Below are 43,900 nucleotides of genomic sequence, written 5' to 3' on the forward strand. Positions count from 1 at the left end.
AGAATCTTTTTAAGGAGAAACATGTTTTGAAAACTATTAAAAAATTTAATACGTCGGCTGTTTCTCCACATATACAGGACTGGACGCTAATTAACTGGAAGAAAGTATGTCAATATGTGAAGAAACTTCGCCAACGGATTTTTCGTGCCGAACAGTTGGGACAGAAAAGAAAAGTAAGAAAGCTTCAAAGACTAATGATTAGAAGTAATGCTAATTTGTTAATGTCAATTAAAAGAGTTACACAAAATAACAAAGACAAACGAACTGCTGGTGTTGATGCTGAGATTATACTCACTTCAAGTGACAGATTGAGATTATATAACCTTCTCAAGGGGTATAATATTAAATATATTATACCTAAGCCAGCAAAAAGATTATACATACCCAAGAAAAATGGTAAAATGCGTCCTTTAGGAATACCGGTCATAAAAGATAGGATATTTCAAAATATTGTTAAAAATGCTTTGGAGCCACAATGGGAAGCGAGATTTGGACCTTCTTCATATGGATTCAGACCTAAGCGAAGCGCCCAGGATGCTATTGTCAACCTATTCACTAAGCTATCATCTAGGAGTACAAGGCAATAGATATTTGAAGGTGACTTCAAGGGATGTTTTGATAATCTCAATCATCAATATATTATGGATAGTTTAACGGGATTCCCTGCTAAAGAAACTATATATAAATGGTTAAAAGCAGGATATGTTGATAATAACTCATTTAATAATACAGATTCTGGCACTCCTCAAGGTGGTTTATGCAAAGCTTCGCATAATCCGCCTTATGCAAAGAAAGTAATTATGCAAAGTAAACTTTGAAATATCGCATACTTACTGACTCTCTTTTTGGTTTACTTTGCATAATCTTCGTCAATGATAATAGAGTGAAAACTCAAAATTATTGAAGGAGGTATTTCTTTTGAAAAAGAAACCACTTAATGAATTATTACAGGACTTAGAGCAGGAACTGCTACGATTAGGCTACACAGAGGGTTCTATGAAATTTTATCATAACCGCTGGGAAAAAATCATAAAATTCGCAGAAGAGCGTAATGAGACTTATTACTCAGAACAACTGGGGATAGACTTTGTTGAGAAACATTTTCAGATTTTTAAAAAGGATTTCGATAAAACCTTGTGCCAGAAAGATACTCAAGAACTTCGCATCATCAGAATGATTGGAGATTTCCAACTCCATAATACCGTTTTAAGGCGATACTATAAACACAAACAACTTTTGATTGACCCTTACTATATGAAGTATAAGTAGTAATTTCAAAAATCACTGCAAATCCAAAGATTACTCAAAGGTGACTGTTGATCACTACGTAAATCAAGCAGAGCGATTTATGGATTACTTGCTTTCGCAAGGCATATATGATTGTCGTAATATGAGTCTCTCAATTATTCATGGCTATATCAAAACATTAGCTGGATATACTTACAAAACTGTGGAACAGAATATCTGCTCTATCCGTGCATTTTTAAGATATCTTCTGGAACAGGACATTTTAAAAACTGATTTAGCTGCAAAAACACCAATGGTTCAAGCCCGTAAACAGACAAGAATTCCCTCTGTGTGGACAAAGGAAGAACTAAGCGCACTTATAGGTGCTATTGACCGTGGTAGTCCAAAAGGGAAAAGGGATTATGCCATTATCCTTCTAGCTTGTATGTTGGGACTTAGGGTTACTGATATCAAGAACCTGACTTTTGACTGCTTTCACTGAGAAGAAAAAAGGCTGATATTTACCCAGTCCAAGACAAGAGAAACAGTTATACTCCCAATTCGATCCGAATTGGGATGGGCTGTCATTGATTATCTGAAATATGGTAGACCGAAGGTTGATTCATCCATCATATTTGTAAGGCATATGGCGCCATTCCTACCTTTTTCAGAAGGAGACCACTTAGCTCAACTAATACAAAATTATATGAGAACAGCGCATCTGCCTACGTTGAAAAAGCGTCGTGGTATGCACTCTCTCCGCCATACGGCTACATCGAAAATGCTTGAGCAGGGCACATCTCTAGTAGTCATTTCAGATATCCTTGGTTATACAGATACTGACTCAACATCAGTTTATTTGAAAGTGGATGTAGCTAAACTGAAGGAATGTTGCCTGGATACTGCGGAGGTAAGTGCCCATGAGTAATTATATTTTCAAAGGACCATTTGCAGAGAATATAGAAAACCACGTAAAATTAAAACAGGCTATCGGTTATAAGTACAATACTGAAGCAGATCATCTATTACGGTTCTCTACATTTACTGCTAAAAAGTATCCTGAAGCAAAAGAGCTTACAAAGGAAATTGTTATGGACTGGTGCTCGAAAAAGAGTTATGAGGCACAGGCCAATCAGTGTTCAAGAGCTTCTATACTACGGCAGTTTGCTATATATATGGATAGCATAGATATGAATCCATACATAATTCCAAAAGGCTATTTTCAAGTTGAAGAACACTATATTCCATATATTTATACTGTAGATGAATTACAGCGTTTTTTCAATGAGACAGACAAGTGTCATTATGTCAACGAATGCCCATATCGACATTTAATTATGCCTGTATTCTTCCGAATGGTTTACTCATGCGGTCTTCGTTCTTCGGAAGCAAGACTCCTTAAAGTAGAAGATGTAAATCTTGACACAGGGGTACTAACCATTCAGCATTCCAAGAAGGATAACTGTCGTTTTGTTCCAATGTCTGATGAATTAACAAGATGCTGCCGCGATTACTCCAATAATGTACATATGACGTCAAAGCGAAGCGATTTCTTTTTTCCGGGATTGAATAATAAGCCTATGACTATAGTTAATGTATATCATAACTTTCGACGATTCTTATGGAAGGCTGGTATTTCCCATGGAGGTCGCGGCAAAGGACCTCGTGTTCACGACTTCCGCCATACTTTTGCATGCCACTGTCTTAAACAATGGGTTCTCCAAGGAAAGGATCTTTCGGTTTACCTTCCAGTGTTAAAGACATATATGGGACATGATTCCTTTGAGGAAACTGCATATTATCTTAGAATGACTGCTGATGTATTCCCGGATATATCAATTAAGTTGGAAGGAAGCTTTCCTGGTATTATTCCTAAGTTAGAAGGTGCTGACCATGAGACCAACTGATTTTGCAATCCACCTTACAGGATTTCTGTCCGAATATCTTCCAAAACAAAAGAATGCAAGTAAGAATACGATAGTATCATACCGAGATACTTTCAAGCTATTGATTAGATACTGTAATGAGCAGAGAAATATACATGTTGAAAAGCTAAATCTAAGCATGCTAACGCATGAATTGATTATAGGGTTCCTTGAATGGCTAGAAACAGATAAAAAATGTAGAATTTCTACTAGAAATCAACGCCTTGCGGCTATACATTCCTTTTTTCGCTATGCACAGTACGAGGAACCAGAAGGAATTCTTCATTTCCAAAAGGTAATTTCTCTGCCGATTAAAAAGGCACAAAAGTCATCGATACCCCATCTAACACCTGAAGCTATGCAAGTCTTATTATCTCAGCCAGATAAAACTACTGCAAAAGGACGTAGAGATTTAACGCTTTTAGATATCCTTTATGATTCCGGATGTAGGGTACAGGAACTTGCTGATCTTAGGGTACGTGATGTTGTATTGAGCAATCCGGCAGCTCTTATTCTTACTGGAAAAGGAAATAAAATTCGCAGAGTTCCTCTTATGAAAAATACACTTACTTTATTGGAACACTACATTCAGGAGAATTCCCTTAATAAACTTTGGAAAAGCGATTATCCTTTGTTTACAAACAAACAACATAACAAGCTTTCTAAAGAGGGAATTGCATATATTATTTCTCAGCATGTACATTCAGCAAGAAGGATCTCAACGATAGTGCCCGAAAAAGTAACACCTCATATGTTTCGGCATAGCAAGGCAATGCACCTTCTTCAAGCTGGTGTCAATCTAATATATATACGATATTTCTTAGGTCATGAGGACATCAAAACCACAGAAATCTATGCCAAGTGTGATACCGAATTAAAACGTCAGGCCATTGAGAACGCATATCCTGATTTAGTTGACAGCAACTTACCTGATTGGAGTGAAGATTCAGCGTTGCTTGATTGGCTTTCCAAGTTAAAGTAGTCAGATATTATGCAAAGTAAATCCTACAACAATCCATCTAAATCAGTGCTTAGCTAGGTTTACTTTGCATAATCATCAACTTTGCATAAGGATAGCTTGTCTCACCTCCGCTAGCCAATATAGCACTACATGGTATGGAAGAAGAACTGGGCATTAGATACTATCTCAATAGAGGAAGACGTTATTTAGCTAGGAATTCGGTTGGAGTAACAATCTATGCTGATGATTTTGTAGTTGTATGCAAAACAAAAGAAGAAGCCACAAATATGTATGAAAAGCTTAAACCATATCTTGATAAAAGAGGATTAAAGCTTGCAGATGATAAAACAAAAGTTACACATATTAGTGAAGGATTTGATTTTCTTGGATTTAATCTGAGACAGTGTAAAACTAATAGTAAGATGCAACTACTAATAAAACCATCAAAGGCAAGTGTAAAAAAAGCCAGGGAAACGATATAAGAATGTTTTTACACAAATGCTAGGGAAATCAGTTGGAGACCTAATTGCAAAGCTGAACCCTATAATTAGGGGCATAGGAAACTACTGGTCAAGTCAAGTTGCAAAGAAGATATTCGAAAATCTGGATATGTATATATGGATTAATACAAGAAAGCATTTGAAACATTTACACCACAACAAGCCATTTAAATGGATTTACAGAAAGTACTTCAAAGCTGATCATACGGGCATCAGCAGAGCTAAATGGATATTGACAGACCCTCATGATAACAAAACTCAGTTATTTAAGATGAGCTGGATACCGATAGTAAGACATGCTGTAGTTAAGTATAAGAATAGTCCTGATGATGCCAATTTAAAAGAGTATTTTGAGAAAAGAGACAAAAAGGAGTTCATAAGGGATAATGTTTTGAGTAGAAGGAAAATGGCAAAACGCAGCAATTATAAGTGTAGAGTATGTAAACAATCATTAGTTGGAGCAGAGCCTTTAAAGATTAATCAAATTGTACCTCGCATATTAGGCGGTGATGAACTTTATGATAACTTAGAATTGTTACATCAAAGTTGTCAGAAACAACATCAATCACTACTTGTAAAATACGGTGGAGGAAGACATTTAACAGCAATAATAAAATACTCCCATAATAATCAAGTAGAACTCAACAGCCAAGAAGGATACAGATTAATGAAAGAGACATTTAAGAAATTTAAATACCAACTTGTTTGAGATAAAAGATGGCTTGAGCCGTATGTTTTGTAAGGAACAAGTACGGTTCTTAGGCGAGAAAGAAGTAGTAATCCTTCCAACTTAGCGGGAACGTACATAGATTTATGTAAATCAAATCTATGTACGTTCTTTTTATGTATATATAGCTGGTAATAATGGAAATAATATCATTAAAATATTGTGAGAGGAGTAGAAATATATGAAGATTTTAGTTTTACCATAGTGTTAGTATAAAAGTGTAGACACAAAGGAATAGATTTACAGAAGTGATAAAATAAAAATAAGGGAAGGAAAGTGTCTACAGATGGGAAGAACAGTTAAAAGCTATACAGAAGAATATAAGAACACAATAGTTGAATTATTTAACAATGGGAAAACGTATAAAGAACTTAACAGCGAATATGGAGTACCAAAAAGTACTATAAGACAGTGGGTAAATAAAGTAGAGAAAAGAAATGATGGAACTGAAGAAAAAGAGAATAATATAAAAGAAATACTTAAAAGAGATGCTCTTCTTCAAGAGGAGAATGAAATATTAAAAAAAGCATTGTCCATATTCGCAAAGGCAAAATAGAAGAAATATATAAGTTCATTGATATCTACAAGCAATATTACTGCAGAAAAATAAAAAAGTACTTCAGCATAAAGATAATGTGTAAAACTCTTGGAATAAGCAGAGCTGCATACTATAAGCATATGCATAGAAAGCCATCTAAATGGGAGAAAGAAGATAAAATACTGGACAAAAGAATATATCAAGAATATAAGGATTCTAAAGGAATATACGGAGCACCAAAAATTTGCGAAAAATTGATGAAAAAAGGTTTTAATCCAAGTCTTAAAAGAGTTCAAAGAAGAATGAAGAAGATGAATATAAAATCCATTATAATAAAGAAATGGAAAGCATACAATACCAGCAAAAAAAGAGTAGAGCAAAAAGAAAATCTAATAAAAGAAAACTTTACAGCCAGTACAATAAACGAGAAGTGGCTTACAGATATAACTTACATTTATACACTGGAAGATGGATGGTGTTACCTAGCATCTGTATTTGACTGCTATAGTGCTAAGATAATAGGATGGTGCTTTTCAAAAAATATTGATGCTAGTATGGCTTTACAAGCTATTAAGAATGCCGTAAATAGTCAAAACCCTAATTACGAAACTCTTATAATTCATAGTGATTTAGGTTCACAATATACAAGCAGTGAGGTTGAAGGATACTTTAATGAATTAGGCATACGTCATTCTTACAGTAAAAAAGGCTATCCATATGATAATTCACCTCAAGAATCATTTCATGCTTCACTTAAGAAAGAAGAAAAATTGATGAATAAATATAAGAATTTTTATAAAGCTAAAATATGCATTTTTCAATATATTGAAGCATGGTACAACAGAAAAAGAATACATAGTAGATCAGGATTTATTACTCCACAACAATATGAAGATATTGCTAGAAAATCTGCTTAAATGTTTATAAAAAAAGTGTCTACACTATTGACATAAATCCACCAGATATAGATTTAAATAAAGAAGTTAATAAGTGCAAAAGCATGGAAGATTTAGTTGGAAAAAACAGATTAATGCAGCGATTGTTTGGGAATATTATTCAGCAATTTTTAGAAGCTGAAATGGAAGATCAAAGTATGATAGAGATTTAAATGATGATAAAAATTATAGAAATGGTTATACACCTAAAAACGTTAAGACTAGTTTTGGTGATGTCAAAGTTGATGTACCTAGAGATCGTAGATCTGAGTTTGAACCTAAAATTGTTAAAAAATATGAGACTGTATGCAATGAACTTGATAAAAAAGTAATTGGACTCTATGCAAGAGGTATGCCTGTAGATGACATAAAGTCTGAAATTGATGAGCTTTACGGGGTAGATATTTCTCCTGCAATGATCTCTAAGATAACTGATAAAGTCATGAATACAGCTATTGCTTGGAAAAATAGGGCGTTAGAGCCCGTTTATCCTATTGTATATATGGATGCTATACATTTTAAAGTTAAAGAAGATCATCAGATTATAAATAAAGCTGCTTATATATGTATGGCTTTGGGCCTGAAAGGTTATAAAGACATCTTAGGCATATGGATTGGTGAACAAGAAAGTGCTAAGTTTTGGCTGTCAGTATGTAATGACCTCAGAAATAGAGGCGTTAAAGATATAATTATAGGATGTATGGATGGTCTTAAAGGACTACCTGATGCCATTAAGACTGTTTTCATGATATAAATATACAAAGCTGTATAATTCATCAGATAAGAAACTCTATAAAATATATTGCATCTAAAGATAGTAAAGAGTTTATGAAAGATCTTAAAAATGTTTATAAGGCTGTTAATGAAAATATAGCGGCTAACGCCCTGTAAACTCTCGAAGAGACGTGGGGAGATAAATATTCTATAGTAATAGATTCATGGAATAATAATTGGGAAAATCTATCTACTTATTTCAATTTTCCTCCGGAAATAAGAAAAATAATATACACTACTAATGCTATTGAGGGATTCAATAGACAATTAAGAAAATTTACTAAGATAAGAACTACATTTCCTACGGATAATTCTTTGAGAAAAGCTCTTTACCTTGCTACAGAACAAATTATGACTAAGTGGACTTCTCCATCACCTAATTGGGCTTATACTTTAGCTCAGCTAACTTTGATGTTTAAAGATAGGCTTGAGCAATATATATAAACAATACAAATAAAAGCTTGTACTATTTTATTTATGAATAAAAATGCTATTTTTACAAATAATAATAAGAAATAAAAGCTATATAAACTCATTCTTTAGTATTATCATATAATTTAAAAATTACTACAGGAATAATTTCCCATAGTAATTTCCAATTTAAAAGTAGCTAGTCTATTTTATTTTACACAAACTTATGAACGTTCTCAACTTAGCCGACAATTATTGACATAGTATTTATTTTTAAACCGGTCATTTTATTTTCCAAGTCACTGTTACCCTTGCAAATTCTGTTTTTACTATCCAATGCTATAACTTGCACTGTTAATTCCTTTACTATTTTTTCCCAAGTTACAGCTACCCTAGTGTTCTCAGTCTTTGAAGATTTACCATCCGCAACTAATGATTCTTCAAATTCTATTACGATTTTTTCAGCAGCTACTTCAATAGTAGTATTAGCATCCATTGCTATTACTCCAAATACTTTAGCAATTCTTTGGGTGTTAGTTCCAGTGATATCAGTAGGCTTATGCTGTAGTCACTGCTAAGAAGCATTAGGGAGTTAGTATATTTGTCACCATTGGAGCAGGTTATTACATCTACATACTCTGGTAGGTTACTTTCCATGCTTTCTAATAGCTTTCAAATCCTCACCTGTTTCTGCTATTAGAATGTATCCACCTAAATCATGTTCTGCATCTCTTTGATTTCCGTAGTTTTCATCAAGAATTGCTGCAATCTCCAATGCTTTTGCTACTACCTCCGCTGGTAGATTTTTTAGAAGCCCTTCTTCTCTTTTATTAGCTATCATTATCATGGTTATCTCCTCCTTGAATTCTATTTCTATTATTCAAGGTAATAATATATATTTGATTATTCCATGATTACAGGTACAAAAAAATAGCCTAAGATAGATTTTACTCCATCTTAGGCTTTTACCAGTTCACTGCATTATTTAGATTATGCAGTGAAGATTTTATTACTGATTTTCCGTTAGTCATTGTACTGCAATAGTTGTTACTACTGCAACCACTACAGAATAGTTTTGCAGTGAACCCAATTTTTCTACTCTAAAAATCGGCACTATCAGCACTATTGTAATCCTATTTTTTACAGTGTCAACAATGTCGGTATTTTAGGCTTAGAGAGGTGTTCCCACAACATCTTCAATTCACTTCCACTGACTACCTCTATTTTAGAGGACAGTAGGGCTAATAAGGCTGTGCCCTGATTGCCCTACAAAATACAAGTAGCCTTCATAGCAAAAATGAGCGTCAATAGCCTTTTTTCTATAGTCACTGATGCTCATTCAAGTATTTTTCCATCTTCTATTTTTCTGATTTCTCCATCTATTGCTTTAACCTGTGCTGCTAAGTCGTTTAGCCTAGCATTTAGTTCTTCCAATTCACCTACAGTAAGATTATCATGCTTAGACTTCTCTGCTAACTCTCTCATTTGCAGCAGCTTATCTTCAATAATGTCCAACATCTTCTGCCTGTACTGAACCCACTGCAATTCCTTTTCTAATTGTTGCTTTAGTCCTTCTTTTTCATTCATCACATCAACTCATTCATTTACCATTTTTCCCAAGTAACAGTTACCCTAGTGGGGTGCGAAGCAGCCTACTTACTACTTCAATCTTTTTAACTTTTTCTCAATTTTCTCAATTTCATTTTTCATTTCTTTAATTTGTTCATTAATGTAAATATTTTCGGTTGCACTCCACCATTTCAATAATTCATCTTTATTATCCTCAACTTTATCTTTATATGATTTAATAGGGTAAATAGAATCCAAATTAGTATAAATCTTATGAAAACTTATTAATTTGTCATATTCTGTAGCACTAAGTTTAGCTTTTAAAATATTAATGTAAGCTATCCATTCTTTATCTGAATATATTGTATACATCCCAGTTAATACTATACTAACAACACCATCAATGCAATTTTCCTTTAAATAATTAATATTTTGAGCAGCTTGTGTGTGAAAATCTTCTGATACTTTATTTATTCTATTTATTTCATGAAAAATTATATTTTTAGATTGTATGCTATTTCTTCTATTATTCATGATGTTTGTTATTTTAAAAGTAATAAATGAAATAATAATTGGAAGGAAAAATCCTGAAATAAATAGTTTATAAAAATCATTGCTTAGTATTACAACTAATACATTTTTCAACATTTTAATCCTCCATCTAACTTAAAGAAGCCAGAGTTGTTCACCCTGACTCCTTAATAATCCTATTGTAAGTTTATCAATTATCTTAATAATTGAAGAACTTGTTGTGGTTGTTGGTTAGCTTGAGCAAGCATAGCTTGAGCAGCTTGGCTAAGAATGTTGTTCTTAGAGAATGTTGACATTTCTTTAGCCATGTCTACGTCTCTGATTCTTGATTCGGCTGATGTCATGTTTTCACTTGATGTTCCTAAATTAGCTATAGTATGCTCTAATCTATTACTATAAGCACCTAATTTAGCTCTTTCATCTGATACTTTGTCAATAGCTGTCTGTATAGTCGTAATAGCAGCTGTAGCTTTAGTAGCTGATGTTACATCTATATTATTTACACCTAAAGCAGCAGAACGCATATCATTTACATTTACATTTATTGTTTGGCCTTCATTAGCTCCTATTTGGAAAGTTAAACTATTATCTGCTACTGTTAATTCAAATGTATCGGCATTTGCTGTTCCTGCAGTATCTATTTTTGTACCATCTAAACTTCCACCAGTTAAAGTAACTTGAGCACCATGCTTACTATCTGAAATAACTGCTGTAACACCAGCAGGTAAAGAAGTTATATTAGCATTTGTACCAGCTGTAGATGCTCCTACAACAGTTGCTGCAGTTCCTGTAGCAGTAAGGGTATATCCTGAACCGTAATCATTAGCTGTAAAAGTAAGTGCACCTGCTGCTACAGAAGTAGTAAAACCAATTTCGCTTGATTTTGCATTTATAGCTGCAGCCATATCTGCTGCAGCTGTGTTTTGAGCAAAATTAAAAGAAACACCATTCAACACTAAGTTAGTTGCACCTGCTGCTGTAACACCTGCAACAGCTGCACCTGCTGCTACTGATGTTTTAGTTGCTGCAGCAGTCACTGTAATACCAGCATAAGTACCACCAATAGCTAAATCACCAGTGTTTAAAACATTTACTTTATTTCCAGTAGCTGTAAAAGCTGTTACTTCAGCAGCTTTGCCTGAAGAACCATTCAATAAAGTTTTGGTGTTGAATTCTGTAGTATTCCCAATTCTATCAATTTCACTAGTTAACTGATTTACTTCTTTTTGTATTTGTCCCCTGTCTGTATCATTTAGTGTATCATTTGAAGCTTGAACTGACAACTCTCTCATTCTTTGAAGAATGGAAGTAGTTTCATTAAGCGCACCTTCAGCAGTTTGCACTAATGAAATACCATCTTGTGCATTACTTGAAGCTTGGTCTAATCCTCTGATTTGACCTCTCATTTTTTCAGATATAGCTAATCCTGCTGCGTCATCTGATGCACTATTAATTCTAAGACCTGAAGAAAGTTTTTGCATTGATTTGCTTGCATTTGTAGCATTGATATTTGCATTTCTAATAGCATTGTTAGCTGCTAAATTGTGATTAATTATCATAATAAATTCCTCCTTGATTTTAAAGTGGACATCCTTGTTCCACTGTTTTTTATTTATAGTTAAGCTCTTTGAGCCTACTAACTAGATTTTGTTGCTTTTCAACTTGTACTTGTTGACATCTTGTTGCATCTTTGCTGAATTTCATCATCCAGTGTTATCAATGCTTCATGGGCATTGATAACAAAATGCTGACTTTCAACACTTCGGCAACCTTCTACCATCATAAAATAAATTAGTTCTCTATAACTTCTATTTTTTATTTTCATCTTTTGTTCTATATTTACTTTATCGTATATCTAATATTTTACTTTATAACTTTTTCTAATTTTCTATAATATTTTTTATCTTATATTTTTTTATTTTAAAACTTTCTATATTTTTTTGCTGAATATTACTGTTTTGCCATACAAACTCTTATTGTAGCTATTATTAGCATTCCTTGACACAGAAATCTTTTCCATTTCTGTTCGTAACTTTTCCTTTTTTTCTGTCATTACGTCCTTTAATCTTTTTTCAATATCAGCTAGTTCAATTTCATTACTAATTGAATTAAATTCCTTCTTAGAACAATTTAAGTTTCCTATGGCATCTAAAATATTCTGTCTCTTCTGCATAAATTCATCTATTTTATCTAATTTACCACAGTAGAGATTATTTATAATATCTATTGTGACAATTTTATAATCATCTAAATACTGTTTTAATGTATTCATCTTACTTCTCCAATCTAAAAGGCAGTTGAAAGTAGAGAGTAAATAGTTAATAATTTCCAATCTATTCTTAAACTGTCAATTATCAACTTTCGACTAATAAAAAATTTCTTTTAAATTTTTTATTTCAGTATTACATACCAAGCTGTGAAAGCATAGATTGCTGTGAATTCAATTGAGTCAGTGCAGTTTCTAGTGCGGAAAACTGTTTATAATATTTTTCCTGCTGATCACTAAACTCAGTATTAAGTTTTTTAAGCAACTGTGTTTGTTGATACAACTGATCTGGAAGTGTATTATTTCCGCCACCTCCATAAAGGCTATAATTATCTTGGTAATTTGCATATTTTGTTAATATGGCACTATTTAGAGTTACATTTGTATTACCAGCATTGTTTTCAAATATCCTTTTAATTCTGGTAAAAATTCCATCTTCTTTATATTGTGTAGTACTGCTATCATAATTTGTTTCGCCATCAGTAGCCGCTGACACATTAGTGAACATCTTTAATATTTGATCACTACTACTTGATATGGCTGCTTTTAGCTTAGATGAATCTACTATATAAATATGTGCAGGTTTAGTATAGTCAGTTTTCGATGTATCCAATCCGATACTGTTGCTACCATAAGATCCAAATGAAAACCCAGCATTATTTACAGCTGTGGTAAATGCTGTCCTAAGATCATTAAGTAGCTTGCTAAGATTATCATCATTTCTAAGAATACCAACCTTAGCTTTAGTTTCCCAAGCTGTAATTTGTGAATCACTCATAGAACTTTTTTGTGCATCCGTTAAAGGTTGATAATTATTATCTTTTTTTTCATCAATTTTTGTTTGAATTTCATCTACTATAGTATTATATTTGTCAATAAAGCTTTTAATTTTATCATATACCTTTTGAGTATCAGAACCCACATTAACTGATACTACTGAAGAAGGATTGGTAGGGTCTGAGCTTAAGCTTGACAAGTTATAATTCATTCCGTCTATAGTAAAATTGTTAGTTGACTGGTTAGTAACATTAACTCCAGATGTTTCTCCAGGTGGTGTAATTGTTACATCTGCATTTTGACCATGTACTACTGTACCTACCGTATACTCGCCCAAAATACTACTTAAACTTGCTGTAGTCCCACTATTTATTGTTAAACTTGAAGAAGTTCCTGTAGTAGTGGTATTTAATTTAAAACCACCAGTAAGTTCACTAAAACTTGCTTTTACAAGTCCTCCACCTTGATTGTTTATAGCATTAACTAAGTCTCCTAATGTAGAATTACCATCTGTATTATCTAAGGTAACATTAACATCACTAGTCCCTACCTTTAATGCCAATTGAATAGAACCACTTAGTGAACCTATATCCGTCAATTTTGTAGAAAGTGTTGCTTTTGTTGTTGTTTGAGTACTTGGTGCATATACTGTATTACTTACCCCTGCACCAGCAGCTAACTGTTTAACATGTATTGAGTATGTCCCTGTTTGAGCTCCAACTCCTGGAGTAAAAGTGGCTACTGATGTGTCAACTGTAGATGTACCAACACCACTTACTGTAAATGGTGAAAAATTTGTGGATGATAAGATATTTGTATCTGAACTACCTGTGTCAAAAAAGGAACTTTGCAAATCCTTAATATCCTTAATAATCCCCTGATAAGCATCCTGCTTCCACTGTATTGCCTGTTGATCCTGCTTTGCCTTATCAATTTTACTCTGCTCTGCTATCATCATTTTTTTAACCATAGCATCTACATCTAGTCCAGATGCCATACCAGTTATTCTAAGCAATTGTCCGCCACCAGCACCTGTCATACCACTAGGTGTTGATGTTGTTGAAGATATATCACTCATTTAAATCTCTCCTTCCTTTTATTCAGTTAAGAGTTAAAAGGGAAGAGTGAAGAGTTATGGATAATTTTTCTCCGCTTCACTGCGGAAAATTTAAATTAAAGATTTTTAGCACAGCTAAAAATCATCCTACACTTCTAACTCTTAATTCTTAACTCTTAGCTATTTCTCTCTTTAATCTTTTAACTCTTAATTGTTTTTTTATTTTCCCTTAGAAACCTTATACGCCTCTTTCCACATATCCCTAACCTGCTCAATAAAAGGCATGGCCTCATCTAAAGTTTCAACACTCTTCTTCATATTAGCCTCTGTAAGCTTTTCTACTATAAATTGATACAATGCCCTTAAGCTTTCTCCCCAATTTCCAGCCTTTGAAACATCTAGAGATGCCATAAGTTCATAAAATATATCCTGAGTTTTAACTAAATTCTTATGTGACTCCTGTATATTCTTATCCAGTAAAGCTTGTCTTGCTTTACCAGCAAATTTCACTGCTCCGCCTAAAAGCATCAGCAATAACTGTTCTTTAGAAGCAAAATTAACACTGTTATTTTTGTAAGTATTATAGGCATTAGCTGCGTACATAACTATACCTCCTATTTTTTTGTATCCAAATATATACCAATATCCTCCAAGCTGACCTTACTATCCTTAAAAGCATCCACTTCTAGGCTTTCACTTTTAACAGCCTGGACAATAATTTTCTTTTTACCTTTTTTAAACTTTGACATTACCTGCTCAAATTTATCGTCTCTACTATTATCGTTTTTATCTGAATTAACTTTATTTATTTTTACATTTCCATTACTGTGTACTTTACCTTCTTTTCTCTTCTCGTTAATTCTCTGTCTTATTTCCACATCTATTTTATTTAATCTGAATTCCATAGAAACACCCCCAAGAAATGCAGTTGAGAGTTAAAAGTGAATAGTGAAGAGTTATAGATAATTTTTCTACGTTTCACTGAGAAAAATTTAAATTTCAATTAAAAATTTTTAGCAAAGCTAAAAATCATCCTAAACTATTAACTCTTAATTCTTAACTCTTCACTCTACTAAGCTTTCTTATCCATTATAATCCCTACTGAATTATAAAGATTTTCCATAGCATCTACTACTTGTTTTGCTGGTATTTGTGTTACTACTTCATCTGTTTTGTTGTCCATTATCTTTATTACTGCATTCCACATGCCTTTGTGAGCTTCATATTCTACATGAGTATTTTCTCCATCCAAAAGCTTATTCATTTTATCTACAACATCTTTTACTTGACTTTCTGTAATTTGTCCGTCTTGAGTTTTATTTTCAGCACTATTTTGTTTGCCATTATTTGAATTACTTGTATTTACATATACATTTTTTTCATTACTGATAGTTTGTGACGATCCTGAAGTTGCTAGTCTTCCTTGACTAATGTTGCTAACATCCATATTAACACACCTCTATTTTAAATTATTTTTTTATATTCTTTAAAATCGATTTTTCAAAAACTACCGCATTTTTGTTTTCTTCCTCTACTTCCTTGTAGAGTTCTCCGCGAAGGATTACTACTTCCTTTGGAGCATCTATTGCAATCTTCACAGAGCCATCATCTATTTTTATAATTTTAACTTCTATATTATCTCCTATACGTATGGATTCATCTTTCTTTCTTGTAATTACGAGCATAAAACTCACTCCTTAAATAAGGGATACTTTATTTCATATTTTTCATCATTTAGTATTATTTGTTCCCCTAATTTAGTCTTTATATTTATTACTATAGGAGCCTTTAAATTAGAAGTTATTTTTGATACCTCTGAGCTTAAAGTAACTGTGTTAAAGATTAAAACATCCTTTTCTTCTTTTATATCTAAGTCCTTTAGCACAGCATCATTTAGTTCTATTTCATAGTCTTTTTTTACATTAAAAGGTGATACAACTATAAAACCTATATTATTATCCTCTACAGAATGCAGCACACTGAAAAAATCATTTTCTTCCGCAGGAAAGAGTACAAATTTTTTTAAATCCTGAAAACCTGGAATTCCCTTTTTAAAATATATTATTTCTTCTTCCTTGTATTCAATTGTTCCATGATATTTTGTTTTAAGCTCCATAAAATTCACCCTTCTATTTATGAGTTGAAAGTTGGCAGTCACTTTCAACTTTCAATTCTCCACTGCTTCTATCTAAGGTAGTCCAAAAGTGAAGGTTGCAGCACCCTTGCACTGGTCTGAAGTGCTGCGGTGTATACAGTTTGAGCCGTAGCATACTCCATAGTCTTTTGGGTTATATCTATATCCTCTGTCTTTGATAGTATTGTAGTGAGATTTTGCGTTTGAGCATCATTACTATCAGCTGCATCTTTCATTCTATTTGCCTTTGCTCCTACCTCTGAACGAAGTCTCAATACATTATTAGCTGCATCCTGTATACCTTGTAAATCAGCTGTAGTTAAAAGGCTTGTAGGGCTGGCAGCTCCCGATGCTGGCGCTGAGCCATCTGCATTTTTTCCATCTAAATGATTTACAATGGACTGAAGTAAATCTTTTAAATCTGTAGGACTACTTGGTGAAGAAGTTCCGCTGCCATATTGTAAAATATCTGTGGCAGATACACTGTAATCCATGGTAACTCCCTGGGATATTTCTGTAGAAAGCTTTTGCTGTATCATGCCAAGGGCCTTATTATTCTGGTTAAGCTGTGCCGCTGTAAGGGTTACACCATTAGCAGTGCTATTAGGCAAATTATACATTAGTTGTGTGTTTCCATTACTATCTGTAATTGCAGCAGTAGCTTTTGCATCTGATCTTGTGCCTGAAAATATATATTTCCCATCAAAATTAGTATTCAGTGTTTGAGAAAGACCACTTATTATCTGATTTATTTCATCCTTTACAGATTGATTTTCATCATTACTGTATCCAGGATCTCCAGTAGAAACTAAAAGTTCATTTATTCGAGAGAGAGCGTTTCCTACCTGACCTAAAGTGGTATCCGTAGTATCAAGCCAATTAGAAGCATCCTTTATATTACTTTTGTATTGGGAATTGGCACCCAGCTGTGAATTAAGCTGCATAGATCTTGAAGCTATAAAGGGGTCATCTGATGCTTTGCTTATAAGTTTTCCTGATGTCATCTGCTGCTGTATTTTTTGCATATTTTGAAGATTATTCTGCATATCAGATAAAAAATTATTTGTTAACATATTATTTGTAATTCTCATATTTTCACCTCTTATAATTTATAGAAGGTATCTTTTCCACCTAAAATAAAGTTATTGTATTAATCCAATGACTACATCTAAAAGCTGGGAAACTGTTGATATAACCTTTGCATTTGCCTGATAGGCATGCTGATATTGAATTAAATTAGCCATTTCCTCATCAATTGATACCCCGGATACAGAATCCCTGGATTGTTGAAAACTCTGCAGCAAGGAAGTCTGATTTGCAACCACTCTTTGCGCCTGCTGCCCCTGAACTGCTAATTTATCTACTGTATTCTTAAAATAATCATCCATAGTCATTCCATCACTACTGTTTTGTACTGTTCCAACACCGTTGCCATCCGGAGCAAGAGATGTTATAAAATCACTTCTTGTAGTACTGGAATTAATATTCTGTACTGAAGTAATTACGTCCCTTAATTGTGCAACTGCAAGAGCTCTCTTTCCATCTGATACTCCATCTATATCATTTTTACTTTTATAAGCAAATTGGTCATCATGAGTAGAGACTTTAATTTTCATAACATCACTTAAAATTTCTTTGTTTATACTAATGTTTCCAGCAGTTATATTAACCTCATTATTTAAAGTCTCACCTAAATTGCTTAAAACAGCCTTTCCATTACTATCAGTAGAGTAGGCTGCTGAAGCAGAATTTACAAAGAATGGCATATAATCAGCATCTGGAGGATTAGTCTGCAGTGGATTTTGAGGATCTCCAACGCTTGTTCTTCCACTTACTACTGCATTAACTGTAAATGCCAGAGACTTTGCCATTTTATTCAATTGATCTGTGTAGTTATCAATGTCCTGTTGTACTGACATGGCTCCCTGTAACTCTCCATTATCAGGAGTAAACAATTTGAGCTGTGAAAAATCCACAGGATCATTTTGCGTTTTGCCATGACCATTACTGTTACCAGCTTCATCCACAGAAGCACCTATAGCAAATCCATTACTGTCAGCCCACAATACTCTATTTTCATCGAGTTGCTTTGCTTTATCTGCGTCCATGCCAGATACATACACTTCTACCTTATTTGCATCTGTAGTTGTATCTCCATTTTTATAATAGGTTATCTTATATTCACCTGAATTTCCCACCTGCTGAATATCACTGATATATGAAAATCTTTTTACGTTAGTATTGCCTTGTCCTTGAATCAATGAAGCATCAGTAATTCCGGCTGTGTTTGTGGGTTTTAAATTTATTCCATCATAACTCTGCTTATCTACAGCAATATTAAAATCCTCACTTAATTTATCTAACAATGAATCTCTTTTATCCATAAGATCATTTGGTTCATTTCCAGAAGTCTTAACACTAATTATCTGATTATTAAGACTGTCTATCTGGTTAAGCATACCATTAATTTGTACTACTTGATTCTGTAAAAAAGACTGTGAATCCTGTTTTAAACTTTGCATTTGATTATAAGCCTGATTTAATGAATTTGCCAATGCAGATGACTGCTGTGCTACAACAGTTCTTGTATCTGAACCCTGAGGTTGTTTTGACAGTTCCTGCCAGGAGTCAAAAAACTTACCCATTAAATTGGATATACCATTATCACTAGGTTCATTAAATATACTTTCTACTTGACTTAAATAATTATCTCTTGTTTCATAGGTACCCTTTGTACTGGTTTCGTTTCTTACCTGATAATCAAGAAAATCATCTCTAACTCTTTGTATAGCTGTAGCCGTAGCACCAGTTCCTACCTGGGCACCGCTTATGGCATTAACTGATGGCATATTATAGGGACTGTTTGATTCTATAACCGCTCTTTGTCTTGTATATCCTTCCGTATTTGCATTTGCTATATTATGTGAAGTAACATCAATAGCCTTTTGCTGGGCTGATATACCACTAGTTGCAATATTAAAAGTTGAAAATAATCCTGCCATTATTACACCTCACTTATCTTCCCATTTTCCCAAGAGAATTATAGGTTTTTAAATTTTTGTTTGGACTGAATATATTTAATACTCTGTTTGTAAATACTAAGCCCTGCCTGAATAAAAGTTCATTACTTTCTTTTTGAACTTTTATTTCCTCTAAAAGTTTTTTTATATTTCTATAATTGTTTTCCATTTCCTCATCTTTAAAGGACTTTATCAAAACATTCATGGAGTTTGCACCGGTAATTTTTCTTCTTTCCACCTCAAACCCCGCAATAGTTCTGTTATTACTCTCTATAGTTTTAACTATATTTTCAAGTTGAAAAATATCATTTTTCAGAAAGAGTTCATGCTGCTTTTCCAAGGATTTAAGAAGTTCTTCCAAAGCCTTGTATTCCTTTACCATTACATTCTTCAGCTGTTCTTTCATACTAGACACCTTTTCCCTTTATGTGATCCAAAAGTTTTTGTGCCACTAGTTTGGAGTCTCTATTATAAGTTCCGTTTTCCACTTGTTTTTTTATCTCAGCAAGCTTTGCCTTTGAAGTTCCAATTTTTTCTTCTGTGGAGTATGCACTAAGACTCTTACCAAGCTTTGATATTTCCAGTGAGTCTTTAGCTGATTTTTCCGGGGTTTTATTTTCAGAAACATTTTTGCTGCTATTATTGTTATACATCTGTAAAACCTTTCCTAAACCCACTCCATTTATTTTCATATTAATACACTCCCTACCTTAGGCCTGTGACAATAAATAATTTTCCAAGCCTTTGTATTATCTTAGTTTTATTATCGTTATTTTAATATTAAAGTTTAGTGTTAGTATTACAAAATAATTAGACCTTTGTCAACAATTTTTTTATTAAATTGCAATTTGTGATGGTAATATTTTCACACTAGTGGCGTAATTTTTCTATATATGTAAAAAAATATACATTTGTAAAAAAACTTTTACAAATGTATATTTTAATAGAGAATTTCTATCTTCCCAAACTTCTAACTCTATCATCATTGCTCACAATACTGGATATTCTAACTCCAAAATTTTCATCTACTACTACCACTTCGCCATAGGCTATCTTTTTACCATTGACTAGTATTTCTACAGGCTCCTCTGCAAGCTTATCCAGTTCTATAAGAGAGCCTGTACCTAAGTTTAAAATTTCCTTTATATTTTTTTTAGTTCTTCCAAGAACTACGGAAATATCTAGAGGTACATCTAATATTAAGTCAATATTTTTTGGTTCAGCATAAATAGATTTGTCCTGCAGCGGTTGAAAATTCGCCTTTTGTACTTCTACCTGGGGCTGTGGAGTTTCAATTGGTTTTTCTACAATTCTACTCTGAGCCTGCTCATAATTTACATTGTTTTCAGATTGATACTGCACTGAAGGCTGGCTTTTTAATTCTGCTGTTTGATTATCAGCTGCAGTCTCATTATTGGTATTTTCAGATTCACTATCTTCAGACTGCACACCCATCATAATTGAACTGAGTTTTTTACCTGTAGATATTGGAAGTATCTGCATAATGCTGCTATCTACCAGATCTCCTATAGTTATTCTGAAGGCAACTTCAATTATTTGCTCATCATCAGTTATTCCTGCTGACAATTTTTGAGTGTCACTATTAATTATTTCTGAAGTTGGTGGAGAAATATTTACTTCTCTAAGAAGCATAGTAGCCATAGCTGTTGCTGCAGAACCTATCATCTGATTCATAGCCTCAGAAACTGCACTGAGTTCAATTTCTGACAGCTCTACAGTGTTAACATGTCCGTCTCCACCCATCATCAAATTTGCTATAACCCCAGCATCAGTAACCTTCATTATAAGAAGATTTTCTCCAACTATACCACTGGTATACTGTACATCTAAAGCAATGTTTGGAACCTGAAACTGAGCTCTTAGTTCCTTCAAGGTTGTAATAGTAACTACAGGAGTAGTTATATTAACCTGCTGATTTATTATGGTAGACAGTGCCGTTGATGCTGATCCCATAGATATATTCCCAATTTCACCAAGCATATCCTTTTCTATATCTGAAAGAATATCATTCTTCTCTATTTCTTCTTCATTTTGAGAAGTAGATCCACCATTTAAAAGTGAATCTATTTCCTCCTGTGAAAGAAAACCATCACTCATAATTTTCCACATCCTTATCAATAATATCTAAAATTTGTACTCCCATGCTTTTTCCTATGACTCCTGGTTTTCCTGTATAATGCACATTTCCATCTATGAAAACAGAAACCGGATCACTACATTTACTGTTAAGAGTAATTACATCACCTACGGAAAGCTTTAAAAATTCATCTACTGTAATACTGGCACTTCCTAAAGTTGCAACCAATGGCACATCTACAATATTTAGTCTGTCCTTTAATTTTTCTCTTGATTGATTAACTATAGTTTCATCATTTTCCTGATACCAATATTGAACTACCAGTTTATCCAATACCTTTTCTATACTCAAATAAGGTATACATATATTTATAAAAGTGCTGCTATCGGCCATTTCAACAGAAAAAGTTATAAGTGCTACAGGTTCATGAGGCGCTAGAGTTTGGTTTAAAGCGGGGTTAGTTTCTAGGGCTTCTATTTCTGGTTTAACTTCTAATACATCTCCCCAAGCAAGCTTCAAATTTGATATTAATTCTTGATTGATTTTCGTAATAATATTTTTATCGATATCCGTAAATTCCTTTGATTTATATTTACCGTAGCCATTTCCACCAAGTAGAATATCTATTATCTGATATACAAACTGAGGATTTGTCTCAAACAATATAGAGCCACTAAGCGGAGGCATTTTAAAAATCGTAAGAATGGTTGGATTTGGTATAGAATGAATAAACTCTTCATAGGTTATCTGTTCGACAGATTCAATCTTCACCTTCACATTGCTTCTTACCTGAGCTGTAAGATAATTTGAAATAATCCTGGCATAATTATCGTGTATGAGTTCAAGTGTTCTTATATGATCTTTAGAAAACTTTTGAGGACTTCTAAAATCATAAAGCTTAACCTTTTGCTTTTCCTCTTCCTTTGGAATTTCTTCTGGCTTTAGTTCACCAGAGGATAAGGCAGATAAAAGAGCATCTATTTCATTTTGAGATAAAACGTCTGCCATTTTCTCCCCTCATTTCTCTAAATTTGTGCTTTATTTAGCAATCAATCTATCAATATCAATAAAAGTTACTACTCTATCTTTAAAATTTATAATTCCCTTTACATAGGATTTTTTTGTATCTTCTTTAATATTTTCTATTATATTTTCATCTATTTCCAAAACTTCATCTACCTGATCCACTGAAATGGCTATAAGTTCATCCTCAAGCTTTAATATTATTACACTTTGCTGGTCAGCTTCACTTTTTTCTGAATCCAAAAGCAAATTTATATCTAAAAGAGAGATTACAGTACCTCTCAAATTAATCAAGCCCTTTACATACTCTGGTGCTTTTGGAACTTTAGTTACTGTTACAGCTTCGCTGATAGTCTGAACCTTTGAGGTTTCCACCGCAAATTGTTCATTTTTCAACTTAAAAATAACTACCTGCACATTTTTCACCTCCAACTAAGGTATTTATAGAAAATACCTTATATTCCACAAAACTTAACCTATAGCTTTTCTAATTGCTTCAAGTACTCTGTCTGCCTGAAAAGGCTTAACAATAAAGTCTTTTGCCCCTGCCTTTATAGCATCCATTACCATAGTTTGCTGTCCCATGGCACTGCACATAATTACCCTTGCAGTTGGATCAAATTCCTTTATTGCCTTTACAGCTTCTATGCCATCCATATCTGGCATAGTTATATCCATAGTAACTACATCTGGTCTTTCCTTTTTATAAAGTTCTACAGCTTTTAATCCATTACTAGCTTCTCCTGTTACCTCAAATCCATTTTTTTCCAGTATGTCCTTTATCATCATTCTCATAAAAGCAGCATCATCAACAATTAATACTTTTGCCATTTTATACAACCTCCAAATTAATTTACTCCTAATGTATTTAATATTTTTTCTAATGAACCGGGCATAGGTATATAATAAAAATGCCCGCTTATTTTATTTAAATCCTCTTGTAAAAATTCTGTTTCAAAATCCAGCACATTATCATCAAATTGGCCGGCTTCAATAAAACTAGTAGAAAGAATAGCGGCCATCATGTCGTAGCTTACAGCTGGTACCGATGGTGTTATAGTGAGATTTGTAAACCTACTTATGGCATTCATGTAAGAAGCAGATATTATATTTCCTATTTCAGCCACTACTGAAGCTCCCATTTCACTTAGTTCCTCTTCCTGCGTACCTGTCAGTGTCTTAATTATATCAAAAGCTATCTCTTTTTCAAATATAAACAGAATATTTCCTGGTGTATCTCCCAAAACTCTTACAATAACCCCAACAGCTATTTTCTCTGCATCAATTTTTGTAAATACAGATTCCAGAGGAATTACATTTACCGAGGGAACAGTCATGTCCACTTTTTTGTTTAGAAGGCTGGATAGAGCTGTAGCTGCATTTCCTGCTCCTATATTACTTACTTCCTTAAGTGCATCCAGCTGCATTGGCGTAAACTGTGAGTAATCCATTGATTCACCTCCTATACAAAGGCGGCAACATCAAGAATGAGAGTTACAAATCCATCTCCAAGTATTGTTGCCCCTATATATTCCTTAAGCTGCTTTAAAGTTTTGCCCAGTGGCTTTATTACAATATCCTGTTGACCTTGAAGTGAATCCACAAGGAGTCCTGCACTTTTTTCCCCCACATTAACTATTACTATGTAAACTTTATCCTTATTTGTCTTTGGAAGCCCCAAACGTTCGTTGACTCTTATTATAGGAAGTACCTTGCCTCTATACACAATAACTTCTTTATTGTTAGTTCTTTTTATATCTTCCTCTTTATAATCGATAACGCTGTCAATATAGTTTAATGAAATTGCTAAGCTTTCCTCCCCTACTTTTACTAGAAGAGCAGTTATTATCTGAAGAGTTAGAGGTAATTTTATGGTGAAGGTTGAACCTTCTCCTTCCTCACTGCTGGTATCTACAGTGCCTCCAAGAGCTGAAATCTTTGTCTTAACCACATCCATACCAACTCCTCTTCCTGAAATATCTGTAACAGTTTCATTGGTACTGAAGCCCTGGGCAAAGATAAGATTTTTAATATCATTTTCATTCATCCCAGCAGTATTAATACCTACTTTTTCTGCCTTTGCTCTAACTTTTTCTACATCTATACCTGCACCATCATCTTGAACCTTTATTACTGCTTTAGTACCTTCCTGATAAGCTATTAACCTTATCTTTCCTACTGCATCTTTACCATTAGAGATTCTCTCCTCCTTGGATTCAATACCATGATCCGCTGCATTTCTTATAAGATGAATTAAAGGTTCTCCAATTTCATCAATAACAGTTCTATCAAGTTCTGTGTCCTGTCCTTCTATGATAAGTTCCATCTCCTTATCCAATTCTACAGATAAATCCCTTACCATCCTTGGAAATCTGTTAAAAACAGTGTCCAGTGGAAGCATTCTGATTTTCATAACAAGATCCTGCAGATCATTTGTAGTTCTGGCCACTTGTTCTATAGTTTCATTAAGTTCTGTAAGCTTATAATTACTGCTTATTTGTTCAAGCCTTGTCCTATTTATTACCAGTTCAGAAACCATATTTAAAAATTTATCTAATCTTTCAAGATCTACCCTTACAGACTGATGAATTTTTTTATGATTTTCTGGAGGTTTTTTTTGTGTATTTTCAGTGCCTACCTTAGTTTTTACCTGAGGCTGTACAGCTTTTACTTCAGTTTTTTCCACCGCTTTTTTAACTTGCTTTTCCACTTTATAATCATTATAATAAGCTTTTATAGTATTTTCATCTACATTAGTTATTTCAATCTTATCAATTTCTGAAATATCCTCTAATATTTTTTTAGTATCCTCTTTAGAACTTCCAGTTAAATATAGAAGTTGTATTTCAAAATCAAAATTTTCATTTTCCAAATCCTCTGTACTTGGAATAGACTTGATAATTTCTCCACTTTCCTCAAGGCTCTTAAATATTAAGAAAGAGCGGGCAGATTTTAGCAGAGTTGTCTCACTAAGCATTATAGTAATTTCCAGAGCATTATAACCCTTGTCTAGTGCCTGCTTTATCACATTTGTGTCATATTCATTTAATTGTATTTTACCAGCTCTTCCATTGTCCTTTAAAGCTTTCTCCTCTTCACCATTTAGCTCCTCCTCCTGCTGCAGCTCTTTAGCTGCTATTTCCTCAGAAGAATTCATAGCATTTTTAGATATATCCTCAAGCTTGTCCATAATATCTTCCACAGGTATTTCTTCTTCTTCACCATTTGATATATTATCTACCATTCTTTCTAAGGTATCAAGACATTTAAATAATACTGTAACTACTTTTTGAGTGACCTTGAGTTCTCCATTTCTAAATTCTGAAAGCACATCTTCCATTTTATGAGTGAGCTCTGCCATTCTATTAAAACCCATAGTTGCTGCCATACCCTTTATGGTATGTGCAACTCTAAATATTTCATTTAATTTATCTACATCCTCTGGTTCTTGTTCCAACTGTAGAAGCACTTCATTTAACCTTTGTAGATTATCCATTGATTCTTCCAAAAACATTGACAAATATTGTGAAGTATCCAAAGTACTCTTCCCCCTTACAGCTTTCTATAAATAAAAGTAGACGCTTTTTCAAAACCATAATCTCTGTAATTATATATGCTTTCTGTTGCCCCTACAAATAACAAGCCATCTTTTTTTAACGAACTGCTAAATTTTTGATATATTTTCTCTTTTATGTCCTGATTAAAATATATTACTACATTCCTACATACAATTAAATCAAAATTCTTTTCATAATCCTGAAGTATTAAATCATGCTTCTTAAATGTTACCATGTTCTTAATGCTTGTGTCTATAAGATATTTATCCCCTGCTAGCTTAAAATATCTATCCCTATATTCTTTTTCTACATTTTTCATTTCAGATAATGTATACTCACCTTTTTTTGCTCTTTCTAAAATAGTTGTATCAATATCCGTGGCTATTATTGATGGCTTATTCACATTTTTTAAATTGTCAAAAATTATGGCCAGTGAATAAGGCTCTGCTCCTATAGAACAAGCAGCACTCCAAACTTTTAGATTCTGATTTTTTTCCTTTACATATATTTCAATTTCTCTTTCAAGTTCTTTGAATAATTCTGGATTTCTAAAAAATTCTGTTACATTTATAGTAATAAAATCCAAAAATTTTTGTCTTTGAGCATAATCAGTTTTTAAAAGTTTTACATAATCATCAATACTGCTTATGCCAATTCTTGACATCAAGCTTAAAATTCGTCTGTGAAGCTGGTTTGACTTATAGGCGAATAAATTTATTCCAAAATATTTTAAGACCCAATCTTTAAACTGCTCTAAATCCATTACTACCTCCTGATTCCATGAACTATTTTTATAATTTCCTGCGCAATTTTATCAAGGGGTATTACGAAATCTACAGCACCTGTTTCATAGGCCATTTTAGGCATGCCATAGATAACGCAAGTGGATTCATCTTCTGATATTGTTATTCCACCCTTTTGCTTTATTACCTTGGTACCTTCTGCACCATCTTTTCCCATTCCAGTTAAAACTACACTTATAATTTTATTTTTAAAAACTTCTGAAGCAGATTTAAATAACTTATCTACAGCTGGTCTAACTCCCCATATAGCTGGCTCTTTATTTAAATGAATCCTGCCATCACTTTTTACTTCCATATGAAAACCTCCAGGTGCCACATAAGCTATATTCTTTTCATATATCTCACCTTCCTTGGCTTCAACTACCTCTATCTCACTATTAGAATTTAATCTTTCTGCAAAAGCCTTTGTAAAACCTGCTGGCATATGCTGAACAATAAAGATTGGGACGCCTATATTCTTTGGAAATTTTGTAATTACATTGTATACCGCCTTAGGCCCTCCTGTAGATGCACCAATAACCACAGCTTCAATACCTGAAAAAGAAATCTTATCAATCTTATCCTTATAATTTTCCTGCTTAGAATCTACTGATAATTTCTTTACCCTGCAATTACCTCTGCTTAAACATTCCTGAAAAGCAGCTCTTACCTTTAAAACCAACTCATCCTGAACTTTATTAATATCTATAGATATAGCCCCTGAGGGCTTAGAGATAAAGTCAAAAGCACCTAATCCCAGGCATTCCATAGTTAGTCTTGTACTCTCTTTTGTGAAACCACTCAACATAATTACAGGTAAATTTATATTACATTTTTTTAGTTCCTTTAGAGTATCGATACCATTCATAATGGGCATTTCCACATCAAGAGTAATAACATCTAAATTTAGTTTTTTAATCTTTTCAAGTGCATCCTGCCCATTTCTAGCTGTATCTACAACATAAATGTCTGATTTTTCATTTAACATATCAGATACTATTTTTCTCATTAATGCTGAATCATCAACTACTAAAACCTTTATGCTTTCCAAATAATATCACTCCATTTACATCCTCAGTTTTCACTTATATTTATCTTCATAGAACTTAAATTTCTTTTATGCCAAGCCCTACAGTTCTTATTTGAACAATAAAGTCTGAAGTGTGAAGAATCATGGTTCTCCCTTTATTGCCACCCACATCTTCACTTAATATGGGTATATTAAATTCTCTTAATACATTTTTCACAGCTATGCTGTTTCTCTTTCCAATATCCATATTCATACTTTTATCAGTAAAATTAAACATAGATGCTCCACCAGCAATTTTAGCCTTTATATTTCTTACATTAGATCCTTGTTCTGCCATTTTTTCTATCAAAATAGGTATAGCAAGATCAGCAAATTTTTTTTCATTTGTAATGTTATTGAATTGGCTGCTATCCGGCAGCATTATATGAGCTAATCCCCCTATTTTTTTATACTTATCATATAGAGCAATACCAACACAGGAACCAAGCCCAACAGTTATTATTCTATCTGGCGGATAGGCTAAATTTAAATCGGCTATCCCTACTCTTATCTCTTTTACCTCATCCATATACTCACCTTATCAATCTTCTATATTCTATATTAGTATTTTCTCTTCTTCAGTTAGAATATTGGATAACCTTAAGAAGATAATTATCTTTTCATCTATTTTTATTAAGCCCTTAATATATCTTTTAGAAATTCCACCTACTACCTCTGGTGCTTCTTCCATATCCTTAATATTTATATCTTTTACTTCTGAGACTACATCTACAATAATTCCAAATTTACTTTCCTTTTGCTTTGAAACTATGATTTTAGAATTCTCATTTATACTGTTTTCTGCCATATTAAATCTTTTTGATAGAGAAATGACTGGAAGAATTTTACCTTCATAATTTATTACACCATCTACAAATTCCGGTGAATCAGGTAACTTTGTAGTTTTTTCATATCCCAGTATTCTCTCTACTTCCATAATATCTGCTGCATAATATTCACCATTTATATTAAAAATCAATATTTTCAGCTCTTTGCCATCCATAATTATACCCTCCTATCAATATTACACTTTACTAAACTTAAATGGACTATCCATTGACCTACTGCTGCCATACTTAACTTTGAACAGCTGCTAGCCATGAGATAATAGTAATTTATCAGCCAGAATCTCATGCGGCATCACTGGCATAAGCTTCAGCTAGTAATCAGATAATAGTTTTATCAACTACAATTTCTCTATTACTGTTTAAATAAGCATGTATTTCTTTACCTGGTACTTCCAATATGTATTCTATATTATCTATGATAAATATTGTATTGGCATAGGCCTTTTTTACATATATATGACCATTTCTTTCAACAGAAATCCTTGTTGACACACCACTTGGGCTTCCAACTACGCCGCATCTGACTTCACGTCCAGCTTTAATTAGTCCCCCTCTTGAAACACTGTCATCATCTTTAAATATTATATAATCCTTAGCTATAAGTGTTGATACATATTCACCCTTACCATTAATTGTTATACTGCCAGAACTTTCAATTGTGGAGTCTTGACAATAAGAAATATCAATGTTTGCAGGTACTATAGCAAACCTTTTAATACTCTCTATATTTCTATCTATTACAGAAATAATTTCAAATAATTCTTGAGAGCTTTTTATTCCCAGTGGAGCTAAATTAAATAGTTTTTCTCTAAATAATTTAGACATATATTCATCATTATTTATAAGTTCAGTGCATAGTTTCAATATACTCTTAAATCTGTTTTCCAGTAATAATTTTATCATTTGTCCATAAGAAATATCATTTTGCAATATATTTAATCTCTGCATTTGCCTAGCAGCATTAATTAGATTCAAAATATTGTTTTTTAAATTTGATAGTGTATTTGAATCTCTAATTCTTGTTGTATCTTCTCCACCTGATATAATTGTAGAAAAAAGCACATTTCCTTTAACTATAACATTTCCTTTTGCAATAATTTTTGACTTCTCTATATCTTTTTTAATTTCCACAAAATCTCCAGATTCTACCACCATATCTTCTTTAACTGTTCCATCTATCAATATTGCACCATCAAACTTTATATTTCCAGTTTTAATATCTACATCTGAAGTTATTTCATGTAATTTATGTACACAGAATGTATCCCCTAGAAAGGTTGGCCTCCCCTCTATTAAAGCAAAGATCTTATTTTCATCTTTAACGCTGCAACCTGCTCCTACCCTAAGATTAATTCTTTTACCAGGCTTATGTTCTACACTATTTCCATATACATCCTTACCATCACTTCCATCTATCCCCTTATGTCTTACCGCAATTACTGTGTCTTTTTGCACGTAATCAACAAAGCCTATACTTTTAAAATCTACCCTGCCACTGCTATCTTCTATAAACTCCTTAGTACTGTCTGTTTTAAATCTGATTTCTAAAGAATCATCAATACCGTTTACTGGTTCTTTTCCCTTAGCAATCAATAAATTTTTTACTCCATCTGTATTACTGCACTTTTTTAAAGCATCTTCTAAAATTCCGTAGATTATTCCATTATCTTTCAATTGTTTTCTAATTTCTTCCGGTGAATAAACTTGCAAATTTATGTGTTTTTTTTCAGTATGATTTGATATAGGCTTATCCTTATACAAATCATTATTAAGCTTGTGAATTTCAGGTATATAATTTATATTTATATGTACTTCCATATTATTAGGACTAGTTAAAATTTCTAATTTTCTTATAGCATCATATGCTCCATCCATTACATGCACTCCAATTAAATACAGCATAGAAAAATAAATAATAGTTTTTTATTTCTCTGAAGCTGCTCAAATTACACTTTATTTATTATATCGTAAAAGTCTAAATAAACTTTATAATCAATTTTTTTAGATTAAATGAGTTTTTTATCTAAATTGTGACATAATCTCAATTCCCATAATATTCTCAGTTTTCTACATCAGAAAGTCTTCTTAAATGCAGCGCTAAATAACCAATTTCATCTTCAGGTACTTTCACAGAAAATAAAGCATCTATCCTTAAAGCCAGTTTTATAGCAATATCATACTCCTTAGAAAGCTTATCCTTTATATTATCTAATAATAAATTCTTTATGGTTTTACCCTTTAGTATCCTCTCCAGCATAAAATTTATATGAGTTAGGGTTCTAGCATATTCTAAAGAATTTTTATCTATAGATACTCCTATTAATTTTTCAATAATATCCATGATCTCTTTAATCTTTTTTGTATGTTCCAGATGAACGCCTATTCCCTTCTCTGTAATTGCGGCTTGAATATGAAGACATATAAACCCAATTTCATCTTCTGAAAGCTTAGAATTAAATCTCTCATTAATCATTTTTAAGGCTTTAGTGGCAATAGAATATTCCACTGGATACAAAACCTTTAATTCATTTAAAAAGGGATTTTCTATTTTTATATTTTTTTCCATACGCCTTAAAGAAAAATTTATATGATCTGGCAAGGAAACATGTAAGGAACTACTTAGCTTCAATGACAAATCCTTTTCCGCCATGCATATTATTTCCTCTGAAAGACCTATAATTTTATTATCAATGGTTTCCAAAACCTTATCATAATTATTAGCTACCTCTGCAGTCTCTCCTATGAATACCTTTTCAATCCTACTACTTGGTACTGCACTTCCCTTATGAAAATCAAATCCAATTCCATTTCCAATAAGTATAAAATCAATGTTGTCTTTTTGGGCTATGACAACATTGTTATTTAATACTTTTTTTATTATTGCATCCTCAACCATTGTATCCTCCGCATAATTTCAAAATATATTGCACAAAATTATTAATGTTATTATAACATATTGTTTACATATTTGGTTAAAAGCTTTAACTGGTTAATGTACAAAAATCTTCACTCTAATTTATATGTTATTAATTGATAATAATTATCTATTCATATATAATATGTTTATAGTAGTTTTTACTTTAAGTATGGAATAATTTTTTTACCTTTAAGGAGGTTTTTATTATGAAAACAACAACTAAGATATCAATAATAGGTGCAGGCTTTGTTGGATCAACTACTGCCTTTGCCCTTATAGATGAAGGTCTTGCTTCAGAAATTGTAATAGTAGACATTAATAAGGATAAGGCTGAAGGTGAAGCAATGGATTTATCCCATGGTGTATCTTTTGTTAAGCCAGCAATTATTAAAGCTGGAGACTATGCGGACACCAATAATTCAGATATTGTTATAATAACAGCTGGTGCTCCACAAAAGCCTGGAGAAACCAGACTTGACCTTATAAATAAAAATTATAAAATAATGAATTCCATAGTTCCTGAAGTTGTAAAGTATAGTCCAAATTCAATATTATTGGTAGTTTCTAATCCAGTAGATATATTGTCTTATATAACTTATAAAATTTCAGGATTTCCAAAAGAAAGAGTTATTGGCTCTGGTACGGTTCTGGATACTTCAAGATTTAAATATATGCTAGGTGATCACTTTAATATAGATACAAGAAATATCCACACTTATATAATGGGTGAACATGGTGATTCAGAAATAGCTACCTGGAGCATAACTAATATAGCAGGCCTGGACATCGCTGAATATTGCAGCAGATATTGCAACAAGTGTGATGGGAATATACGATATAAAATTCATGAAAATGTAAAAAATGCAGCCTATGAAATCATTAATAAAAAAGGTGCAACCTATTATGCTGTAGCTCTTGCAATAAGAAGAATCGTAGAAGCCATATTAAGAGATGAAAATTCCATATTGACTATTTCCACTTTACTTGAAGGTCAGTATGGAATAAAGGATATATACTTGGGTGTTCCAAGTGTGTTGGGGGCATCAGGTGTAAAAAATATAGTTGAATCCCCTTTAAATGCGGAAGAATTATCAGCCCTTCAGGATTCAGCAAAAAAACTTAAGGAATCTTTAGACAAAACTGTAAATTTAGAGTTTAAGGTTCAGAGTTAATAATTAAGGATTGATGAAATTTTGCCTAAAAAATTTACCCCAGGGGTACAATTCTTTATTTATCCCTAGGGTAAAATTTTTTCATCAAAGCCTCCGCGGAAATCCTTCACTTTTTCAACTTCAAATCTTTAATAGTTTATTTTCATTAATATACCTTTTAATCATTTTATCATATTCAGTCATTATATCTTTAATCACAGCATTTTTAGAAGAGTTCATCTGAATAGATTCTATTTTCCTTATTGGTAATACTTTTGACAATGTACCTGAAATAAACATTCCGTCTATTTTATCTATATCCTTATAATTTATTCTTTTTTCCTTAAATTCATATCCGCATTTTAAAACAACTTCTATAATAGAATCTCTAGTAGTGCCTGGTAAAACATCTTCCAGTGGAGCAGTATAAACAGTTTTATCCCTAACCATAAATATATTGGATCTGCTTCCCTCTGTTATATTACCATTCCTATCAACTAGCAGGGCCTCATAGGCATTATTTTCCTTCATTTTTGCTTCCACTGATGCTCTGAATTCGGTATTAACAATTTTGGCATTAGGATTTCTTCTTTCACCGTGAAAAAAAATAGTATCTACCCCATTGTCATACTGATCTTCTGTAGGATAATTATGTTTTAGAAAATAGGCATAAAAATTGCATTTATCATTAAAGAAGTTAAAAACTATCTTTATATTTCCTATTTTCACCTCATTAACCTGAATTAATTTATTAATTTTTTTTCTTATTTCTTCCTGGCTTATGGGCAATATTAAATTTGTAATCTTTGCTGAATTTTCTAATCTCTTTAGATTTTTCTCTACAAACAAAGGCACTCCCTCTTCTATTCTAATGACTTCATAAAGAGATTTACCTAGAGTTATAAATTCACCATTAAAACTATCCTTTTGTTTAATTTCATCATTCTGTATATAAAATTCTCTATAACTTATGTCTTCCATTAAATTACCTCCTATCAATGAATACTACTGATAGTTATCATATAAACTTTTTACTTCCAATTAAGCACCTCAATGTTATGATCTTTTTTCCTTGAATTTATTAAATAGGGATGCCCTACCAGCTTAAATAAAGGCAGATCAGAAAGGGAATCAGAATACATATAAGAATTCTTAAAATCAACTTGAATATTTTGTTCTTTTAATACTTCCATAAGTCTTTTGACCTTTTCTTCTCCTTTATTATTTTCTCCTATAATTTCTCCAGTGTAATAGCCGTTGATAAATTTAAATCTTGTTCCTATAACTTTATCAACTTCCTTTATATTATAAAGTTCATTTAGATAAAATTCTGCTGATGCAGAAATTAAATATATTTTATAACCTTCAGCCTTTAATTTTTTTAAAGTGTTTATTGCATCCACATAGAAAATTTTACTGAACCTTGTGCTATAAAATTCTTTTACCAGATTTTTTATTTCATCTTCATGAATTCTCTTTATAAAAGCCATAAAATTATTTTTCGCCTTAGTTGCATCAAAAATACCTAAAGCATATAGAATAGCTGAACCAAAACTTTTAGGCATATATATTATTAAACGAGGCTTTTTTCTAAGCATAAACATATAGAATTCAAATAATGTCTCTCTCTTTGTAATAGTATAATCCACATCAAATATAGCTAGTTTTTCCAAAATATCATCTCCATATATTATCAGATTTCACTTAATACAAGTATAAGCTCTATTATAAAGATTAGGTGAAACTATTCAGGTACGCGCCACTGTTGTATAAATATATGTAAAATAAAAGCCGCTACTAAAGCAGCGGCTTCTTAGGAAATTATTTATCTTTCTCCAAAGTTGATTCATAATAAGCAGTAGCTGCTTTAAATTCTTCATCATCTGGAATTACAAGTTCGCCTTCCTCACCTTCACCTACTACTTTAAATAAATATACTGAACCATCTTGAGGATTTTGAACTAAAGCAAATTCTAAATCATTGTATACAAAGCCGTCTATAACATCACATGAAACTACATTTCCATGTTCATCTTCAAGTTCTACTGAAAATGTCTCGTGGTCATGATCTTCGCATCCACAATCACATGAATGTACATGTTCTTCATGCTGATGCTCATTTTCTCCACATCCACACCCATCTATACTACATGCATTAACTTTTTCATTTTCACTCATTATTAAATACCTCCTTTTTTGTGTCATATTTTAATTCTAACCTTAAAATGAAAATAATAAAAGGGGTTTTAATAAAATTTATATTATTTTATTAAAAAAAGAGGAAAGTTAACACTTTCCTCTTTCTTTATTAGTTATATTTTCTTTCTGCTAGAGCTTTATAAGAATCTAATCTTTCTTTAGCATCTTCTTCAGTCTTAGCATATAATTTATCAGCTAATTCTGGATATACTTTCTTTAAGGAAGCAAATCTTACTTCACCTAATAAGAATTCTTTGAAGTCACCAGTTGGCTCTTTAGAATCTAAGCTAAATGGATTCTTTCCTTCTTCTTTAAGAGTTGGGTTGAATCTATACATTGCCCAGTATCCGCAATCAACAGCTTTCTTTTCTTCAAGCTGACTGCATCCCATACCAGCTCTTAATCCTTGGTTTATACATGGAGAATAACCAATTATTAGAGATGGACCTGGATAAGCTTCTGCTTCTGTAATTGCTTTTATAGTCTGATTCTTATCAGCACCCATAGCTATTTGTGCTACATAAACATAGCCATAGCTCATAGCCATCATTCCAAGATCTTTCTTCTTAGTTCTCTTACCACCAGCTGCGAATTGAGCTATTGCTGCTGTTGGAGTAGATTTTGATGACTGTCCGCCAGTGTTAGAGTAAACTTCTGTATCGAATACAAATATGTTTACATCTTCACCAGATGCAAGTACGTGGTCAACACCGCCGTAACCTATATCATAAGCCCAACCGTCTCCACCAAATATCCATTGTGATTTTTTAACCAAATGATCTTTAGCTTCAAAGATTTCTTTTACAAGAACATTGCTGTCTTTTTCAGCTTCTAATAATGGTAATAATTTAGCTGTAGCTGCTTTTGATGTATCAGCTAAGTCTTTACCCTTTACCCATTCAGTTAAAGCATCTTTTAATTCTGGTTTTACATCTGATTCTATAAGTTCAGCTGCTTGTTGTGCTACTCTATCTCTTATTTGTTTAACACCAAGATACATTCCTAAACCAAACTCAGCATTATCTTCGAATAATGAGTTAGCCCAAGCAGGACCCTGTCCTTTGTAGTTAACTGTGTATGGTGTAGCTGGTGCACTACCACCCCAGATTGAAGTACAACCTGTTGCATTAGCTATCATCATTCTGTCACCATATAATTGAGTTATAAGTCTTGCATAAGGAGCTTCTCCACAACCTGCGCAAGCACCGTTGAACTCAAGTAATGGCTGTTCAAATTGGCTACCCTTTACTGTGTCCTTCTTAAGTGGGTTTTCTTTTGGTGAAAGGTTAAGTGCATATTCAAAGTTTTCTGCTTCTTTATATTGTGATTCAGCAGGCTTCATTATTAATGCCTTTTCCTTTGCAGGACAAACCTGAGCACAGTTTCCGCATCCTGTACAATCAAGAGGAGAAATCTTTATTGCAAAATTAAGTTTTTCAGCAGTTTTTAAACCTAATGCAGGTTTAGTTGTAAATCCTTCTGGAGCATTCTTAGTTTCTTCTTCAGTTAATAAGAATGGTCTTATTACAGAATGAGGACAAACGTATGCACATTGATTACATTGGATACATTTATCTACCTGCCATTCAGGAACATTGATAGCAATTGCTCTCTTTTCATAAGCAGCAGTTCCGTTAGGATATGTTCCGTCTTCATAACCATTGAATGCACTTACAGGAAGTTTATCTCCTTGTTGTCCGTTCATTGGCTCAAGAATTTCAGTTATGAATTTAGGTTTAGCTTTTGCAGCTACTTCTACCTTTTCATCCTGTGCTTCTTTCCAAGCTTCTGGAACATCAATCTTAACTATAGCATTTACACCTAAATCTATAGCATCATTATTCATCTTAACAACTTTTTCACCTTTTTTACCGTAAGAAGTTACAACTGCTTCTTTTAAGTATTTTATTGCATCATCAACTGGTATTATGTTAGCTAATTTAAAGAAGGCTGATTGCATGATCATGTTGATTCTTCCGCCAAGACCTATGCTTTGAGCTATTTTTACAGCATTTAATGTATAGAAATGTATGTTATGTTCAGCAATGTATCTTTTCATTTTTGCTGGTAAATGAGTTTCAACTTCTTCTGGAGTCCAGATACTGTTAAGTAAGAAGTTACCACCATCTTTTAATCCCTCTAAAAGATCATATTTATATACATAAGATTGGTTATGGCAAGCAACAAAGTCTGCTGTATTTATAAGGTATGGTGATTTTATTGGTTTTTTACCAAATCTCAAGTGAGAAATTGTAATACCGCCTGATTTTTTTGAATCATATGCAAAATAACCTTGAGCATACATGTCAGTGTGGTCACCTATGATTTTTATAGCACTTTTGTTAGCACCAACTGTACCATCTGAACCAAGTCCCCAGAACTTACAAGCTTTAGTTCCTTCTGGAGTAGTATCAATTTTTGCAGTTGTAGGTAATGAAGTAAATGTTACATCATCATTTATTGCTATAGTAAATCCATTTTTAGGTTTAGCAGCATTTAAGTTGTCATAAACAGCTACTATGTCACTAGGAACTGTATCTTTTGATCCTAATCCGTATCTTCCGCCAACTATTACTGGATTTAATTCGCTCTGATAGAATGCTGTAACTACATCAAGATAGAGTGGTTCACCAAAGCTGCCTGGTTCTTTTGTTCTATCAAGGACAGCAATCTTTTTAACTGTTTTTGGAATATATTTAAAGAAATGCTCAACTGAGAAAGGTCTGAATAAATGTACTTTTAATACACCTACTTTTTCTCCCTTAGCATTTAAGTAGTCTATAGTCTCTTCAATAGCATCACAAATTGAACCCATTGCAATTATTATTCTCTCAGCATCTTCTGCTCCGTAATAATTAAATAGGTGATATTCTCTTCCTGTAATTTTGCTAATTTCTCCCATATAATTTTCAACTATTTCTGGAAGTGCATTGTAGTATTTGTTTGATGCTTCTCTTCCTTGGAAGTATACATCAGGATTTTCTGCTGTACCTCTAGTTACTGGGTGTTCTGGATTTAATGCATTATCTCTAAATGCTTTAACAGCATCCATATCTACTAATGGTCTTAAATCTTCATAATCCATAACTTCTATTTTCTGTATTTCATGTGATGTTCTGAATCCATCAAAGAAGTTTATAAAAGGAACTTTTCCCTTTATTGCAGCTAAATGTGCAACTGCTGATAAGTCCATAACTTCTTGAACACTACCTTCTGCAAGTTGTGCAAACCCTGTTTGTCTTGCAGCCATAACGTCTTGATGGTCACCAAATATGTTTAATGATTTTGTTGCTAATGCTCTTGCACTTACATGGAATACTGATGGTAAAAGTTCACCAGCTATTTTATACATGTTTGGTATCATTAACAGCAATCCCTGAGAAGCTGTAAATGTTGTTGTTAAAGCTCCTGCTTGAAGTGAACCGTGAACTGCACCTGCAGCACCTGCTTCTGATTGCATTTCCATTACTTTAACAGTTTGACCAAATAAATTTTTTCTACCTTGTACTGCCCATTCATCAACATGTTCTGCCATAGGTGATGATGGAGTTATAGGATAAATTGCTGTAACATCAGTAAACGCATAAGCTACGTGTGCTGCTGCAGTGTTTCCATCCATAGTCTTCATTTTACTCATGTAAAACCCTTCTTTCTCATAAATTAATAAGTCATAATCCTTATGCATCTTCAAAAAAATAATAAGTCTATCAATCAGATGATTTTGCATAATACAACGCACTAGAAGAAGCAGCTAAGATTATTTAGTATTAGTATAACATTTTTAATTGGATTATACAAAATTATCTTGCAATATTAACTTATTTTTTTCAGATACCTTAGGCATCTTCAAATAAATAACTAGTCAGTATGCTAGCCTATTTTGAATCCTACTGCGTCAACAGAACCTTCTGATAGCCCAACTATCATCAGAACCTGTTTCCTTGTTGGATTCAAAATATTCGTCGCATCTTTGACTTCTTATTTATTTTCAGATACCTTAGCTGGTGAAAAAATTATTGATTTAGATAGTTTAACCATTTTGTAAATAATTATTATTCACAAGAATAAAAAAGAGGAGCCACATAAGGTGACTCCTCTTTTTTGAAAATGACTAAGATAGAAACATGCTAACATGTTTTACCTTCCTTAATATACAAAACGTATTTGCAAGCAAATAAGCCTTGTAGACTATTATTTATAAAGTTCTACTAACTTTAATAAATGTTCATAACGTTCCATCGCAGCTTTCTCATTTTCACTGAATAGTTTTTCAGCACGTTCTGGGAATGCACGTTTCAAACGAGTGTAACGTGTTTCGTTATTCAAGAATTCTTGGTATGTTCCATCACCTGGTTTAGATGTAAGAGTGAATGGATTCTTTCCTTCAGCCTTAAGTTCAGGATTAAAGGAGAATAGATTCCAGTATCCAGATTTTACAGCTGCTTTCATTTCATCCTGGCAGTGGTTCATACCACCTTTAACTCCGTGAAGTTCACAAGGTGCATATCCAATTATTAATGATGGTCCGTTATAAGCTTCTGCTTCAGCAATAGTTTTAAGAGTTTGAGCTGGATTAGCACCAAGAGCGATTTGTGCTACATATATGTAACCATAGCTCATAGCGATTTCAGCAAGACTCTTCTTTCCAACATCTTTACCAGCAGCAGCGAACTGACAAACTTCACCGATATTAGAAGCCTTAGAAGCTTGACCACCTGTATTAGAATACATTTCTGTATCGAATACCATAACATTTACGTTCTCTCCAGAAGCAAGTACATGGTCAAGTCCACCGAATCCGATATCATATGCCCATCCATCTCCTCCAAGAATCCATACTGACTTCTTAGCAAGGTACTGTTTCTTTTCAAGAACTTCTTTAGAAAGATCACAGCCTGCAGCAGCAGTTTTTTCAAGTTCAGCTACAAGTGTAGTAACAGCATCAGTGTTTTCTTTTGTGCTTTCTTTTGTTTCAATGAATTTAGCAGCAGCAGCTTTAAACTCAGCAGATGCCTTATCATCAGCAGCAATCTTCTCAATCTTAGCAATTACCTGATCACGAAGGGTCTTCTGTCCAAGATACATACCAAATCCATGTTCTGCATTGTCTTCAAATAATGAGTTAGCCCATGCTGGACCTTTATTTGAATCTTTGTTTACTGTATATGGACAAGTTGCAGCAGGACCACCCCAGATTGAAGAACATCCTGTAGCATTTGAAATATACATTTGTTCACCGAATAATTGTGTAAGTAAACGAGCATAAGATGTTTCAGCACAACCTGCACAGCTTCCTGAGAACTCAAGAAGTGGTTGATTGAATTGAGATCCCTTAACTGTAGTATCAGCAGGTACTCCAGGTTTCTTACCTACATTTGCAACTAAGTAATCAAATACTGGTTGTTCCTCTAATTGAGTTTCTTGAGGTACCATTGTAATAGCCTTTGTAGGACATACTGTAACACATTCTCCACAACCCATACAATCAAGAGGAGTTACGCTCATTGTAAATTTGTAATCTCCAGCTTTTGGCTTAGTATCAGCAAGCTTGATGTTTGAAGGAGCTGCGTTTATTTCGTCATCGCTAAGAAGGAATGGACGAATTGTAGCATGAGAACATACAAATGCACAGTTATTGCACTGAACACATTTTGTTTTATCCCATTCTGGAACCAATACAGCAGTACCACGTTTTTCATATGCCGCAGCACCTATTTCAAATTGTCCGTCTGGATTTTCTGAGAATGCAGATACAGGAAGACTGTCTCCATCCATAAGTCCGATAGGATTCATAAGTTCATTAACCATCTTAACTACTTCTGGACGTCCAGTAATTTCTGGAGCTGGAGCATCTGCTTCAGGATTTGCCCAAGAAGCTGGAACTTCTACTTTATGAACAGCATCTACACCAGCATCAATTGCTTTGTAGTTCATTTCTACAACTGCATCGCCCTTTTTACCGTAGGATTTCTTAGCAGCAGCCTTCATAAAGCCAACAGCATCATCAATTGGCATAACATTTGCTAATTTGAAGAATGCAGATTGAAGAATAGTGTTAGTACGTTTACCCATACCAATTTCAATTGCTTTATCAATAGCATTAATTGTGTACAATTGAATGTTGTTTTCTGCAATATATTTCTTAGCAGCAGCATTAAGCTTAGAATCAAGTTCTTCATCTGACCACTGGCAGTTAATCATGAATATTCCGCCTGGCTTAACATCCTGAACCATCTTGAATCCTTTAACAACATAAGATGGGTTATGGCATGCAACGAAATCAGCTTGATTTATGTAATACGGACTTCTAATTGCCTTATCACCAAAACGAAGATGAGAAATTGTTATTCCACCAGTCTTCTTAGAGTCATATTGGAAGTATGCTTGAATAAATTTATCTGTATGATCACCAAGAATCTTTGTAGAGTTCTTGTTAGCACCAACAGTACCATCACCACCAAGACCCCAGAATTTACACTCTACTGTACCAACTGCAGATGTAATAGGAGCTGGCTTAACTTCTGGTAAACTTAAGTTAGTAACATCATCTACGATACCAAGTGTGAAACGAGCTTTAGGAGCATCTTTCAAAAGTTCAGTATACACAGCAAATACAGATGAAGGAGGAGTATCCTTAGAACCAAGTCCATAACGACCATTTGATAATGTAACATCATTAAGTCCTGCTTCACGAAGAGTTGTAGCAACATCAAGGTATAATGGATCACCCAATGCTCCTGGCTCTTTTGTACGGTCAAGAACAGCAACTTTCTTAGCAGTTTTAGGAAGAACTTTAAGAAGGCTATTAGATACCCATGGACGATATAAACGAACTTTAACTAGTCCAACTTTTTCTCCTTTAGCTGTTAAGTAATCAATAACTTCCTCAGCTACATCACAAATAGATCCCATTGCTACGATGACACGGTCAGCATCTAGAGCTCCATAATAATTGAATAAGTCATAGTTTGTACCAAGTTTTTCATTTACCTTAGCCATGTATTTTTCAACTACAGCTGGTAAATTATCGTAAGCTGTGTTAGATGCTTCACGATGTTGGAAGAAAACATCTCCATTTTCATGAGAACCACGCATAGCTGGTTTTTCTGGATTTAATGCATGATCACGGAAAGCTTTAACAGCATCCATATTGCACATTTCTTTAAGATCTTTATAATCCCATTTTTCAATTTTTTGAATTTCATGTGATGTACGGAATCCATCAAAGAAATTGATGAAAGGAACTTTTCCTTCAAGTGCAGCAAGATGTGCAACAGGACTTAAGTCCATAACTTCTTGTGGATTTGTCTCAGCAAGCATTGCAAAACCCACCTGACGACAAGCATATACGTCACTATGATCACCAAAAATGTTAAGTGCATGTGATGAAACTGTACGTGCAGATACATGGAATACACTTGGAAGCATTTCACCAGCAATCTTGTACATATTTGGAATCATTAAAAGAAGACCTTGTGAAGCTGTAAATGTAGTAGTAAGTGCACCTGCAGCAAGTGAACCGTGAACAGTTCCTGCAGCACCTGCCTCAGACTGTAGTTCTACAACTTTAACCTGATTACCGAAAATGTTCTCTTGACCTGCAGCAGACCACATATCAACACTATCAGCCATTGGGCTTGATGGTGTAATTGGGTAGATACCAGCTACTTCAGTATAAGCATAGGCTACATGTGCAGCAGCTGTATTACCATCCATTGATTGTTTAGCTCTTGACATATTAAATTTCCTCCTTATTATTACGCCCTATTAATCGGCATAATTTCATCATTACTATTAGACTTTGCAAAGGCATGACCATGTTATTTATCATTTCTGTCAAAGTATATGTGAAAAAGCAATGATACAAACAATTTTATATTAATAATTATATTAATAAAATATTTGATGATTATTTAACGATTTAATTATAATACTCTAAATTAGGTTTTACAAGACGAATTTTAGATTTTTATCATACTTTTTGTATTTTATTTTGCTGTAGTATAACACATAAAAAAAAGTAATACAGATTTTTTTATACTGTAATATAACAGAAAATATAAGTGATACAGAAAAAATAAATGATGAAGGATGAAAAATTGAGGATGATTTTCCTCAGTTATTCACTCTTCATCATTTACACGAAATTTATCGAATTAGGTTATATTTTGTTAAATAGAGTTTAGCTTCTAATAGCTTTAAAATATACTGCTTTACTCTTTATTTCTCATAACCTTAATTAAGGCACATTCAAATAAATAACTAGTCAGTATGCTAGTCTATTTATCTTCATATGCCTTAAGCTAATTATAAAGCTAATAACTTACCAAGTTCTTCTGCTTTTTCAATTTCTTCTTTTGTAGGAGCCTCTTTAACTGCAAGACTTCCCTTTACGTCGAATTTTTCGTCTACCATTCTTGTTATCCAGTCTTCCATGAATTTTCCATTATCCCAACCATATGAACCAAATAATACAACTGGCATGTTGTTTGGAGCGAGTATTCTTATTTCTTTTATAAATGGTTCCATTTCTTCTTGTTCAATTCTATTATTATCCATTGATGGACTTCCAAGTGCAACAGCATCGTAGTTAGTAATCTCTGTTGGTTTAACATCTCCAACTAACTTTAAATCTACTTCTGCACCAGCTTTTTTAGCGCCTTCTGCAATATGATTTGCTAGCACCTCAACATTTCCCATATTACTCCAATATATTATAGCAATTTTTTTCATATTATCCACTTCCCTCTTTACATAATATCGACTAGTTGTACTTGATAATTATTTAACAATTTAATTATAATACTACATTTTACCTTTTACAAGAATTAAATTTATGTTAATCTCAATTTAGGCATATGAAAATAAATAATAGATCAAAGATGTGACGTATATTTTAAATTA

At 33.1% G+C, this 43,900-nt stretch carries 48 protein-coding genes and 1 pseudogene (1 of these 49 running past the window's edge); 13 read left to right on the plus strand and 36 right to left on the minus strand.

The window, feature by feature from the left end; translation table 11 throughout:
* The 12 genes and pseudogenes from ABF633_RS06720 to ABF633_RS06775 all read left to right on the plus strand — a co-directional run.
* Nucleotides 1-587 carry the 3' portion of a reverse transcriptase N-terminal domain-containing protein gene (locus ABF633_RS06720; RefSeq protein WP_415522883.1) on the plus strand. The gene continues 31 nt to the left of window position 1, outside the view, so 587 of the gene's 618 nt are visible here — the last part of the coding sequence; the start codon falls outside the window, past its left edge; its stop codon occupies nucleotides 585-587.
* A 54-nt stretch (nucleotides 588-641) separates the two neighbouring features.
* Complete coding sequence (locus ABF633_RS06725; RefSeq protein WP_415522884.1) at nucleotides 642-818, plus strand: hypothetical protein; 177 nt, start codon at nucleotides 642-644, stop codon at nucleotides 816-818.
* A gap of 100 nt (nucleotides 819-918) precedes the next feature.
* A complete protein-coding gene (locus tag ABF633_RS06730; RefSeq protein ID WP_415522885.1) occupies nucleotides 919-1,269 on the plus strand; it encodes a hypothetical protein in 351 nt (116 codons plus the stop codon).
* Between the two features lie 79 nt (nucleotides 1,270-1,348).
* Nucleotides 1,349-1,729 (plus strand): tyrosine-type recombinase/integrase, encoded by a 381-nt coding sequence (locus ABF633_RS06735; protein WP_415522886.1) that lies wholly within the window; start codon nucleotides 1,349-1,351, stop codon nucleotides 1,727-1,729.
* A 57-nt stretch (nucleotides 1,730-1,786) separates the two neighbouring features.
* The gene (locus tag ABF633_RS06740) at nucleotides 1,787-2,155 is read left to right on the plus strand and encodes a tyrosine-type recombinase/integrase (RefSeq protein ID WP_415522928.1); all 369 of its coding nucleotides are present in this window, start codon (nucleotides 1,787-1,789) and stop codon (nucleotides 2,153-2,155) included.
* Nucleotides 2,148-3,134 (plus strand): tyrosine-type recombinase/integrase, encoded by a 987-nt coding sequence (locus ABF633_RS06745; protein ID WP_415522887.1) that lies wholly within the window; start codon nucleotides 2,148-2,150, stop codon nucleotides 3,132-3,134. The genes ABF633_RS06740 and ABF633_RS06745 overlap by 8 nt, the downstream gene beginning before the upstream one ends.
* Nucleotides 3,121-4,134 (plus strand): site-specific integrase, encoded by a 1,014-nt coding sequence (locus ABF633_RS06750; protein WP_415522888.1) that lies wholly within the window; start codon nucleotides 3,121-3,123, stop codon nucleotides 4,132-4,134. The genes ABF633_RS06745 and ABF633_RS06750 overlap by 14 nt, the downstream gene beginning before the upstream one ends.
* 134 nt (nucleotides 4,135-4,268) lie before the next feature.
* On the plus strand, nucleotides 4,269-4,595 hold the full coding sequence (locus ABF633_RS06755; RefSeq protein WP_415522889.1) for a reverse transcriptase domain-containing protein: 327 nt from the start codon (nucleotides 4,269-4,271) through the stop codon (nucleotides 4,593-4,595).
* A 16-nt stretch (nucleotides 4,596-4,611) separates the two neighbouring features.
* A complete protein-coding gene (locus ABF633_RS06760) occupies nucleotides 4,612-5,322 on the plus strand; it encodes a group II intron maturase-specific domain-containing protein (protein WP_415522890.1) in 711 nt (236 codons plus the stop codon).
* A 304-nt stretch (nucleotides 5,323-5,626) separates the two neighbouring features.
* Nucleotides 5,627-5,896 (plus strand): transposase, encoded by a 270-nt coding sequence (locus tag ABF633_RS06765; protein WP_003446781.1) that lies wholly within the window; start codon nucleotides 5,627-5,629, stop codon nucleotides 5,894-5,896.
* Between the two features lie 50 nt (nucleotides 5,897-5,946).
* The gene (locus ABF633_RS06770) at nucleotides 5,947-6,795 is read left to right on the plus strand and encodes an IS3 family transposase (RefSeq protein ID WP_415522929.1); all 849 of its coding nucleotides are present in this window, start codon (nucleotides 5,947-5,949) and stop codon (nucleotides 6,793-6,795) included.
* An 83-nt stretch (nucleotides 6,796-6,878) separates the two neighbouring features.
* Nucleotides 6,879-8,031 (plus strand): annotated as a pseudogene (locus tag ABF633_RS06775) (IS256 family transposase).
* Nucleotides 8,032-8,239: 208 nt separating this feature from the next.
* Here ABF633_RS06775 and ABF633_RS06780 read toward each other — a convergent pair.
* From ABF633_RS06780 to ABF633_RS06925, 30 genes are all read right to left on the minus strand, one after another.
* On the minus strand, nucleotides 8,240-8,494 hold the full coding sequence (locus ABF633_RS06780) for a hypothetical protein (RefSeq protein ID WP_415522891.1): 255 nt from the start codon (nucleotides 8,492-8,494) through the stop codon (nucleotides 8,240-8,242).
* Nucleotides 8,495-8,499: 5 nt separating this feature from the next.
* Nucleotides 8,500-8,655, minus strand: a complete 156-nt coding sequence (locus tag ABF633_RS06785; RefSeq protein ID WP_415522892.1) for a hypothetical protein — start codon at nucleotides 8,653-8,655, stop codon at nucleotides 8,500-8,502.
* Entirely contained in the window at nucleotides 8,645-8,845 is a 201-nt protein-coding gene (locus tag ABF633_RS06790) for a hypothetical protein (RefSeq protein WP_415522893.1), read from the minus strand. Before ABF633_RS06790 ends, ABF633_RS06785 begins: the two co-directional genes overlap by 11 nt.
* Before the next feature lie 488 nt (nucleotides 8,846-9,333).
* On the minus strand, nucleotides 9,334-9,585 hold the full coding sequence (locus tag ABF633_RS06795) for a hypothetical protein (RefSeq protein ID WP_415522894.1): 252 nt from the start codon (nucleotides 9,583-9,585) through the stop codon (nucleotides 9,334-9,336).
* A gap of 72 nt (nucleotides 9,586-9,657) precedes the next feature.
* Nucleotides 9,658-10,215, minus strand: coding sequence for a hypothetical protein (locus tag ABF633_RS06800; protein WP_415522895.1), 558 nt, complete (start codon nucleotides 10,213-10,215; stop codon nucleotides 9,658-9,660).
* 77 nt (nucleotides 10,216-10,292) lie between these two features.
* On the minus strand, nucleotides 10,293-11,657 hold the full coding sequence (locus ABF633_RS06805; RefSeq protein ID WP_415522896.1) for a flagellin: 1,365 nt from the start codon (nucleotides 11,655-11,657) through the stop codon (nucleotides 10,293-10,295).
* Between the two features lie 98 nt (nucleotides 11,658-11,755).
* The gene (locus tag ABF633_RS06810; protein ID WP_415522897.1) at nucleotides 11,756-11,923 is read right to left on the minus strand and encodes a hypothetical protein; all 168 of its coding nucleotides are present in this window, start codon (nucleotides 11,921-11,923) and stop codon (nucleotides 11,756-11,758) included.
* A 105-nt stretch (nucleotides 11,924-12,028) separates the two neighbouring features.
* On the minus strand, nucleotides 12,029-12,370 hold the full coding sequence (locus tag ABF633_RS06815) for a flagellar protein FliT (RefSeq protein WP_415522898.1): 342 nt from the start codon (nucleotides 12,368-12,370) through the stop codon (nucleotides 12,029-12,031).
* Nucleotides 12,371-12,500: 130 nt separating this feature from the next.
* A complete protein-coding gene (gene fliD, locus ABF633_RS06820; protein ID WP_415522899.1) occupies nucleotides 12,501-14,219 on the minus strand; it encodes a flagellar filament capping protein FliD in 1,719 nt (572 codons plus the stop codon).
* A 198-nt stretch (nucleotides 14,220-14,417) separates the two neighbouring features.
* A complete protein-coding gene (gene fliS, locus ABF633_RS06825) occupies nucleotides 14,418-14,801 on the minus strand; it encodes a flagellar export chaperone FliS (protein WP_415522900.1) in 384 nt (127 codons plus the stop codon).
* Nucleotides 14,802-14,812: 11 nt separating this feature from the next.
* A complete protein-coding gene (locus ABF633_RS06830; RefSeq protein ID WP_415522901.1) occupies nucleotides 14,813-15,103 on the minus strand; it encodes a hypothetical protein in 291 nt (96 codons plus the stop codon).
* A gap of 167 nt (nucleotides 15,104-15,270) precedes the next feature.
* Nucleotides 15,271-15,645, minus strand: a complete 375-nt coding sequence (locus ABF633_RS06835) for a flagellar protein FlaG (RefSeq protein WP_415522902.1) — start codon at nucleotides 15,643-15,645, stop codon at nucleotides 15,271-15,273.
* 22 nt (nucleotides 15,646-15,667) lie between these two features.
* The gene (gene csrA / locus ABF633_RS06840; protein ID WP_415522903.1) at nucleotides 15,668-15,883 is read right to left on the minus strand and encodes a carbon storage regulator CsrA; all 216 of its coding nucleotides are present in this window, start codon (nucleotides 15,881-15,883) and stop codon (nucleotides 15,668-15,670) included.
* A 5-nt stretch (nucleotides 15,884-15,888) separates the two neighbouring features.
* Nucleotides 15,889-16,314: a flagellar assembly protein FliW gene (gene fliW / locus ABF633_RS06845; protein ID WP_415522904.1), complete on the minus strand. Its 426-nt coding sequence runs from the start codon at nucleotides 16,312-16,314 to the stop codon at nucleotides 15,889-15,891.
* 68 nt (nucleotides 16,315-16,382) lie between these two features.
* Nucleotides 16,383-17,423, minus strand: a complete 1,041-nt coding sequence (gene flgL, locus ABF633_RS06850; RefSeq protein ID WP_415522905.1) for a flagellar hook-associated protein FlgL — start codon at nucleotides 17,421-17,423, stop codon at nucleotides 16,383-16,385.
* A 51-nt stretch (nucleotides 17,424-17,474) separates the two neighbouring features.
* Nucleotides 17,475-19,334, minus strand: a complete 1,860-nt coding sequence (flgK, locus tag ABF633_RS06855; RefSeq protein WP_415522906.1) for a flagellar hook-associated protein FlgK — start codon at nucleotides 19,332-19,334, stop codon at nucleotides 17,475-17,477.
* 13 nt (nucleotides 19,335-19,347) lie between these two features.
* Complete coding sequence (locus ABF633_RS06860; RefSeq protein WP_415522907.1) at nucleotides 19,348-19,758, minus strand: flagellar protein FlgN; 411 nt, start codon at nucleotides 19,756-19,758, stop codon at nucleotides 19,348-19,350.
* Between the two features lies 1 nt (nucleotide 19,759).
* Nucleotides 19,760-20,044: a flagellar biosynthesis anti-sigma factor FlgM gene (gene flgM, locus ABF633_RS06865; protein WP_415522908.1), complete on the minus strand. Its 285-nt coding sequence runs from the start codon at nucleotides 20,042-20,044 to the stop codon at nucleotides 19,760-19,762.
* Nucleotides 20,045-20,306: 262 nt separating this feature from the next.
* The gene (gene fliY, locus ABF633_RS06870) at nucleotides 20,307-21,470 is read right to left on the minus strand and encodes a flagellar motor switch phosphatase FliY (RefSeq protein WP_415522909.1); all 1,164 of its coding nucleotides are present in this window, start codon (nucleotides 21,468-21,470) and stop codon (nucleotides 20,307-20,309) included.
* Nucleotides 21,463-22,458 (minus strand): flagellar motor switch protein FliM, encoded by a 996-nt coding sequence (gene fliM / locus ABF633_RS06875; RefSeq protein ID WP_415522910.1) that lies wholly within the window; start codon nucleotides 22,456-22,458, stop codon nucleotides 21,463-21,465. Before fliM ends, fliY begins: the two co-directional genes overlap by 8 nt.
* A 30-nt stretch (nucleotides 22,459-22,488) precedes the next feature.
* Nucleotides 22,489-22,890: a chemotaxis protein CheW gene (locus tag ABF633_RS06880; protein WP_415522911.1), complete on the minus strand. Its 402-nt coding sequence runs from the start codon at nucleotides 22,888-22,890 to the stop codon at nucleotides 22,489-22,491.
* A gap of 54 nt (nucleotides 22,891-22,944) precedes the next feature.
* Nucleotides 22,945-23,304 (minus strand): response regulator, encoded by a 360-nt coding sequence (locus tag ABF633_RS06885; protein WP_415522912.1) that lies wholly within the window; start codon nucleotides 23,302-23,304, stop codon nucleotides 22,945-22,947.
* Nucleotides 23,305-23,321: 17 nt separating this feature from the next.
* Nucleotides 23,322-23,924 (minus strand): chemotaxis protein CheC, encoded by a 603-nt coding sequence (locus ABF633_RS06890; RefSeq protein ID WP_415522913.1) that lies wholly within the window; start codon nucleotides 23,922-23,924, stop codon nucleotides 23,322-23,324.
* An 11-nt stretch (nucleotides 23,925-23,935) separates the two neighbouring features.
* Entirely contained in the window at nucleotides 23,936-26,011 is a 2,076-nt protein-coding gene (locus ABF633_RS06895) for a chemotaxis protein CheW (RefSeq protein WP_415522914.1), read from the minus strand.
* A 14-nt stretch (nucleotides 26,012-26,025) separates the two neighbouring features.
* Nucleotides 26,026-26,793: a CheR family methyltransferase gene (locus tag ABF633_RS06900; protein ID WP_415522915.1), complete on the minus strand. Its 768-nt coding sequence runs from the start codon at nucleotides 26,791-26,793 to the stop codon at nucleotides 26,026-26,028.
* Nucleotides 26,794-26,795: 2 nt separating this feature from the next.
* Nucleotides 26,796-27,863 (minus strand): protein-glutamate methylesterase/protein-glutamine glutaminase, encoded by a 1,068-nt coding sequence (locus tag ABF633_RS06905; protein ID WP_415522916.1) that lies wholly within the window; start codon nucleotides 27,861-27,863, stop codon nucleotides 26,796-26,798.
* A 55-nt stretch (nucleotides 27,864-27,918) separates the two neighbouring features.
* Nucleotides 27,919-28,410, minus strand: a complete 492-nt coding sequence (locus ABF633_RS06910) for a chemotaxis protein CheD (protein ID WP_415522917.1) — start codon at nucleotides 28,408-28,410, stop codon at nucleotides 27,919-27,921.
* 27 nt (nucleotides 28,411-28,437) lie between these two features.
* Complete coding sequence (locus ABF633_RS06915; protein ID WP_415522918.1) at nucleotides 28,438-28,884, minus strand: chemotaxis protein CheW; 447 nt, start codon at nucleotides 28,882-28,884, stop codon at nucleotides 28,438-28,440.
* 163 nt (nucleotides 28,885-29,047) lie between these two features.
* On the minus strand, nucleotides 29,048-30,604 hold the full coding sequence (locus ABF633_RS06920; RefSeq protein WP_415522919.1) for a DUF342 domain-containing protein: 1,557 nt from the start codon (nucleotides 30,602-30,604) through the stop codon (nucleotides 29,048-29,050).
* Between the two features lie 184 nt (nucleotides 30,605-30,788).
* Complete coding sequence (locus tag ABF633_RS06925) at nucleotides 30,789-31,625, minus strand: PRD domain-containing protein (protein WP_415522920.1); 837 nt, start codon at nucleotides 31,623-31,625, stop codon at nucleotides 30,789-30,791.
* A 227-nt stretch (nucleotides 31,626-31,852) separates the two neighbouring features.
* Between ABF633_RS06925 and ABF633_RS06930 the strand changes: the two genes are divergently transcribed.
* Nucleotides 31,853-32,818, plus strand: a complete 966-nt coding sequence (locus ABF633_RS06930) for an L-lactate dehydrogenase (RefSeq protein WP_415522921.1) — start codon at nucleotides 31,853-31,855, stop codon at nucleotides 32,816-32,818.
* 120 nt (nucleotides 32,819-32,938) lie between these two features.
* Here the strand turns inward: ABF633_RS06930 and ABF633_RS06935 are convergent, their stop codons facing one another.
* The 6 genes from ABF633_RS06935 to ABF633_RS06960 form a co-directional block, all read right to left on the minus strand.
* Nucleotides 32,939-33,778 carry an aminotransferase class IV gene (locus ABF633_RS06935; protein WP_415522922.1) on the minus strand — a complete coding sequence of 280 codons (840 nt, stop codon included), beginning with the start codon at nucleotides 33,776-33,778 and terminating at the stop codon, nucleotides 32,939-32,941.
* A gap of 50 nt (nucleotides 33,779-33,828) precedes the next feature.
* Nucleotides 33,829-34,470 (minus strand): HAD-IB family hydrolase, encoded by a 642-nt coding sequence (locus ABF633_RS06940; RefSeq protein WP_415522923.1) that lies wholly within the window; start codon nucleotides 34,468-34,470, stop codon nucleotides 33,829-33,831.
* A 148-nt stretch (nucleotides 34,471-34,618) separates the two neighbouring features.
* The gene (locus ABF633_RS06945; RefSeq protein ID WP_415522924.1) at nucleotides 34,619-34,975 is read right to left on the minus strand and encodes a DUF1292 domain-containing protein; all 357 of its coding nucleotides are present in this window, start codon (nucleotides 34,973-34,975) and stop codon (nucleotides 34,619-34,621) included.
* A 130-nt stretch (nucleotides 34,976-35,105) separates the two neighbouring features.
* Complete coding sequence (nifJ, locus tag ABF633_RS06950) at nucleotides 35,106-38,633, minus strand: pyruvate:ferredoxin (flavodoxin) oxidoreductase (protein ID WP_415522925.1); 3,528 nt, start codon at nucleotides 38,631-38,633, stop codon at nucleotides 35,106-35,108.
* Between the two features lie 554 nt (nucleotides 38,634-39,187).
* Nucleotides 39,188-42,733 (minus strand): pyruvate:ferredoxin (flavodoxin) oxidoreductase, encoded by a 3,546-nt coding sequence (gene nifJ, locus ABF633_RS06955; protein ID WP_415522926.1) that lies wholly within the window; start codon nucleotides 42,731-42,733, stop codon nucleotides 39,188-39,190.
* Between the two features lie 570 nt (nucleotides 42,734-43,303).
* Nucleotides 43,304-43,729 (minus strand): flavodoxin, encoded by a 426-nt coding sequence (locus ABF633_RS06960; protein WP_415522927.1) that lies wholly within the window; start codon nucleotides 43,727-43,729, stop codon nucleotides 43,304-43,306.
* Between the last annotated feature and the right edge of the window lie 171 nt (nucleotides 43,730-43,900).

Origin of the sequence: Clostridium sp., assembly GCF_047718555.1 — a bacterium.
In the GTDB taxonomy this organism is placed as follows: domain Bacteria; phylum Bacillota; class Clostridia; order Clostridiales; family Clostridiaceae; genus Clostridium_I.

What these genes read in the sequence shown, in the direction of transcription:
- ABF633_RS06890 (WP_415522913.1), bottom strand. Translation starts at nt 23,924, where the DNA reads ATGGATTACTCACAGTTTACGCCAATGCAGCTGGATGCACTTAAGGAA.
- ABF633_RS06915 (WP_415522918.1), bottom strand. Translation starts at nt 28,884, where the DNA reads ATGGATGGCAAAGAGCTGAAAATATTGATTTTTAATATAAATGGTGAA.
- fliS (WP_415522900.1), bottom strand. Translation starts at nt 14,801, where the DNA reads ATGTACGCAGCTAATGCCTATAATACTTACAAAAATAACAGTGTTAAT.
- ABF633_RS06900 (WP_415522915.1), bottom strand. Translation starts at nt 26,793, where the DNA reads ATGGATTTAGAGCAGTTTAAAGATTGGGTCTTAAAATATTTTGGAATA.
- ABF633_RS06885 (WP_415522912.1), bottom strand. Translation starts at nt 23,304, where the DNA reads ATGGCAAAAGTATTAATTGTTGATGATGCTGCTTTTATGAGAATGATG.
- ABF633_RS06805 (WP_415522896.1), bottom strand. Translation starts at nt 11,657, where the DNA reads ATGATAATTAATCACAATTTAGCAGCTAACAATGCTATTAGAAATGCA.
- fliM (WP_415522910.1), bottom strand. Translation starts at nt 22,458, where the DNA reads ATGGCAGACGTTTTATCTCAAAATGAAATAGATGCTCTTTTATCTGCC.
- ABF633_RS06800 (WP_415522895.1), bottom strand. Translation starts at nt 10,215, where the DNA reads ATGTTGAAAAATGTATTAGTTGTAATACTAAGCAATGATTTTTATAAA.
- ABF633_RS06835 (WP_415522902.1), bottom strand. Translation starts at nt 15,645, where the DNA reads ATGGATGTTAGCAACATTAGTCAAGGAAGACTAGCAACTTCAGGATCG.
- flgL (WP_415522905.1), bottom strand. Translation starts at nt 17,423, where the DNA reads ATGAGAATTACAAATAATATGTTAACAAATAATTTTTTATCTGATATG.
- ABF633_RS06860 (WP_415522907.1), bottom strand. Translation starts at nt 19,758, where the DNA reads ATGAAAGAACAGCTGAAGAATGTAATGGTAAAGGAATACAAGGCTTTG.
- ABF633_RS06745 (WP_415522887.1), top strand. Translation starts at nt 2,148, where the DNA reads ATGAGTAATTATATTTTCAAAGGACCATTTGCAGAGAATATAGAAAAC.
- ABF633_RS06920 (WP_415522919.1), bottom strand. Translation starts at nt 30,604, where the DNA reads ATGGATGGAGCATATGATGCTATAAGAAAATTAGAAATTTTAACTAGT.
- ABF633_RS06790 (WP_415522893.1), bottom strand. Translation starts at nt 8,845, where the DNA reads ATGATAATGATAGCTAATAAAAGAGAAGAAGGGCTTCTAAAAAATCTA.
- ABF633_RS06765 (WP_003446781.1), top strand. Translation starts at nt 5,627, where the DNA reads ATGGGAAGAACAGTTAAAAGCTATACAGAAGAATATAAGAACACAATA.
- ABF633_RS06935 (WP_415522922.1), bottom strand. Translation starts at nt 33,778, where the DNA reads ATGGAAGACATAAGTTATAGAGAATTTTATATACAGAATGATGAAATT.
- csrA (WP_415522903.1), bottom strand. Translation starts at nt 15,883, where the DNA reads ATGCTCGTAATTACAAGAAAGAAAGATGAATCCATACGTATAGGAGAT.
- fliY (WP_415522909.1), bottom strand. Translation starts at nt 21,470, where the DNA reads ATGAGTGATGGTTTTCTTTCACAGGAGGAAATAGATTCACTTTTAAAT.
- ABF633_RS06760 (WP_415522890.1), top strand. Translation starts at nt 4,612, where the DNA reads ATGCTAGGGAAATCAGTTGGAGACCTAATTGCAAAGCTGAACCCTATA.
- ABF633_RS06925 (WP_415522920.1), bottom strand. Translation starts at nt 31,625, where the DNA reads ATGGTTGAGGATGCAATAATAAAAAAAGTATTAAATAACAATGTTGTC.
- ABF633_RS06930 (WP_415522921.1), top strand. Translation starts at nt 31,853, where the DNA reads ATGAAAACAACAACTAAGATATCAATAATAGGTGCAGGCTTTGTTGGA.
- ABF633_RS06780 (WP_415522891.1), bottom strand. Translation starts at nt 8,494, where the DNA reads ATGGATGCTAATACTACTATTGAAGTAGCTGCTGAAAAAATCGTAATA.
- ABF633_RS06810 (WP_415522897.1), bottom strand. Translation starts at nt 11,923, where the DNA reads ATGAAAATAAAAAATAGAAGTTATAGAGAACTAATTTATTTTATGATG.
- ABF633_RS06735 (WP_415522886.1), top strand. Translation starts at nt 1,349, where the DNA reads ATGGATTACTTGCTTTCGCAAGGCATATATGATTGTCGTAATATGAGT.
- ABF633_RS06750 (WP_415522888.1), top strand. Translation starts at nt 3,121, where the DNA reads ATGAGACCAACTGATTTTGCAATCCACCTTACAGGATTTCTGTCCGAA.
- ABF633_RS06755 (WP_415522889.1), top strand. Translation starts at nt 4,269, where the DNA reads ATGGAAGAAGAACTGGGCATTAGATACTATCTCAATAGAGGAAGACGT.
- ABF633_RS06830 (WP_415522901.1), bottom strand. Translation starts at nt 15,103, where the DNA reads ATGGAATTCAGATTAAATAAAATAGATGTGGAAATAAGACAGAGAATT.
- ABF633_RS06815 (WP_415522898.1), bottom strand. Translation starts at nt 12,370, where the DNA reads ATGAATACATTAAAACAGTATTTAGATGATTATAAAATTGTCACAATA.
- ABF633_RS06945 (WP_415522924.1), bottom strand. Translation starts at nt 34,975, where the DNA reads ATGAGTGAAAATGAAAAAGTTAATGCATGTAGTATAGATGGGTGTGGA.
- ABF633_RS06910 (WP_415522917.1), bottom strand. Translation starts at nt 28,410, where the DNA reads ATGGATGAGGTAAAAGAGATAAGAGTAGGGATAGCCGATTTAAATTTA.
- flgM (WP_415522908.1), bottom strand. Translation starts at nt 20,044, where the DNA reads ATGAAAATAAATGGAGTGGGTTTAGGAAAGGTTTTACAGATGTATAAC.
- ABF633_RS06725 (WP_415522884.1), top strand. Translation starts at nt 642, where the DNA reads ATGGATAGTTTAACGGGATTCCCTGCTAAAGAAACTATATATAAATGG.
- flgK (WP_415522906.1), bottom strand. Translation starts at nt 19,334, where the DNA reads ATGGCAGGATTATTTTCAACTTTTAATATTGCAACTAGTGGTATATCA.
- fliD (WP_415522899.1), bottom strand. Translation starts at nt 14,219, where the DNA reads ATGAGTGATATATCTTCAACAACATCAACACCTAGTGGTATGACAGGT.
- ABF633_RS06785 (WP_415522892.1), bottom strand. Translation starts at nt 8,655, where the DNA reads ATGGAAAGTAACCTACCAGAGTATGTAGATGTAATAACCTGCTCCAAT.
- nifJ (WP_415522926.1), bottom strand. Translation starts at nt 42,733, where the DNA reads ATGTCAAGAGCTAAACAATCAATGGATGGTAATACAGCTGCTGCACAT.
- nifJ (WP_415522925.1), bottom strand. Translation starts at nt 38,633, where the DNA reads ATGAGTAAAATGAAGACTATGGATGGAAACACTGCAGCAGCACACGTA.
- ABF633_RS06795 (WP_415522894.1), bottom strand. Translation starts at nt 9,585, where the DNA reads ATGAATGAAAAAGAAGGACTAAAGCAACAATTAGAAAAGGAATTGCAG.
- ABF633_RS06960 (WP_415522927.1), bottom strand. Translation starts at nt 43,729, where the DNA reads ATGAAAAAAATTGCTATAATATATTGGAGTAATATGGGAAATGTTGAG.
- fliW (WP_415522904.1), bottom strand. Translation starts at nt 16,314, where the DNA reads ATGGAGCTTAAAACAAAATATCATGGAACAATTGAATACAAGGAAGAA.